The 57154-nt window shown below is 71.2% G+C and carries 50 protein-coding genes (1 of these 50 cut by a window edge); 19 read left to right on the forward strand and 31 right to left on the reverse strand.

Annotated elements, in window-relative coordinates; all coding sequences use genetic code 11:
• Positions 1-330 precede the first annotated feature (330 nt).
• The 8 genes from ACFYNU_RS09775 to ACFYNU_RS09810 all read right to left on the reverse strand — a co-directional run bounded on the left by ACFYNU_RS09775 (position 331) and on the right by ACFYNU_RS09810 (position 6789).
• The gene (locus tag ACFYNU_RS09775) at positions 331-1242 is read right to left on the reverse strand and encodes an aminoglycoside phosphotransferase family protein (RefSeq protein ID WP_388765730.1); all 912 of its coding nucleotides are present in this window, start codon (positions 1240-1242) and stop codon (positions 331-333) included.
• A gap of 133 nt (positions 1243-1375) precedes the next feature.
• Entirely contained in the window at positions 1376-1954 is a 579-nt protein-coding gene (locus ACFYNU_RS09780) for a Uma2 family endonuclease (RefSeq protein WP_356595438.1), read from the reverse strand.
• A gap of 50 nt (positions 1955-2004) precedes the next feature.
• Positions 2005-2511, reverse strand: a complete 507-nt coding sequence (locus ACFYNU_RS09785) for a hypothetical protein (protein ID WP_356595430.1) — start codon at positions 2509-2511, stop codon at positions 2005-2007.
• Between the two features lie 1000 nt (positions 2512-3511).
• A complete protein-coding gene (locus ACFYNU_RS09790) occupies positions 3512-4276 on the reverse strand; it encodes a 3-keto-5-aminohexanoate cleavage protein (protein WP_356595428.1) in 765 nt (254 codons plus the stop codon).
• Positions 4273-4842: a hypothetical protein gene (locus tag ACFYNU_RS09795; RefSeq protein ID WP_356595426.1), complete on the reverse strand. Its 570-nt coding sequence runs from the start codon at positions 4840-4842 to the stop codon at positions 4273-4275. The genes ACFYNU_RS09790 and ACFYNU_RS09795 overlap by 4 nt, the downstream gene beginning before the upstream one ends.
• 256 nt (positions 4843-5098) lie before the next feature.
• Positions 5099-5764, reverse strand: a complete 666-nt coding sequence (locus tag ACFYNU_RS09800) for a DUF5063 domain-containing protein (protein ID WP_356595424.1) — start codon at positions 5762-5764, stop codon at positions 5099-5101.
• The gene (recR, locus tag ACFYNU_RS09805) at positions 5757-6356 is read right to left on the reverse strand and encodes a recombination mediator RecR (RefSeq protein ID WP_023539771.1); all 600 of its coding nucleotides are present in this window, start codon (positions 6354-6356) and stop codon (positions 5757-5759) included. The genes ACFYNU_RS09800 and recR overlap by 8 nt, the downstream gene beginning before the upstream one ends.
• 97 nt (positions 6357-6453) lie before the next feature.
• Entirely contained in the window at positions 6454-6789 is a 336-nt protein-coding gene (locus tag ACFYNU_RS09810) for a YbaB/EbfC family nucleoid-associated protein (RefSeq protein WP_079128466.1), read from the reverse strand.
• A 270-nt stretch (positions 6790-7059) separates the two neighbouring features.
• Between ACFYNU_RS09810 and ACFYNU_RS09815 the strand changes: the two genes are divergently transcribed.
• On the forward strand, positions 7060-7875 hold the full coding sequence (locus ACFYNU_RS09815) for an SLATT domain-containing protein (protein WP_356595421.1): 816 nt from the start codon (positions 7060-7062) through the stop codon (positions 7873-7875).
• Between the two features lie 174 nt (positions 7876-8049).
• Here ACFYNU_RS09815 and ACFYNU_RS09820 read toward each other — a convergent pair whose 3' ends face one another.
• The 6 genes from ACFYNU_RS09820 to ACFYNU_RS09845 all read right to left on the reverse strand — a co-directional run bounded on the left by ACFYNU_RS09820 (position 8050) and on the right by ACFYNU_RS09845 (position 14548).
• Positions 8050-8427 (reverse strand): hypothetical protein, encoded by a 378-nt coding sequence (locus ACFYNU_RS09820; protein ID WP_356595419.1) that lies wholly within the window; start codon positions 8425-8427, stop codon positions 8050-8052.
• A 97-nt stretch (positions 8428-8524) separates the two neighbouring features.
• Positions 8525-9175, reverse strand: a complete 651-nt coding sequence (locus ACFYNU_RS09825; RefSeq protein ID WP_356595417.1) for a hypothetical protein — start codon at positions 9173-9175, stop codon at positions 8525-8527.
• A 175-nt stretch (positions 9176-9350) separates the two neighbouring features.
• Complete coding sequence (locus ACFYNU_RS09830) at positions 9351-11954, reverse strand: dolichyl-phosphate beta-glucosyltransferase (RefSeq protein WP_356595415.1); 2604 nt, start codon at positions 11952-11954, stop codon at positions 9351-9353.
• 11 nt (positions 11955-11965) lie between these two features.
• On the reverse strand, positions 11966-12658 hold the full coding sequence (locus ACFYNU_RS09835; protein WP_356595413.1) for a GntR family transcriptional regulator: 693 nt from the start codon (positions 12656-12658) through the stop codon (positions 11966-11968).
• A gap of 77 nt (positions 12659-12735) precedes the next feature.
• Positions 12736-13110: a hypothetical protein gene (locus ACFYNU_RS09840; RefSeq protein ID WP_356595412.1), complete on the reverse strand. Its 375-nt coding sequence runs from the start codon at positions 13108-13110 to the stop codon at positions 12736-12738.
• Positions 13111-13183: 73 nt separating this feature from the next.
• On the reverse strand, positions 13184-14548 hold the full coding sequence (locus ACFYNU_RS09845) for an aspartate aminotransferase family protein (protein ID WP_356595410.1): 1365 nt from the start codon (positions 14546-14548) through the stop codon (positions 13184-13186).
• A gap of 219 nt (positions 14549-14767) precedes the next feature.
• Between ACFYNU_RS09845 and ACFYNU_RS09850 the strand changes: the two genes are divergently transcribed.
• The 6 genes from ACFYNU_RS09850 to ACFYNU_RS09875 all read left to right on the forward strand — a co-directional run bounded on the left by ACFYNU_RS09850 (position 14768) and on the right by ACFYNU_RS09875 (position 21300).
• On the forward strand, positions 14768-15364 hold the full coding sequence (locus ACFYNU_RS09850) for a DJ-1/PfpI family protein (protein WP_356595408.1): 597 nt from the start codon (positions 14768-14770) through the stop codon (positions 15362-15364).
• The gene (locus ACFYNU_RS09855; protein WP_356595406.1) at positions 15361-15852 is read left to right on the forward strand and encodes a MarR family transcriptional regulator; all 492 of its coding nucleotides are present in this window, start codon (positions 15361-15363) and stop codon (positions 15850-15852) included. The genes ACFYNU_RS09850 and ACFYNU_RS09855 overlap by 4 nt, the downstream gene beginning before the upstream one ends.
• A gap of 129 nt (positions 15853-15981) precedes the next feature.
• Positions 15982-17937, forward strand: a complete 1956-nt coding sequence (locus tag ACFYNU_RS09860; RefSeq protein ID WP_356595404.1) for a protein kinase — start codon at positions 15982-15984, stop codon at positions 17935-17937.
• Between the two features lie 130 nt (positions 17938-18067).
• Complete coding sequence (locus tag ACFYNU_RS09865) at positions 18068-18673, forward strand: TetR/AcrR family transcriptional regulator (RefSeq protein ID WP_356595402.1); 606 nt, start codon at positions 18068-18070, stop codon at positions 18671-18673.
• Positions 18670-19866 (forward strand): GDSL-type esterase/lipase family protein, encoded by a 1197-nt coding sequence (locus ACFYNU_RS09870; protein ID WP_356595399.1) that lies wholly within the window; start codon positions 18670-18672, stop codon positions 19864-19866. Before ACFYNU_RS09865 ends, ACFYNU_RS09870 begins: the two co-directional genes overlap by 4 nt.
• A 240-nt stretch (positions 19867-20106) precedes the next feature.
• Positions 20107-21300: a sialidase gene (locus ACFYNU_RS09875; protein ID WP_356595397.1), complete on the forward strand. Its 1194-nt coding sequence runs from the start codon at positions 20107-20109 to the stop codon at positions 21298-21300.
• A 126-nt stretch (positions 21301-21426) separates the two neighbouring features.
• On the opposite strand, the gene ACFYNU_RS09880 is transcribed toward ACFYNU_RS09875, so the two are convergent.
• Positions 21427-24234, reverse strand: coding sequence for an ADP-ribosyltransferase (locus ACFYNU_RS09880; protein WP_356595395.1), 2808 nt, complete (start codon positions 24232-24234; stop codon positions 21427-21429).
• 242 nt (positions 24235-24476) lie between these two features.
• Here ACFYNU_RS09880 and ACFYNU_RS09885 point away from each other — a divergent pair, with 242 nt between their 5' ends.
• Together ACFYNU_RS09885 and ACFYNU_RS09890 are read left to right on the forward strand one after the other, a co-directional pair.
• Complete coding sequence (locus ACFYNU_RS09885; protein ID WP_356595393.1) at positions 24477-25367, forward strand: LppX_LprAFG lipoprotein; 891 nt, start codon at positions 24477-24479, stop codon at positions 25365-25367.
• Positions 25368-25498: 131 nt separating this feature from the next.
• A complete protein-coding gene (locus tag ACFYNU_RS09890) occupies positions 25499-25954 on the forward strand; it encodes a hypothetical protein (RefSeq protein ID WP_356595391.1) in 456 nt (151 codons plus the stop codon).
• Between the two features lie 93 nt (positions 25955-26047).
• Here the strand turns inward: ACFYNU_RS09890 and ACFYNU_RS09895 are convergent, their stop codons facing one another.
• Positions 26048-26461: a hypothetical protein gene (locus ACFYNU_RS09895; protein WP_031230327.1), complete on the reverse strand. Its 414-nt coding sequence runs from the start codon at positions 26459-26461 to the stop codon at positions 26048-26050.
• A 155-nt stretch (positions 26462-26616) separates the two neighbouring features.
• Between ACFYNU_RS09895 and ACFYNU_RS09900 the strand changes: the two genes are divergently transcribed.
• The 4 genes from ACFYNU_RS09900 (at position 26617) to ACFYNU_RS09915 (ending at position 29326) form a co-directional block, all read left to right on the forward strand.
• Complete coding sequence (locus ACFYNU_RS09900) at positions 26617-27453, forward strand: helix-turn-helix transcriptional regulator (protein WP_356595389.1); 837 nt, start codon at positions 26617-26619, stop codon at positions 27451-27453.
• Positions 27450-27689: a DUF397 domain-containing protein gene (locus ACFYNU_RS09905; protein ID WP_356595387.1), complete on the forward strand. Its 240-nt coding sequence runs from the start codon at positions 27450-27452 to the stop codon at positions 27687-27689. The genes ACFYNU_RS09900 and ACFYNU_RS09905 overlap by 4 nt, the downstream gene beginning before the upstream one ends.
• A gap of 82 nt (positions 27690-27771) precedes the next feature.
• Entirely contained in the window at positions 27772-28179 is a 408-nt protein-coding gene (locus ACFYNU_RS09910) for a YciI family protein (RefSeq protein ID WP_023539793.1), read from the forward strand.
• A 7-nt stretch (positions 28180-28186) separates the two neighbouring features.
• Positions 28187-29326, forward strand: a complete 1140-nt coding sequence (locus tag ACFYNU_RS09915) for a DUF6596 domain-containing protein (protein ID WP_356595385.1) — start codon at positions 28187-28189, stop codon at positions 29324-29326.
• Positions 29327-29335: 9 nt separating this feature from the next.
• On the opposite strand, the gene ACFYNU_RS09920 is transcribed toward ACFYNU_RS09915, so the two are convergent.
• Entirely contained in the window at positions 29336-29989 is a 654-nt protein-coding gene (locus ACFYNU_RS09920; protein WP_356595383.1) for a class I SAM-dependent methyltransferase, read from the reverse strand.
• A gap of 25 nt (positions 29990-30014) precedes the next feature.
• A complete protein-coding gene (locus ACFYNU_RS09925) occupies positions 30015-30722 on the reverse strand; it encodes a hypothetical protein (protein WP_356595381.1) in 708 nt (235 codons plus the stop codon).
• 394 nt (positions 30723-31116) lie between these two features.
• Between ACFYNU_RS09925 and ACFYNU_RS09930 the strand changes: the two genes are divergently transcribed.
• Positions 31117-31833, forward strand: coding sequence for a DUF6333 family protein (locus tag ACFYNU_RS09930; RefSeq protein ID WP_356595379.1), 717 nt, complete (start codon positions 31117-31119; stop codon positions 31831-31833).
• A gap of 167 nt (positions 31834-32000) precedes the next feature.
• A complete protein-coding gene (locus ACFYNU_RS09935; protein WP_356595377.1) occupies positions 32001-34433 on the forward strand; it encodes a hypothetical protein in 2433 nt (810 codons plus the stop codon).
• A gap of 89 nt (positions 34434-34522) precedes the next feature.
• On the opposite strand, the gene ACFYNU_RS09940 is transcribed toward ACFYNU_RS09935, so the two are convergent.
• Together ACFYNU_RS09940 and ACFYNU_RS09945 are read right to left on the reverse strand one after the other, a co-directional pair.
• Entirely contained in the window at positions 34523-34696 is a 174-nt protein-coding gene (locus ACFYNU_RS09940) for a hypothetical protein (RefSeq protein ID WP_356595375.1), read from the reverse strand.
• Position 34697: 1 nt separating this feature from the next.
• Complete coding sequence (locus tag ACFYNU_RS09945) at positions 34698-34832, reverse strand: hypothetical protein (RefSeq protein WP_356595373.1); 135 nt, start codon at positions 34830-34832, stop codon at positions 34698-34700.
• Positions 34833-35115: 283 nt separating this feature from the next.
• Here ACFYNU_RS09945 and ACFYNU_RS09950 point away from each other — a divergent pair, with 283 nt between their 5' ends.
• The gene (locus tag ACFYNU_RS09950; RefSeq protein ID WP_356595371.1) at positions 35116-36654 is read left to right on the forward strand and encodes a substrate-binding domain-containing protein; all 1539 of its coding nucleotides are present in this window, start codon (positions 35116-35118) and stop codon (positions 36652-36654) included.
• A 19-nt stretch (positions 36655-36673) separates the two neighbouring features.
• On the opposite strand, the gene ACFYNU_RS09955 is transcribed toward ACFYNU_RS09950, so the two are convergent.
• From ACFYNU_RS09955 to ACFYNU_RS09965, 3 genes are all read right to left on the reverse strand, one after another.
• On the reverse strand, positions 36674-38962 hold the full coding sequence (locus ACFYNU_RS09955; RefSeq protein ID WP_356595369.1) for a protein kinase: 2289 nt from the start codon (positions 38960-38962) through the stop codon (positions 36674-36676).
• Between the two features lie 36 nt (positions 38963-38998).
• A complete protein-coding gene (locus ACFYNU_RS09960; protein WP_356595367.1) occupies positions 38999-41446 on the reverse strand; it encodes a protein kinase in 2448 nt (815 codons plus the stop codon).
• Positions 41447-41547: 101 nt separating this feature from the next.
• Positions 41548-42831: an adenylosuccinate synthase gene (locus ACFYNU_RS09965; RefSeq protein ID WP_356595365.1), complete on the reverse strand. Its 1284-nt coding sequence runs from the start codon at positions 42829-42831 to the stop codon at positions 41548-41550.
• Positions 42832-43028: 197 nt separating this feature from the next.
• Between ACFYNU_RS09965 and ACFYNU_RS09970 the strand changes: the two genes are divergently transcribed.
• Complete coding sequence (locus ACFYNU_RS09970) at positions 43029-43868, forward strand: diacylglycerol kinase (RefSeq protein ID WP_356595363.1); 840 nt, start codon at positions 43029-43031, stop codon at positions 43866-43868.
• Between the two features lie 84 nt (positions 43869-43952).
• On the opposite strand, the gene ACFYNU_RS09975 is transcribed toward ACFYNU_RS09970, so the two are convergent.
• The gene (locus ACFYNU_RS09975; RefSeq protein ID WP_356595361.1) at positions 43953-44501 is read right to left on the reverse strand and encodes a MarR family transcriptional regulator; all 549 of its coding nucleotides are present in this window, start codon (positions 44499-44501) and stop codon (positions 43953-43955) included.
• A 112-nt stretch (positions 44502-44613) separates the two neighbouring features.
• Here ACFYNU_RS09975 and ACFYNU_RS09980 point away from each other — a divergent pair, with 112 nt between their 5' ends.
• Together ACFYNU_RS09980 and ACFYNU_RS09985 are read left to right on the forward strand one after the other, a co-directional pair.
• Positions 44614-45597, forward strand: coding sequence for an ABC transporter ATP-binding protein (locus ACFYNU_RS09980; protein ID WP_356595359.1), 984 nt, complete (start codon positions 44614-44616; stop codon positions 45595-45597).
• Entirely contained in the window at positions 45594-47252 is a 1659-nt protein-coding gene (locus tag ACFYNU_RS09985) for an ABC transporter permease (RefSeq protein ID WP_356595357.1), read from the forward strand. Before ACFYNU_RS09980 ends, ACFYNU_RS09985 begins: the two co-directional genes overlap by 4 nt.
• Positions 47253-47305: 53 nt before the next feature.
• On the opposite strand, the gene ACFYNU_RS09990 is transcribed toward ACFYNU_RS09985, so the two are convergent.
• The 7 genes from ACFYNU_RS09990 to ACFYNU_RS10020 form a co-directional block, all read right to left on the reverse strand.
• On the reverse strand, positions 47306-48550 hold the full coding sequence (locus ACFYNU_RS09990) for a cytochrome P450 (RefSeq protein WP_356595355.1): 1245 nt from the start codon (positions 48548-48550) through the stop codon (positions 47306-47308).
• Between the two features lie 102 nt (positions 48551-48652).
• The gene (locus tag ACFYNU_RS09995) at positions 48653-49312 is read right to left on the reverse strand and encodes a response regulator transcription factor (RefSeq protein ID WP_356595353.1); all 660 of its coding nucleotides are present in this window, start codon (positions 49310-49312) and stop codon (positions 48653-48655) included.
• Positions 49309-50658 carry a histidine kinase gene (locus ACFYNU_RS10000; protein ID WP_356595351.1) on the reverse strand — a complete coding sequence of 450 codons (1350 nt, stop codon included), beginning with the start codon at positions 50656-50658 and terminating at the stop codon, positions 49309-49311. Before ACFYNU_RS10000 ends, ACFYNU_RS09995 begins: the two co-directional genes overlap by 4 nt.
• A gap of 96 nt (positions 50659-50754) precedes the next feature.
• A complete protein-coding gene (locus tag ACFYNU_RS10005) occupies positions 50755-51648 on the reverse strand; it encodes an NmrA family NAD(P)-binding protein (protein ID WP_356595349.1) in 894 nt (297 codons plus the stop codon).
• Positions 51649-51700: 52 nt separating this feature from the next.
• On the reverse strand, positions 51701-52537 hold the full coding sequence (locus ACFYNU_RS10010) for an alpha/beta hydrolase (RefSeq protein ID WP_356595436.1): 837 nt from the start codon (positions 52535-52537) through the stop codon (positions 51701-51703).
• A 250-nt stretch (positions 52538-52787) separates the two neighbouring features.
• Positions 52788-54065 carry a serine hydrolase domain-containing protein gene (locus tag ACFYNU_RS10015; protein ID WP_356595347.1) on the reverse strand — a complete coding sequence of 426 codons (1278 nt, stop codon included), beginning with the start codon at positions 54063-54065 and terminating at the stop codon, positions 52788-52790.
• A gap of 96 nt (positions 54066-54161) precedes the next feature.
• On the reverse strand, positions 54162-57154 hold the 3' portion of the coding sequence (locus tag ACFYNU_RS10020) for a CHAT domain-containing tetratricopeptide repeat protein (protein ID WP_356595345.1). It continues 1483 nt past the right edge of the window; 2993 of the gene's 4476 nt are visible here — the last part of the coding sequence; its start codon lies off the right edge, out of view; the stop codon is at positions 54162-54164.

The following is a 57154-nucleotide window of genomic DNA, read 5'->3' on the forward strand; positions in this document are numbered from 1 at the left end:
CCCGTCGACAGCAACCGCTGGACATGCCCGTGCGCCGTGTGCGCGTCGTCGTCCGCGTCGTCCGCGAACTCCCGCAGCGCGTCCGCCATATCGCGGTACGCGTCCTCGTCGACATTCGGCCAGCCCACCCCGACGACGTCCAGCATCGTGTCGACGCCCTCGGGAATCGTGTATCCCATGCCCCCTCAACCCCCGTTGAAGTCACGAAAACAAGAACCAGGAACGGTCAGCCTGTCACGCGATGCCCGATCGCCCCACGCCATTGTCGGTCGGAGCAGGGCGGCATCTCCCCTGTAGGGAGACCCAGTTGAGGTCGCGCCGGTTCCGGCGTCAGCCCCAGATCCCGTCGGCGACGGCCAGCCCGTCGGCGATCTCCCCGGCGATGGCCTCGTCGATCTGACGGCGGGTCTGCGCGGCCACGCGCGGGTCGGTGGCTGCGTGACTCGCGTACGCGTTCAGCCCCGTGGCCAGCGCCCATCCCCGCCCCCGCGCCCAAGTGGCGTCGTCCACACCCAGAGCCGCGCGGAAGACGGGCCGGGTCTCGGCCGAGAGGGTGGTCCAGGCGACCATCAGATCGCAGGCCGGGTCGCCCACGCCGAGCCCGCCGAAGTCGATGACGGCGCTGAGGTGCCCGTCGACGGTCAGCAGATTGCCGGTGTGGAAGTCGCCGTGGAACCAGACGGGCGCGCCGTCCCAGCCCGGTGCCGCCAGGGCGGCGTCCCACACGCGCGTCATGGCGTCGGCGAAGACGCTGCCGGTGCGGGCCTTGATGGCGGTACGGGTGTCCTCGTCGCGCCCGACGAGCGACCACCGGCTCAGCCCGTACCCGCTGCCCGTCACCGGGATTCGCTGAAGTCCCTTGAGGAAATCGGCCAGTTGGACGGCGGCCCGCGCGGGATCGGCGAACCCGTCCGCCGTGGCGACATCCCCGTCCAGCCACCGCGTGACGGACCAGTGATACGGATACCCGAAGCCCGGCACCCCGAGCCCGAGCGGCTCGGGCGTGGCCAGGCTCAGCTCGGGCGCGAGCCGAGGCAGCCAGGTGTGCTCCTTCTGGGCCTGCCCGGCGGCCCAGTCGCCTCTCGGCAGCCGTACGGACATGTCGTCGCCGAGCAGAAAGATCACATGGTCCGACCCTCCGTCGGCCAGCCGCACCAGCCCCAGCCCTCCCCACCGCGGAAACTGCGCCTCCAGCAGCCGCCGCGCAAGTGCGACATCGATCGCGGGTACACCGTCAGACACCTCAGTCATCACCCCCATCACGTCAATCCTCCACCGTGCTCGGATTCGATGGGGCAGCGGGCCGCCGAGCGGGGAACGGAGCAAAGGGCGCATGGATCCCATTCGTCCAGGTTCGGCCCACGTCCGGCGACCGTCAGTCCGCGTAGTCCTTGAGCTTCTCGGTTGCAAGCGTGATGCCGACCGGGGCGGGGAACTCGACGACAGCGCCGAAGGGCCTGATGGTGACGGAGCGGTACTCGCCCTTCTCGGGCTCGGCGTGCACAGTCAGGGAGGAGGCATCGCGGTCGACGAGGAGATAGACGGGGATACCTGCTGCCGCGTAGCCGTCGGGCTTTTCGATGCGGTCCCGCCTGTTGGTGTCGGTGTCCCGTGAGGTGACTTCGACGGCCATCAGGACACCGCCCGGCTCAGCCCACTCGCCCTGTCCGACGAAGTTCTCCCTCGGCGCGAGGGAGCCGTCAGGCCGTGCGCGGCCCTTCCGGTAAGCCTCGACCTTCAGCCCCTGCTCCGGGTAGAGACGCAGATCAGGCCGTTGTTGCATGCACTGTTCGAGCAGCCACATCACAATCTCACCGTGGTTACCGTCCGGCACGGGCTTGACCTGGACCTTTCCGTTGATGAATTCCAGCCGCACCATCTCTGGCGCACGTCGGGCAAGTTCCTCGAACTCGTCGACGGACATCTGTGGCCGGGCGGGGGTCCTGGGGGTCATGGCGTCACCTCCTCCCCTCCATGGTGCCCTCACCGGCATCTCGTGCACGCTCATTCGGCCGCCCGCAGCAGGTCCGCGCCGTCGAGCGAGGAGGCCTGGACGAGTTCGCCGTGCGCCGGGCGCGGGATCGGGCGGGTCTTGAAGCCGGCCGCCGCGCGCAGGGCGTCGGCGCGGCGGGCCACCTCCTGCTTGGCGGGGACGGCGCGGAAGGTGTCCGGGATCGCGTCGATGACCAGGCCCTTCTCCTCGGCCACGTCGTACGCCGCCATCTCCTCGTTGCAGTCGAGGCACATGCCCTTGATCAGCGTCACGACGTTGTCGGGCTCCTCGCAGCCCATGCAGACCATCACGGCTCGGGTGATGTACTCGGGGGCCTGGTACGGCTCGGGCGGCATCTTGCTCTCCAGTCGGGTTCGGGCGATCGCGCCGGGGCTGTGCAGGGGGTGCGGCAGCCCGGTGGTCAGTGATCGGGTCAGGTGGGCCGCCGTCGCGCCGCGCGCCAGCCACTGCGCGGCGAGCGATTCGAGCGCGGCGCACTCGGTGGCGGACAGGGTCATACGGGGGTCGGTGCGCCCGAGCCGGGCAAGTGTGCGGTAGGCGGCGGACGGTGCGGCGGGAGCGACCAGCGTGGGCTGCCGTACGGGCTCCTCCGCCGTCTCCCGTCTCCGCCGAGGTCGTGTCGCGCTGCCGTCGCTCCAGCTCCGTGAGGTCGATGCCGCGCAGACTGTCCACGTACGCCTTCCACCAGTCGTCGTCCCTCGACGTCCGGGAGAAGTAGGTCCGCGTCACCCAGCGGAAGCTGTTGTCCCCCGTGCACAGGTGTTCCTTCACCAGCCGCAGATGTCCCTCGTGCGACAGGAACTTGAGCGCCTTGGCGCACGCCTGCTGCCCGTAGTCGGCGACGTTCGCCGCCAGGGGCTTGTAGCCGATCGCGGCGCCGTCGGGGAGCCGGTCGATGTACGCGGCGAGCGCCGCTTCCCTCGGGCGCAGATGTGCGAAATCGCTTGCGGTACGGGGCCGTTGACCGGGCGCGGAGCGCTTGCCGTAGCCGAGCTTGGCCGAGGGATGTGCGGGCGCGCGCAGGGCAGCACTAAACTCTGTGGAATCCACGATCGACTGCTTTCGATTCGTTGGTCAGGCCCCGGAGTTGGTGTTGTCGCACCTGCCGGGGCCGCTTAATGCCCTGAACGCTAAACCGTCAATACGCTCTGATGCAAGCCGACCACGGAAAGTCATCTCGACTGGTCAGCGGGGGACTTGGGAGGGGGGATGGGTTCCCTCCCCCTCCTCCCACTCAACTGAAAGAGGGCTCGGAGCCCGAGGCTCAAGCTCCGGGCCCACCTGCGGTGACGTCACGCGTCGGCCATTTTCCGCAATCGGGTTGCCCCGCCCTCGGCGCCCCGGAATCCTTGATCGCCACCGCAAGGGACGGGCAGACCATGACCATCGCGCGGAGCAACGCCGATACAGAGCGCCGCGTATCCCCTCGGTCACTCCCGGGCGGCACTGCCTTCCCGCAGCTCGTGACGGTAGTCACCACATCCAGGCGGCTAGACATCAAGAGGGGCGGTGCGCATCACGAGGACCCTGGATCGGCCGCTCGATGAACTCCCGTGCGCGCCTGACCAGTTCGGCGTTGTCCGCAGCCGGGGTGCCGTCCGGGAGGTGGAGTGCGTCCTCCAGGCCGATACGCACGGACAGCCCCTCGGCCGCCGCCAGTCGCAGGACCGGCCAGGCCGAGCCGTCCTCGCCGTGCAGCAGGATCGGGACGGCCGTGCCCAGGGCCCGTAGTTCGGCGAGGAGCGCGGCGGCCGTCGCCGGGGCGGTGTCCGTCACCTCGGCGAGCACGCGCAGTACGCCGTCGGCCGAGGGCCGGGCGAGGAAGCGGCGGGCCGCGTCCGTACCGGAGTAGAGGCCCGCCTCGATCCCCACGCCCCGGTCGAGCAGGGCCTCGGCGACGAGGTCGGCGCCGTCCTCGTGCCAGTTGACGGAGGCGTGATCGGGCAGCACCGTCCAGCCGCGGACCAGCGCGGCCCGGTGCTCGGGGTCGGGAGTCGCCCAGGCGCCGGTGGTGACACCGACCGGGATCCCGGGGACGGCGGCCCGTACGGCGGTCAGCGCCGCCGCGACGTACGGCGCCGCGAGGGTGTCCCTGCCGTCGCGGTCCTTCGGGTGCAGATGGATGTCCCCGGCCCCGGCGGCGACGGAGTCCCGTGCGGCGGCGGCGAGTTCGGCCGGGGAGACCGGCAGGCGGGGGTGTTCGGCGCGGGTTCTGGCGCCGTTCAGGCAGACCTGCGGGGCGCGGCGCCGCTCGGGCGTCACGGCGAATCGGCCGACGCGACGGGCGTGCCTCCCGCACCGCCCCGGGTCTCCGGGGCGCCGTACCCGAGCCAGACGATGGAGGCGCTGGACACGTCGTCCCCCCGCGCGCCGATCGCGGTACGCAGGGCCCGCCGCACGGCGCCGGCGGTGAAACCACCGTCCGGCTCCGGCACATGGACGTTCTGCGACGTGTCCGGGTTTCCGTACGCCACGATGGCGCGGCCGTTGCCCTCGTCCCCGATGCCCAGCAGATACATCCGGTGGCCGGTCGGCCTGTTCATCTCGTCCTCGATCGCGCGCAGCCCGTCGAGTTTGGTCCGGGCGTCGTCGCCGCTCTGCTGTTCCAGCGAGTCGATCAGCACCGGCAGATAGGTCCGGTTCGCCTCGTCGCGGACCTGCGAGGGGATCCCGTTCAGATTCCCGATCAGGTCCGGAGCGATGTCCAGGAACTCCCGGCGCCGCTCCTCGCTGAGACCGTCCCACCATGCCTTGCGCTCCGCCGGGGACTTGTCGTCCGGGATCTCGTCGTCCCCGGCCGGCGTCGGCGTCTCCGAGCGGGTGAACACCCCCTGCCACCCCTGCGCATACGACACTGCTCCCCCGTTCGGTCACCCCGTGCACATCCACTGTGCCCTCTGAGTGACGCTAGCGGGAGACCCCGTGCCGGAGGCAAGCGAAAAGTGGATCAGTGACCGAAGAAATCCCCGGGCCCATAGCAGCCGTACCCCGGCCCGCACAAGAGCACTCGCTCTCAGATCGGCCGCGCGCCGACCGGGCCGGATGCGCCGCGACTCCCCTGCGGTGCGGGCCGGTTCGGCGGTGTCAGGCCGGGTCCGCCACCGGGCGCATACCCAGGGCGCCCAGTTCTTCCGCCATCACCTTGCCCGCCTCCTCCGCCAGCGCGTCCTCGCCCAGGTCCTGGTCCGTGTCCAGGCCGTCGAGTGCCGGGAGGGGCTGGTCGAGGCGGACGTGGGCCACCAGGGACTGGAGGGCGCGGAGCGTGGCCGAGGCGGTGGAGCCCCAGTTGGAGAAGTACGAGAACTGCCACCACCACAGCGCCTCGGTCGTCCGGCCCGCGCGGTAGTGCGCCATGCCGTGGCGGAGGTCGGCGACGATGTCGGCCAGGTCGTCGGAGATACGGCACGGGACGGGCGCCTTGCGGGGCTCGTACGGGTCGAAGACCTCCGAGTACACGTCGATCGGTTCGAGGATCGCCGCGAAGCGCTCGCGCAGGTCGTCGACGTCCGGCTCCGGGCCCAGGTCGGGCTCGTACCGCTCGTCGGGGAGGATGTCCTCGTGCGCGCCCAGCCGGCCGCCGGCCAGGAGCAGTTGGGAGACCTCAAGGAGCAGGAACGGCACGGCGCTGTCGGGCTCGTCGCCCTTCGCGACCTCCGTGACCGCGACGATGAAGCTCTCGACCTGATCGGCGATCTGGACCGCGAAGTCGTCGGGGTCCTGCGTGGTGGAGTGCAGCGTGGCGTCAGACATCGAGAAGTCGTCTCCCCTCGAAGGCACGCCCCAGCGTGACCTCGTCGGCGTATTCCAGGTCGCCCCCCACGGGGAGACCGCTGGCAAGGCGCGTGACGCGCAGACCCATCGGTTTGATCATGCGGGCGAGGTACGTGGCCGTGGCCTCGCCCTCCAGGTTGGGATCGGTCGCCAGGATCAGCTCGGTGACCGTACCGTCGGCGAGACGGGCCAGCAGCTCACGGATCCGCAGGTCGTCGGGGCCCACGCCCTCGATGGGGCTGATCGCGCCGCCGAGCACGTGGTACTTGCCGCGGAACTCGCGGGTCCGCTCGATGGCGACGACGTCCTTGGGCTCCTCGACGACACAGATGACCGTCAGATCGCGGCGCGCGTCGCGGCAGATGCCGCACCGCTCCTCCTGCGCCACGTTCCCGCACACCGCGCAGAAGCGGACCTTGTCCTTCACTTCGAGCAGGGAGTGCGCGAGGCGGCGGACGTCGGTCGGTTCGGCCTGGAGGATGTGGAAGGCGATCCGCTGCGCGCTCTTGGGACCGACGCCGGGCAGTCTGCCCAGTTCGTCGATGAGGTCCTGGACCACGCCTTCGTACAACGGATTGCCTTTCCTGACGCTCGCTCGGTGCTGGTCATTCGTGGTGCTTGGTGCTCGGTATTCGTGTTGCTCGTACGGTAGTTGCTGCGGCGCCCGGCTAGAAGGGGAGCCCCGGCATTCCGCCGAGACCCTGGGCCAGCGGGCCGAGCTTCTCCTGCTGGAGCTGCTGCGCGTTCTCGTTCGCCGCCTGGACGGCGGCGATCACCAGATCGGCGAGCGTCTCCGTGTCGTCGGGGTCGACCGCCTTGGGGTCGATGACGAGGCCGCGCAGCTCCCCGGAGCCGTTGACCGTGGCCTTCACGAGACCGCCGCCGGACTGGCCGTCGACCTCGGTCGCGGCCAGCTCCTCCTGGGCCGCCGCGAGGTCCTGTTGCATCTTCTGGGCCTGCTGGAGGATCTCCTGCATGTTGGGCTGGCCACCACCGGGAATCACGGTCACTCCTGGCAAATCGACATCGGATGTTCGGCAGGTCGAGCCTACGTGGTCACCAGGCAGGCCGTCCTACCCCACAGGAACGAACTCTTTCGAGTGAGAGTGCCCGGCTCCTCTACCTGATCACGGCCCCCACGCGGGGGAAGCGCCCGGATTTCGGGCGCGGGGCCCACCATTCGGCGGTAGGAAGTGCGGTACGCGTTCCTATCCGCGATTCCGTTCCACGTTTCCATCTTCCACTCAGCCATGCCGTTACGCAGAGGAGCCCCGGTGAGCCAGCCGGACATGCAGCCCGGGGGGCCGGCCCGGGACGAGGGTGCGCGGGGTGCGCCGGGGAGTGTGAATGGGAGCGGGGGCGGAAGCGGGGGTACGCCGGGACCGGGGGCCGTGCCGTGGGGGGCGATCTCCGGGGTCTTCCCCGCCGGGGACTGGAGCGAGCCCGCGCAGCGGCTCGACGAGCTGTACCGGTGGGCGGAGGCGAACGCGCTGCGTACGGTCGCCCGCTACCGCGCGCAACGGGCGCGCAAGCGCCGCTGCGCGCGTGCCCTGCGGGCCGCGACGGCGCTGGGCGTGGTCGCGGGCGCGACGCTGCCGCTGCTGGACCTGACGGGCGCGCTGGGCCCGGGGGCGACCGGCTGGGGGTATCTGGCGCTGCTGCTGGCGGCGGCCTGTCTGGGCTGCGACCGGTATTTCGGGGTGACGTCGGGCTGGATGCGGAACGTCGCGACGGCGCAGGCGGTGGAGCGGCGGTTGCAGGCGCTCCAGTACGACTGGGCGTCGGAGTGCGTACGGGAGGTGCTCGGCCCGACGGACGGCACGGCGAGCGAGGCGGCGGAGCGGTGCCTGGGGGTGCTGCGGCGGTTCTCGGAGGACGTCACGGAGCTGGTGCGGGCCGAGACGGCGGACTGGATGGTGGAGTACCGGGCGGGGCCCGCGCCGCTGGTGGCGCAGTCACTGGCGATGGGGGGTCTGGGCGGCCTGGGCGGTACGGGGCGGGGCGACGGCGGATTCCCCCCGGGCCGCTTCCCACTGCCCCCGGGCACCCGCCCGAACATGCCGCGCCAGCGGCCACCGGATGTGCGGTAGGGGCTCTCCCTCAACCCCGCCCCTCCCCGGAACCGGGCCCCTCCCCGAAACCGGGCCACGCCCCGGACCTGGGCCCTGAGCCCCGCCCTGGGCCACGCCCCGGACCTGGGCCCTGAGCCCCGCCCTGGGCCACGCCCCGGACCCGGGCCCTGAGCCCCGCTCTGCCTCCTGGCCCTATGACGCGTCGTCGTCCGCCGTCTCCGGGCGGCGGGCGACCGCCGCCGACGCCGCCGCCTGCTCGCCGAGCAGGATGCCGAATCTGCCGCTGGTGTGCAGGACGGCTCCCACGACGGACGTGGGCACGGACAGGCCGAGGACGCCCAGCAACTCGGGCCAGTCCCGCTCGGCCGCACACGCGTTGCGGAAGGACGTGCTGGAGTACGCCGTGGGGGCGTCCGTGAACAGCCTGGACTCGCAGCTGCCGTACGGCGTGAGCAGCAGAAAGGCGAACCAGAGCCACAGCGCGCCGCTGATTCCCAGCAGCACAAAACCCCATGCCTCCTGGTTCTTGGCGCGCCGCAGAGAACGCGTCGCATCGGTGATCGGGCTCATGGCGGGTGAACCTACCAACCGCCGAACCTACCAACCGCCAACGAGCAGAGCCCACTTGGCCGCGGGGCGGGCCCGTCGTGGGGCCCGCCCCGGCGGCTCAGCTGAAGATGATCATCGAGCCCTGGCCCAGGCTCCGCGTCGACGCCGCGTGCAGGCCCAGCCAGACGTGCCGTTCGCGGGCGAACGGGCTGTCGTCGTACGGGATCGGCCCCGCCGGTTCCTCCAGGGACGTGGGGCCCTGGGGCGGGGCCGGGGCGGTCGGGGGGTTGGCCGGGTCGATGCCGATCGAGGGAGCGACCAGCTCCAGCTCGCGCAGCAGTCCCTGCGTCGAGCCCAGCGGGCCGCCGCCCGCGAGGAGTTCCTCGTTGGAGAGCGGAGACGCGTAGTCCACGGGCACGTACGCGCCCGCGTGGTCGTAGTGCCAGACCAGGTGCGACTGCTGGGCCGTCGCCTCGAACATCTCCAGCAACTGTTCGTAGTCACCGCCCAGTTCGCCCACCGGCGTCACCGCCAGGCCGCACATCTGGAGCAGATACGCCCGGCGCAGGAAGTGCAGCGCGTCGTAGTCGAAGCCGGCGACGGGTGCGACGTCGCCGGAGAGGCCGGGCATGTAGGCGAAGACGGGAACGGGCGGCAGCCCGGCGTCGCCGAGTGCCTTGTCGTAGACCGCGATCTCTTCGGCGAAGGGGTTGTCGGGGCTGTGGCACAGCACGTCGACGAGGGGGACCAACCACAGGTCACAGGCCAAGGGAGGCTCGCTCTCCAACGAGTTCGAACGGGTTCCGTCAGGTTCCGTCGGGTTACAGCTACTTCGTTCAGGTTCGTACATGTACGTACGAACCCGACCGTCGGGTCAGCGTAATGCGGCGAACGCGATCAGCGAAGACGACCGGCATGACCGTCGATGTCCACGACCGTCGATGTCAACGCGCCCTCGGCATGTCCCATACCCACGCGCCGCCCAATCGCTCCCCCGGCCGCCCCAGCAGTTTCGCCACGACCTCGTACAGCGCCTCGTCGTTGTCCTGCGGAGCGAGCACCAGCACGCCCGCCTTCCAGAACGCCAGATCGAGCTTGGCCTGCGCGCGCCAGCTCGGACCGATGTCCGGGATCTGGCCGCCGTAACGGACGTCGCGCAGCAGGTTGGAGGTGTGGCGGGGCGCCGCGCCGTAGATGCCCATCCGGTCCGGGCCCCAGGGCCCGTTGAAGTACCCGCCGGGCACGGAGAAGCCGAAGCCCGTCGCCGACTGCCAGTGCAGCGCGTCCGCCTCGGCCGGGCTCGGCAGGGGTACGGGGACGACGCTCTCGCCCTCGGCGACGTAGTCCCGGTACATGCCGTCCGTGATGAAGCGCGGCACCTCCGGCCGCTCCCGCACCGGCTGGGGCGTCGGCAGGATCGGCAGCAGCGCGGCGGCGATCGCGACCAGCCCCACCGCCCGGTGCGACCGTGGTTCGAGGTCCTTGAGCCGGGCCGCCGCGAGTGCGATCAGCACGCCGAGCGCCGGGGCGCAGATCATCGCGACCCGCGATTCGATCACCGACTCGAAGAGCGGCTGGTGCGCCAGCGCGCGCCACGGCCCGGGCAGCACCACGTCCGTGAACGGGATCCGGATCTTCTGCCCCAGCGACAGCAGCGCGGCCACGAGCACCGTGCCGGTCAGCGCCTTGACCAGGGCCGAACGCCCCAGCCACACCACGATCCCGAAGGTCAGCGCGGTCAACGGCCAGCCGTAGAAGGCGTTCTGCTCGGTGCGGTTCATCGCGAGCGTGTCGGCGCGCTCCTCGTCGCCGAGCAGCGCGCGCCCCGAGAACTCCAGGAAGGAGAGCGGGCTGTTGCCGGCGTTGTCGCCGTGCAGGACGCTGTGGTAGCTCTGCGGGCCGAAGAACTGCCAGTACAGCGGGAACGCCACCAGCGGCAGACAGACCGCCAGCGCGACGCCGAGCCCCCGCAGCAGCGGGCGCCAGGCGGCGCGGGCGACATCGGGCCGCGCCAGCGCGTACGCCAGCGCGAAGATCAGCATCCCCATCGCGGCGAGCAGCAACGGTTCTTCGCCGAGGAAGATCTGGTACGTCGCGAAGAGGCCCAGCAGGACCCCGTCCCGCACCACGCGACGGCCCCCGGCCCCCGGGTCGCAGAGCCGCAGCGCCCGGTCGATGATCACCGGGATCATGAAGAGCACAAGGAAGTTGGGGTGCGCCGTGCCGTGCGACATCATCGGCGGCGCGAAGGCGGCCAGCGCCGCGCCGGTGGCCGCCGCGGGCCGGACGCGCGTCACCCGGCGTACGAACAGCCAGTACCAGGCGACGGCCGTGGCCGTCAGCCCGAGCGTGAGGACCAGCGCCCAGGTCACCGTCGGGCCGAGGAGGAGCGTGAGGGGCGTCAGGGGGACGGACAGGCCGAGCATGACCGTGTTCGCCATCAGGTTCACGCCCTCGGGGTGGCCCTGATAGGTGGTGAAGAGCGGATTGCGCAGATGCGCGACGTTGTCGGCGGTGACGGCGAAGAACCACTCCCACTGGTTCTGGTCCTGCATCGAGTCGGCGAGGTAGGCGCGGTCCAGGTCCGCCCACAGGCCCTTGTAGAGAAGGAGGGACGAGAGGAGGAAGAGCGCGCCGACGGCGAGGTCCACCGGGCGGAGGCGGGTGCGCAGCCGGACGAGTTCCAGCAGTACGCGGCCGTAGTCGGCCGGCCGTACCTTCGAACCGCTCTGGTGCGCCCAGCGCACCGGCATCTCGGCGACGGGCCAGCCCGCGCGGCGGAAATGGCGCAGTATCTCGACGTCTATGCCCCAGCCGTCGAGACGGGAGGCGGCGAAGGCGGCGCGTGCCTTGTCGCCGTCGAAGAGCTTGAAGCCGCACTGGGTGTCGTATATGCCGCGTACGGCGACGAGCCGGATGAGGCGGTTGCCGAGCCGGCCGAGCGATTCGCGTACGGGGCGCTGGTGCACCTCGACGCGGGAGCCGGGGAGGGCGCGGGAGCCGATGACGGCGGCGGTGGGCGGGTACTCGGTGCGGTCGTCCTCGTACGGGCCGTCGTCCTCGTACGAGCCGTACGAGCCGTACGTGCCGTCCTCGGCCGACAGCAGCTCGTCCAGCGCGTCCAGTTCCTCTATCGGCGTCGCCAGATCCGCGTCCGTGACCAGCACGCGTCTGCCGTACGACGCCAGCACACCCAGCCGGAGCGCGTGCCCCTTGCCCCGGTTCTCGTCGCTCGTCAGCACATGGACCCGGGGCTCGTCCCGCGCGGCCTCCGCCGCGACGGCCGCCGTGCCGTCCGTCGAGCCGTCGTCCACGACGATCAGCTCCCAGTCGCCCCAGCGCTCCGGGTCCGCGCGCAGATGCGCGCAGATCGCGTCGAGGGTGGGGCGCAGCCGGTGTTCCTCGTTGTAGGCGGGGACGACCACGGTCAGGTCGGCCGCCGTGCCTATGCCGGGGCCGGTGCCCGTGCCCGTGCCTGTGCCCGTACCTATGTCAGTGCCTGTGCCCGGTGTCCCCGCGTCGGGCGTCGCATCCGTGCTTCCACTCATCGCGTACCCGCTCACCGCCGCGGACGTCCCAGTTCCGGATCCACCCGGTCCGCCCACGCCAGCGAGTGCGCGTGGCAGTCGTCCACGACCACCCGTGCCGCGTCCGCGTCGCCGAGCGTGATCGCGTCGACCAGCTGCTCGTGCCCGCTCCACAGCCACTCGCGGCAGGCCTTGTCCCCGCGCAGGAACGGCACGGAGAACACCCACGCCTGGACCCGCAGCCGGTGCAGGAAGTCGCAGATGTACTGATTCGCGACGAGCGCGGCCAACTCCCGCCAGAACCGCAGGTCGTACCCGATCAGAATGTCCAGATCCCCGCCCTTCGCCGCCCGCGCGGCCTCCTCGGCCCGGCGCCGTACCGACACCAGCGCCTCGGAACGCACCCGTCCGATGCCGCTCGCCGCGATACGGCGGAAGATCCCGTCCGCGATCAGCGCCCGCGCGTCGACCATGGCGCGGAAGTCGGCCACGGTGAACTCGTGGACGTGGAAGCCCCGGTGCTGGTCGGAGTCGAGCAGCCCCTGCGCGCTCAGGTCGACCAGCGCCTCCCGGACGGGGGTCGCCGAGACGCCGTACTGCTCGGCGATGTGCTTGACGGTGAACTCCTCGCCGGGGAGCAAACGCCCCGCCAACACCTCGTCACGCAGTGCGTCCGCGATCTGTTGCCGCAGGGTGTTGCGGGTCACGGCTCCGCTGGCGGGCATTGATGTTCGTCCCCTCGTCCGGCTTCGCTCACCTTAAGCCAGGGAGGGGAAGGGGCCCCGGCTGGACGGTCGCCGGGTCAGCAGGCGCCCGGCCGGGCGTAGACGGTGATCTGCGCGCCGCCGACCCGCCGCGTACCGCACACCTCGTACGCCGCCCGCAGCGCCGCGCGCTTCGCCGCCTCCCGCTCCGTGTCGTCCAGCGGCCGGCCCGCGACGTCGTGGACCGCGACGGCCGAGGGCGCGACGCGGTTCTGGGAGACCGCCGCACCGGCCGGCGCGGGGGCGCCGCTGCCTGCCGTGGACGGTCCCGTACTCGCGCTGGCCTTCGCCGACGGCGGCACCGGGCTGCGCGTCACGACCGCGCGCACGACGACACGCACCTTCACGCTCGCGCCGCCGAGCGTCGCCGACGCGGTGTGCCAGCGGGCGGGTGGCGGGCTGTCCAGGGACACCTGGCAGGCCCACCTCCCTTCGCTGGACCACCGCGAGACGTGCGGCTGAGCGGCCGGTTCAGGGCATCGGCCGTTACACCGTGTGCTCGTCGGCCACCGTCAGCGCCGCGTCGAGGATCGCCAGCCCTTCCTTCGTCTCCGCCTCCGTGATGTTGCAGGGCGGCACGGCGTGCGTACGGTTCATGTTCACGAACGGCCACAGCCCGCCCTTCTTGCACGCGGCGGCGAAGGCGGCCATCGGCGCGTTCGCCTCGCCCGTCGCGTTGTACGGCACCAGCGGCTCGCGCGTGCTCCTGTCCCGTACGAGGTCGAGCGCCCAGAACACGCCCTGCCCGCGCACCTCTCCGACCGACGGGTGCCGGTCGGCCAGCGCGCGCAGCCCGGGGCCGAGCACCGTCTCGCCGATGTGGGCGGCGTGCTCGACGATCTTCTCCTCGGCCATCACCCGCAGCGTCGCGACAGCCGCCGCGCAGGCGAGCGGGTGGCCGGAGTAGGTGAGGCCGCCGGGGTAGGGGCGGGTGGCGAACGTGTCCGCTATGGCGGCGGAGATCGCGACGCCGCCGAGCGGTACGTAGCCGGAGTTGACGCCCTTCGCGAAGGTCAGCAGGTCGGGCACGACGTCGAAGTGGTCGGCGGCGAACCACGCGCCGGTACGGCCGAAGCCCGCCATCACCTCGTCCAGGATGAAGACGATGCCGTGCCGGTCGCACAACTCCCGTACGCCCGCGAGGTATCCTGGCGGCGGCGTCATGATGCCCGCCGTGCCGGGGATCGTCTCCAGGATGATCGCGGCGATCGTCGCCGGTCCCTCGAAGGCGATGGTCGCCTCCAGGTGCTCCAGCGCGCGGGCGCACTCCTCGGCCTCGGTGGTGGCGTGGAAGGGCGAGCGGTAGAGGAACGGTGCCCAGAAGCGCACCACTCCGGCGTTGCCGGTGTCGGACGCCCAGCGGCGCGGGTCGCCGGTGAGATTGATCGCGGTGGAGGTACCGCCGTGGTACGAGCGGTACGCGGAGAGCAGCTTGGGGCGGCCGGTGTGCAGCCGGGCCATCCGTACGGCGTTCTCGACGGCCTCCGCGCCACCGTTGGTGAAGAAGATCTTGTCGAGGTCGCCGGGGGTGCGCTCGGCGATGAGGCGGGCGGCCTCGGAGCGTACGTCGACGGCGAAGGCGGGCGCGAAGGTGGTGAGCTTCGCGGCCTGCTCCTGGATCGCGGCGACGACGGCGGGGTGCTGGTAGCCGATGTTGGCGAAGACGAGGCCGCTGGTGAAGTCGAGGTAGCGGTTGCCGTCGTGGTCCCAGAAGTACGAGCCGTCGGCGCCGGCGACGGCGAGCGGGTCGATCAGGTCCTGGGCGGACCAGGAGTGGAACACGTGCGCGCGGTCGGCGGCCTTGACGGCCGCGCCGGCCTCCGGGTCGTGAGGCGCGAGGTGAGGGGTCATGCGGCCAGCGTAGAGAAGGGCTGGTGGGGGCCGATATGACCATCCTGTCTGGTGTGGGCGGTCGGACTCGGCAGGGTGTCGCCCTCTGCGCCTCCTTCGCCGCCTCCGCCTCTTCCCCTCTTCCGCCCTCGTCCCGCCGCATCCCCGCGCCGGCACGGACATCATTGACAGCAGACTGTCGATATGACAGTCTGCTGTCATATAGCCGAGGAGGCCACCATGACCGGCAAGACCGTTTATCTCGCCGTGTACGACACCCTCGCCGACTGGGAGACCGGCTACGCCACCGCGCACCTCGCCAGGAACGGCTACACCGTGCGCACCGTCGGCCCGACCACCGACCCGGTCACCACCATGGGCGGCCTGCGCGTCCAGCCCGACATCGCGCTCGACCTGCTGGGCGAGCCCGACGACACGGCGGTGCTCATCCTCCCGGGCGCCGACCTCTGGGACACCGGGGACGATCTGGCGCCGTTCGCCCGCGCCGCCCGGCGGTTCGCCGACCGGGGCCTGCCCGTCGCCGCGATCTGCGGCGCCACGGCGGGGCTGGCCCGCGAGGGTCTGCTGGACGACCGGGCCCACACCAGCGCCGTCAGCTACTACCTGGACGCCACCGGCTACCGGGGCGGCGAGCACTACCGCGAGGCCGACGCGGTCACCGACGGCACCCTGATCACGGCCGGCCCGACCGAACCGGTCGCGTTCGCCCGCGAGATCCTCGAGCTGCTCGGTGTGTACGAGGGCGAGAAGCTGGACGCCTGGTACCGGCTCTTCAAGGACTCCGACGCCGCCGCGTTCGAGGTCCTCAACTCATGAACGAGAGCGAGAGCGCCCGCACCCCGGAGAACGCCCGCACCCCGGAGACCTCCGAGCTGCTCAGCAGAACCGCGCTCGGCGCCTTCCGTCTCAATGGCCAATTCCTCTCCGTGGCCGAGGAGTTGGCTGCCCCGGCGGGCCTGACGGCGGCCTGGTGGCAGGTCCTCGGAGCCGTACTGCCAGGGCCCCTGCCCGTCTCCGGGATCGCCCGCGCGATGGGCATCACCCGGCAGAGCGTGCAGCGGATCGCGGATCTGCTGGTCGGGCGCGGACTCGCGGCGTACGAGCCGAACCCCGCCCACCGCCGGGCGAAACTGCTCACCCCGACCGAGAAGGGCCGTGCGGCGATCCGCGAGATCGGGCCGGGCCACGCGGCTCTCGCGAAGCGCCTGGCCGAGGAGTTGGGCGAGGCGGACTTCGCCGAGACCGTACGGGTGCTGGAGCGGCTGTCGCGGGCGATGGACGCGATCGGCCCCCGGCCTGGCTGAGCGGTGGTGCGGACCGGGCCGTCGGGCCCGGTCGGCCGACGGCCGGTTTCCCCGTGACCGCGCAGTGCGACGGCGGCGGCACTATCCTCGGCGCGTCGGGCTTGGCGTCTGGGGAGGGGCCGTACGGCCATGGAGAAACTGACCGCGGGAGATCCGCAAAACATCGGCGCGTACCGGCTGCTGTCCCGCCTCGGCGCCGGGGTCATGGGTCAGGTCTATCTGGCGCGCTCGGAGCGGGGCCGTACGGTCGCGGTGAAGCTCGTACGCAAGGAACTCGCCGAACACGACGAGTTCCGCGGCCGGTTGCGGCTGGAGGTCGCCGCCGCCCGGCGCGTCGGAGGCGCCTGGACGGCGCCGGTCGTCGACGCGAACACGGAGGCCGCGGTGCCGTGGATCGCGACGGAGTACGTGGTGGGGCCCACGCTCCAGGAGGTCGTCTCGGGCCCGCACGGTCCGCTGCCCGCGCGCTCGGTACGGATACTCGGCTCGGGCCTCGCCCACGCGCTTGAGGACATCCACGGCGCCGGTCTGATCCACCGCGACCTCAAACCGTCCAACGTCCTCGTCAGCGCCGAGGGTCCGCGGGCCGTCGACTTCTGCATAGCCCGCGCGCTGGAGACGGTCACCGTCGCCGGGGCGACCGCGGGCGGCGGGCCGGCGGGATCGCCCGGGTTCATGGCGCCGGAGCAGGTGCGCGGCACCCAAGTCACGGCCGCGTGCGACGTGTTCAGCCTGGGCTCGGTGCTCGCCTACGCGGCGACGGGGCGGCTCCCGTTCGGCGCTGCCGACACTCCCGTGCACGTGCTGATGTTCCGCATCGCGCAGGAGGAGCCGGATCTGTCCGAACTCCCGGAGGGTCTGCGGGAGTTGGTCGCTGACTGCCTCAAGAAGGACCCGGCGGGGCGCCCGACCCCCGCGCAGATCCTGGCGCGGGTGGGCGAACCGGACGACGACGGAGGCGGGGACGGGGGCGGGGGCGAACCCTGGCTGCCGGGCGCGCTGTTCGCCCAACTGGGCGCCGCCACAACGGATGTGGGCGCACCGGCGCGTACGGCGCCGGCGTTCTCACCGCAGCCACCGTCGCCGCCACCGCCACTGTCGCCGTCCTCGGCACCCCAGGCACCACCGCCGCCGTCACCGTCACCGTCACCGCAAGCACCACCGTCGCAGGAGGCGGCCGAACCGTCCTCCGTACCCCCGCCGCCCGGCGTCCCCGGCACCCCCGGCGAAGGCCTGAGCGGCGGCCAGGCCATGCACGGGATGGCGACGATGATCCCCACGCCGCCGCCCCCGGGGGCACCGTCACCCCGGCAGCAGCCCCAACTCCCGCCGCTCCCCCAGCAGTACGGCTACCCGCAGCCCGGCCAGCCCCCGCTCCCCCCGTGGGGCGCGACACCGCCGTACGGCCCGCCGCCCGCCAACTACGGCCATCCCTCGCCGTACGGTCCCACTCCCCCGCCCGCGCCCGCACCCGAGCCGGCCGGCCGCAGCAGGCGCGGCACGATCGCGCTGATCGCCGTCGCGCTGGTCGTCGCGCTGGGCGCGGGCGGTTCGGTGTACGCGTTCATGGGCAGCGGCGACGAGAAGAACGACTCGTCCCGCAGTCAGGCGGACGGCTCGACCGACGACACATCCTCGGCGGACGACAACGCCCCGTCCGACGAGGCGCCTTCGGACCCGGAGTCGCCGTCGCCCTCCTCGTCGGAGACGGAGGACGAGGCCGGGGCGGGAGAGGTACCGAAGCAGTACCTCGGCGCCTGGTCCGGCACCATCGACGGTGACGCGGGGCGCAGCACCCGCGAACTCGCCATCCGGCAGGGCGAGGTGGGCGACACCGTCCTCGTACTGACGGCGCAGGGCCCGACGGACACGGGCGGGACGTACGAGTGCGTCTTCGAGGCGGCGCTCGACGCGGCACCGGGCTCCGGCCCGCTGAAGATCGGCCCGTCGACGGTCACGTCCGGCCGCCCGATGTCGTCCTGCACGCCCGGCGCGGCGACGGAACTGACGATCCTCCCGGACGGCCGGCTGCGCCGCGCGACGACGGCGGGCGGCGAGTCGGTGACGTACACGAAGGGCGGCTGACCGGCCCTCGCCCCGTAACCACACACGCGGGTGCACCGCGCACCCGCACCGTGCGCCTGAAGCGATCCCGCATTTGCCTACACCCTTTAGGTATGCGCATAATCGATTAAGGATCACGGAAGGGCACCCCATGTCACCCCGCGCAGGACTCACCACCGACCGCCTCGTCCGGGCAGGAGCCGAGCTGGCCGACGAGGTCGGTTTCGACCAGGTGACCGTCTCCGCGCTCGCCAGACAGTTCGACGTCAAGGTCGCGAGCCTCTACTCGCACCTCAAGAGCTCCCAGGACCTCAAGACCAGGATCGCCCTCCTCTCACTGGAGGAGATGGCCGACCGGGTCGCCACGGCACTCGCCGGCCGCGCGGGCAAGGACGCCCTCGCGGCCTTCGCAAACGTCTACCGCGACTACGCCCGCGAGCACCCCGGCCGCTACACCGCCGCCCGGCTCACGCTCGACCCCGAGACGGCCGCGGCGAGCGCCGGCCCCCGGCACTCGCAGATGGCCCGCGCGATCCTGCGCGGGTACGACCTGACGGAGCCGGACCAGACACACGCCGTACGTCTCCTGGGCAGCGTCTTCCACGGCTACATCAGCCTGGACACGGCCGGCGGCTTCAGCCACAGCAGCCCCGCCTCGGAAGAGACCTGGGTGTGGATCGTGGACCGTCTCGACGCGCTGCTGCGCACCGGCCCCCTCACCTCTCACACCTCCGACACCACCGGGCAGACACCATGAGCACCGAGCACCACGACCGCCACGACCGCCACTGGACCACCACCCCCCTCACCGCCGACATCGTGCACGGCGCCCTCGACCTGGAGCACACCGCGCACGGCGTCCTCCCGCACCGGCTGCCCGCCTGGGCCCGCGCCCAGAACACGGACCCGCAGCTGGCGATGGTGGAGGCGCAGCCTTCCGGCGTACGGCTCGTGTTCCGCACCCGGGCGACCGCGATCGAGCTGGACACCCTGCCCACCAAGCGGGTCTACGTCGGCGCGCCGCCCCGCCCCGACGGTCTGTACGACCTGCTGGTCGACGGCCGGCTCACGGCCCAGGCCTCCGTGCCGGGCGGCAACGTCCTGACCATCGACATGACGGCGGGGACCGCCGAGCAGCGGCCCGGCCCGCCCGGCACCCTCCACTTCGACGACCTGCCGGAGGGCGAGAAGGACGTCGAGATCTGGCTGCCGCACAACGAGACCACCGAACTCGTCGCGCTGCGCACCGACGCCCCCGTCGAGCCCGTGCCGGACCGGGGCCGCGCGGTGTGGCTGCACCACGGCAGCTCGATCAGCCACGGTTCCGACGCCGCGAGCCCCACCACGACCTGGCCCGCGCTCGCCGCCTCCCTCGGCGGCGTGGACCTGGTCAATCTGGGCTTCGGCGGCAGCGCGCTGCTCGATCCGTTCACGGCTCGTACGATGCGCGACACCCCGGCCGACCTGATCAGCGTCAAGATCGGCATCAATCTGGTGAACGCCGACGTGATGCGCCTGCGCGCCTTCGCCCCGGCCGTCCACGGCTTCCTCGACACCATCCGCGAGGGCCATCCCACGGCACCGCTGCTGGTCGTGTCGGCGACCTACTGCCCCATCCACGAGGACACCCCCGGGCCGAGCGCCCCGGACTTCTCCGGTATCTCCGAGGGCCAGCTGCGCTTCCTGGCGACGGGTGACCCGGCGGAGCGCGCGAGCGGAAAGCTGACGCTGAACGTCATCCGCGACGAGCTGGCCCGGATCGTGAAGCAGCGGGCGGCCGAGGACCCGAACCTGCATTACCTCGACGGCCGGGAGCTGTACGGGGAGGCGGACTACGCCGAACTCCCCCTCCCGGACGAACTCCACCCGGACGCCCCCGCCCACCGGCGGATGGGAGAACGCTTCGCGGCCCTGGCGTTCACCCCGACCCGTCTGAACCCGGACGTCTGAGCCCGGCCGTCCGAGCCCGGCCGTCTGAGCCCGGCCGGGCGCCGGCAGCGCCGATTCCGACAGTGCCGACGACTCCGAACGGGCACCCCCGCGCGCCCGACTGCGCGCCGTTCGGGTCGCTGTCGGGGACCATCCGGGTGTGCGGCCGGTCGCGCCTCTGAAGGTGGCCAACGAGCGTATCGATGATCAGGTGCGGTCCCGCGAGGACGGGTCCGCACCATCACGAGAGGACACACCCCCATGCGCCGTAGTCGCGCACTCCTGACCGCCGCCCTCACCGCCGGTCTCGCCATCACGCCGCTGGCCTCGGTCTCCGCCGCGCCCGCCAAGGACCCGTCGGTCCTGAGCTGGGGCGCCGGCCGCACCGGCCAGCTCGGCAACGGTGCCACCAAGGACAGCACCACGCCGGTGCCCGTCACCTCCCTCGTCCGTGGCGACGTCGAGCGGATCTCCGCCGGCGGCACCTCCTCGGACGACTCCTTCGCGCTCGCCCTCACCGACGGGGCCGTCAAGGCCTGGGGCCAGAACGCGGAGGGCCAGCTCGGCAACGGCGACCGCACCAACCGCAACGTCCCCACCGACGTGGCGCGTCTGGGTGCCGACATCAAGGATGTCGCCGCCGGTGGTCAGCACGGGCTCGCCCTCGACGGCCAGGGCCGCGTCTACTCGTGGGGCGAGAACACCTACGGGCAGCTCGGCAACAACCGTACGGGCGACGTCCGCGCCATCCCGAACCGCGTCCAGGGCATGCCCAAGGTCAAGCAGGTCTCGGCCGGCTGTGACTTCAGCATGGCGCTCGCCGAGAACGGCAAGGTGTACGCCTGGGGCCGCGGCGTCTTCGGCCAGCTCGGCAGCGGCACCCGCGCCACCAGCTCCGCGCCCCGCGAGATCGAGGGCCTGGAGAACATCACGGAGATCGACGCCGGCTGTCACCACGCGCTCGCGCTGACCGCCGACAAGACCGTGAAGGCCTGGGGCAAGAACTCCTCCGGTCAGCTGGGCGACTCCTCCACGAAGAGCAGCACGCGCCCGGTCGACGTCGACTGGATCGAGAACGTCACGGACATCGAGGCCGGCGCCAACCACAACTACGTCATCACCGACGACGACATGGTCTGGGGCTGGGGCGACAACCAGAACAACCAGCTCCTGGAGGCCGACCCGGCCGCCGCGAAGGACAAGAAGACGCTCGTCAACCGTACGACTCCGATCGAGATCCCCCGTCTGGAAGGCGCCGAGCAGATCGCGGCCGGCGCCCACCACGGCATCGCCGTCTTCGGCGAGGACGTCTTCGCCTGGGGCCACAACGCGGAGGGCCAGCTCGGCAACAACGCGTCCGCCTCGGGCGTCCAGTCGGTGCACACGCTGAACGTCAAGCCGGCGGTCGAGCACGTCGCCGCCTCGCTCGGCGGGAACACCAGCTACGCGTACTGATCCAGCGGGGCTGATCCACTGATCCACCGAGTCCCGGCAGCACGACGGCCCTGTGCGGCGACCTCCCGGTCACCGCACAGGGCCGTACCCGTGGCGGCAGGTCTGGCCGTACGCCTGGCTGTCGGCTCAGCCCACCTGCTTCACCTTGATGACCTTGTACTCCTTGCCACCGATCATCTTCGTCGTCTCGCCGACCTTCTCGAACGCTCCGCCGCGCGGGATGAGGACCTCCGACTCCTGTCCCCGATAGCGGGACAGCGGGTCGATGTTGCGGCCGTTGCCCGTCTCGATTTCGAGCAGGACGTTCTCGCCGCCGGGGATGTTCTTCGCCTCGGTCTTCTTCAAAGCGCGGTCGGCCTTCGCCGGGTCACTGGACGTACTGAGGTACTCGGGGAACTCGACCGCCTCACCCGACGCGAACTTCTTCAGCATCTCGTCCGACATGAACGTCCCGCGATAGAACGTCCCCTCGACCTTGGGCAGATGATCCAGCGCCCGGTCCATGTCGTCCCTGAACTTGTTCGGATCACCGTCACCGTTCGCCGGGTTGCGCAGCCACTTGTTGATCGTCTCTGCCTTGTAGCCCGTGTAGTCGGCGATGGTGAGCGCGTCCTCGGCCGTGAAGTCCTCCGTCATCGGGTTTTCCTTGGCGATCTTCTCGACCGCCTCGGACCATTCCTTACGCCCGTCCTTACCGGCCTTGTAGTCCGGGATGTCGTCCAGGACATTCATCGGCGTCTTGACGGGGCAGCCCTTGAGGTGCGGCGGCTTCGGCTTGGGTTTCGGCTTGGGCTTCGGCTCAGGCTCCGGCTCGGGATCGTCCGGGATCGGCGGGGGCGGCGGGTCGGTGAGCCCGAGCGCGTTGCTGAGCCTGTCCTCCACGTCCTGGTACGTGTCCATACCGGCGAGCGCCGATCCTGACACGGCGCCCGCGAGGTCGAGTTGGGAGACTCCGGACGTCGCCGCGAGCGAGATCCCACTGACGACAACCGGGTTACGGGCGCCGCCCGAGGCGAGCGTGTACCGCCCGCTGCCGGACGCGCCGGGGGTCACGCTGCCGTAGAACGCGACGTTGGTGTTGTCGCGGCAGTCGTCCTTCTTGTCGTCGTCCTCGTCCTCGTCCTTGTCGTCTTCCTTGTCGTCGTCGTCCTTGCCGTCGTCCTTCGTGCAGCCCGTCAGGCCCCACTGCGAGCCGGCACCGGTCGGGTTGCACTCGACCTTGCCGTCGTCCTTGTCCTCGTCGTCGTCTTTGTCGTCGTCCTTGTCCTCGTCCTTGTCGTCCTTGTCGTCCTTGCCGCCGCTGCTGCTCCCGCCGCCGCTGTCAGAACCGCCGCTGCTCTTCTCGGTGCAGCTCTGCATCATTCCCCAGGGGGCCATGACCGGGTTGCACTCGTATTCGGGCTCGTCGTCCTTGTCGTTGTCGTCGTTCTCACCACCGGACGAACCGCCACCGGAGTTTCCGCCACCCGACGAGTCACCACCGGAGTCACCACCGCCGCTGGACGAACCGCCACCGGAGGACCCACCCCCGGAACTGCCGCCGCCGGACGAACCGCCACCGGAGCTACCGCCGCCGGACGATCCACCACCGGAAGACCCACCCCCGGAGCTACCGCCACCCGACGAACCGCCACCGGAAGACCCACCGCCCGAGTCGCCACCACCGGAGTCGCCGCCGCCCGAGTCACCACCGCCCGAGTTCCCACCACCACTGTCGCCGCCGCCGTCAGACCCGCCACCGGAGTCACCACCACCGGAGTCGCCGCCGCCCGAGGATCCGCCGCCGCTGTCGCCCCCGCCAGAGTCACTACCACCGTTGTTGCCGCCACCGTTGTTGCCACCACCGCTGTTACCACCACCTGAGGATCCGCCGCCGGAGTCGTCTCCGTCGGAGTCCCCACCGCTGTCACCTCCACCGGAATCCCCACCGCCGCTGTTGCCACCACCGGAGTCCCCGCCGCCGTTGTTGCCACCACCGGAGTTCCCACCACCGGAGTTCCCACCACCGTTGTTGCCACCACCGGAGTTCCCACCACCGCTGTCGCCTCCGCCGCTGTCACCCCCGCCAGAGTCGCCCCCACCGGAGTCGCCCCCGCCGCTGTCGCCTCCGCCGCTGTCACCCCCGCCAGAGTCACCGCCACCGGAGTCACCGCCACCGTTGTCCCCGCCGCCGTTGTCCCCGCCACCACTTCCACCGCTGTTGCCACCGCCACCGGAGTTCTCACCACCGCCGGAGAGGCCACTGGAGTCGCCCCCGTCCCCGACCATGGTCGACTCGCAGTCGCCGCCGACGATGTTGCAGACCGCCGTCTGGAGACCGACCGCGACCTGTGTTCCGACGCCGGTCATCATCAGCGCGGCGATGATCAGGGCCACCAGGCCGACCATGCCCACGTACTCGACCGTCGACTGACCGCGATTCCGGCGCCACTTGATCAGGTGCGGGACCGACACGACGCCGTCCCGCCGCAGCCGTTCAAGCGTCCAGCGCGGCCTCGGCGCCCGCTGCTCCGCCGGGAGTTCGAACCAGGCCCGGCTCGCACCCACGCTCGCCAACGCCAACAGGGCTCCCGGCAGCAGCAGTTGACTGAGTCCGCGCGCCGACCCGGCGTACAGATTGACGACGCTGCCGATCAAGAGCCAAGCCTGGAGTGCGATCAGGGTGAACCAGACCGCTCTGCCCCCGGTCCACAGCCGCCGCGCCAGCACAACAGCCACGAACCCCGGCACCATCGCATACGCCGCCGCCAGACTGAGCGCGGGCGTGATCCGAGTCCCCAGCTCCAGCAGCGAGTTGAGTACGCCGATGCCGCCCAGCAGTGTGAGGGCGAACATCAGGTACAGCAGGATCCGCGTCACGGCGAGCGAGCGCGGCAACTCCCAGCGGCGCTGAGGCGTACCGACCTGGAACGTCAGTACCTGTGAGTCCGACACGCGAAACCCTTCCCACCCAACGCTGAAGATCCCCCGGGCCCCAGGCATCCAGCCGTGGAGCGTCAGTCGGCACGTTACGGACGTACAAGACCCAATCCGAAGGGCCCACGGACCCACCACAGGGCCCACTCGCAGGGCGAGCTGATACCGATCGGCCACGCGTGTACGCGCCGTCCACGGGCAGACGGTTCATCAGATGAAGGTCGACGGTTGACCGAGGCTACGCAACGGAGGAGATCCTGATGGAACGGCCGAGCAATCGTAGGCGCGTCGTAGCGACAGCAGTGGTCGGTGGCCTGGTGGCGGTGACCCTGGCGGGCTGCGGCGGCGGTGGCGGCTCCGACAGCGGCAAGAAGACCAAGAGCGCCGGCGGTGCGGACAGCGAGAAGCAGTCGACGCAGGCCGTACAGGCCACGCACCACAAGACCACCGGCGCCAAGACCGCCAAGCTGACGCTCGCCACCGAGGTCAAGGGCGCCGGCGAGCAGGCATCCGCCACCGGTGCCGGAGTAGTCGATCTGGCCGCCGGCAGCAGCGAGGTCACGCTCACCTCCCAGGGGCAGGAGCTGAAGCAGCGCACCTTGGACGGGATGGTCTACCAGCAGCCGCCGGCCGGGTCCGGGAGCGGCCTGCCCGACGGCAAGTCCTGGATGAAGATCGACCTGAAGAAGCTGGCCGAACAGCAGGGCGCGGGTGGTGCGGGTGCCGGGGGTGTCAGCGATCCGGCCGCCTCGTTCTCGTACACCAAGGGCATCTCGGACAAGAATGTGAAGAAGGTCGGCCCTTCGACCGTCGACGGTGAGAAGACCACGCACTACCGGGTGACGGTGGATGTCGACGCCCTCGCGAAGGACAACACCGAGCAGACCCGGAAGCTGAAGGAACAACTCGGCGCCACACTCCCGCTGGACATCTGGCTGGACGACGACGGGCGGCTGCGGCAGCAGAAGATGGAGCTGACGATCAAGCGGCCCGCGGGCGAGACCGAGGGCCCCGCCCAGGTCGCCGTCCTCACCACGCTCAAGCTCAGTGACTTCGGTACGGACGTGAACGTCACCGCACCTGCCGCCAAGGACACGGTCGACGTGACCGCCAAACTCGCGAAGCAGGGCAGCGAGACCCAGGCCGGCTAGGCACGGCGTCACGCCGCCGCGCCGCGCAACGCCCGACGGCGCGGCGGCGGACTCGACGGTGGAGTTGAGTCGTTGAACCGTTCACGGCGCGGACCCGTTGCCTCCAGAACAACTTGGAGAGGGGAACACCGATGCCCAGCAACCAGCCAAAGACTCCACTGCAAAAGGTGCAGGACGCCTACGCCGGGGCCTACTACGAGTGGCAGGCGGTGGCTGAAAGCAAGCAGCAGCTTCAGACCCAGATGGCCTCGCCGTCGGCGATCAACGAGGCGGGCCAACGTGAGCAGCAGGCCCAGCAGGTCGCGGGCGGGTACTACGAAGCGGTCCAAGCGTTCCAGAGCGCGAATGTGCGGACGGCGAGCGATCTACGGAACCAGCCCCAGGCCCAGCTGGCCTACAACACTGCACGCGATACGCACGCGGCATATATCGAGCGCTATCCCACGCCGCCTGGACAGTCGAGCATTGCCCAGGGTGCTGCGATGACGAATCAGATGGCCGCCGGTCAGGGTCAGAGTTACGCACAGCAGCCATCAGGACAGACACAGGGCCCGTCCCAGACGTCCCGCCGTGGTCGGGGGCAGTAGGCCGCGCCTGGGGGTCGGTTCGCGAATCCAGCAGAGAAGGGCCTCGGGGCAACCGGAGGCCCTTCTTGTCGTCACGAGCCGTCCCCGTCGGGCCTAGAAAGACATGGGACGGCCGAAAAGTGCGGCAGCCGCGTTGCGCAGGATCGCCGGGTGGACGAAGCGTCCGGAGTCGGCCGGGGGGCAGTACCAGAACAGCGGCCACGTCTCACCGCTCAGCGCCGGGACCGGTACGTAACTCACCCTCCCGCTGCCGGAGTTGAATCGCGTGACGCCCGGCGCCCACACCCTGTTCGCCGTACTCCCGGGCGGGAGATAGAAGTACACCGCCCGCGCGCCGTTGGATTCGGTGACGATCGGGCCGGGGTCGCCCGCGGTGATGGAGTCCATCATGTCGGCGAGCCGTCGCCCTTCATCTCCGTCGACGCGCACCGCGTCGAACCAGACCCCGGCTTTTCGGAGTTGGAAGCCTGAGTTGGGGAGCCAGGAACCCTCATTTTCTGTAATCACGCAGACATTCTGCGTAGTCACGGCTAGCGTTTCTATGGGCCGATGCAAGCCGTCGGACACCGGTTGACCTGCAAGGACTCACTTCACGTGGGGTTGAATTCGGGCGAGATCAGTTGTGACCGGTTGAGTCCGGTTGAGTCGAAATGGGGATCGCAATGGCGCGAGCAGAGAACAAGGAAACGGCGGGTCCGGCGACCCGATTGGTGGCACACATCGCCCGTCTCATGCGGCTGCGAAAGGGGCTGACGCAGACGGAAATGGGCGTCCAGATCGGCTTCTCGGCGGCGGCGGTGAGCGCGATGGAGACCAACGCCCAACCCGCGAGCGACGAGATGCTGGTGGCGATGGAACACGCGATCGGGGACGACATCGGCATCTTCTTGGCGGCGCGGGACTATGTCCGACTGGACAAGTATCCGGAGCAGTTCAAGAACTACGCGTTGCTGGAGCAGGAGGCGATGAGCCTGCGGCTGTACGCGACGCTGGTCGTGCACGGGCTGTTCCAGACGAAGGCGTACGCGCGGGCGCTGATCGGCGGCGGCTATCCGCCGTTGTCCGACGAGCGGGTGGACGAGTTGGTCGAGGCGAGGATGACGCGCAGTGCGCTGCTGGAACGGGACCCGGTGGCGCTGATCGAGGTCATCCTGGAGGAGTCGGTATTACGCCGCGCCATCGGCAGTCAGGAGGTCATGCGTGACCAACTTCTGCACTTGGCGGAGTGCGCGAAGCGTCGTAACGTGACGCTCCAGGTGCTGCCGCTCGACTGCGGTCTGCTGGGCGAATACGCAGGCGGTCACGGCGAGATGACCTTGGTGGAAACCCCGGGCCATGACCACTTGGTCTACTTCGAGGTGCAGGAGGAGAGCCTGCTCATCTCCGACCCGGCAAAGGTGAGCACCTACGCCCAGCGCCATGCGAAAATCCGATCACAGGCCCTGGGTCCTCGGGAATCGCTGGGCCTCATCGAACGGTTGGCAGGAGATCTGGAATGACCAGCACCTTGCGTTGGTTCAAGTCGAACTACAGCAACGCCAGCGGCGGTAACTGCGTGGAGGTCGCCCTCGACTGGCGTAAGTCAAGCCGCAGCAACGCCAGCGGCGGCGAATGCGTCGAGGTCGCCACCTGCCCCCACTCCGTCCACGTCCGCGACTCCAAGATCGCCGACGGGCCCACGTTCTCGGTCGATCCGGCCGCCTGGACAAGATTTCTCAAAAATCTCGGCGGGTGATGTCGAGAAGCCGTGGCCCGCTCCGTCCCCGGTGTGAACGCGACCAGAATGGGTGGTCGCACCAGCATCGAGGAGAACGACCATGGCCAAGTACCTGCTGCTCAAGCACTACCGCGGCGCCCCGGCTGCCGTGAACGACGTCCCCATGGACCGGTGGACGCCCGAGGAGATCACGGCCCACGTCTCGTACATGGAGGACTTCGCCCGCCGCCTCGAAGAGACCGGCGAGTACGTGGACGACCAGGCGCTCTCGCCCGAGGGGACGTTCGTCCGGTACGACGGTGAGGGGCGGGCGCCGGTCACCGACGGGCCGTTCGCCGAGACCAAGGACGTCATCGCCGGGTGGATGATGATCGACGTCGACAGCTACGAGCGCGCCGTCGAGCTGGCCGGGGAGCTGTCCGCCGCCCCCGGCGCGGGCGGGAAGCCGATCCACGAGTGGCTTGAGCTGCGTCCGGTCATGGGCTCCCACCACACCGTCACCGAGTAGTTCACTCGTGGACGACGTACTGCTGCGCAGCCTCACACCGGGCGTGCTCGCCGTCCTCGTCCGCCGCGGAGCCGACTTCGCGGCGGCCGAGGACGCCGTACAGGAAGCCCTGGTCGAGGCGGTACGGGTGTGGCCGGCCGATCCGCCCAGGGACGCGAAGGGCTGGCTGGTCACCGTCGCCTGGCGGAAGTTCCTCGACGCGGCGCGGGCGGACACCGCGCGGCGTCGGCGTGAGGACCTGGTCGACGAGGAGCCGGTGCCGGGGCCCGCGCCGACCACGGACGACACGCTTCAGCTCTACTTCCTGTGCGCGCACCCGTCGTTGACGCCGTCGTCCGCCGTCGCGCTCACGCTGCGCGCGGTCGGCGGGCTGACCACCCGGCAGATCGCGCAGGCGTATCTCGTGCCCGAGGCGACGATGGCGCAGCGCATCAGCCGGGCCAAGCGCACCGTGTCGGGCATACGGTTCGACCGGCCCGGTGATGTCTCCACCGTGCTGCGCGTGCTCTACCTCGTCTTCAACGAGGGCTACTCCGGGGACGTCGACCTCGCCGCCGAGGCGATCCGGCTCACCCGGCAGCTCGCCGCCACGATCGACCATCCGGAGGTGTCGGGGCTGCTCGCGCTCATGCTGCTGCACCATGCGCGGCGTGCCGCCCGTACCGCGCCCGACGGGAGCCTCGTGACGCTCGCCGAGCAGGACCGCGGGCTGTGGGACACCGCGATGATCGCCGAGGGGGTCGGGATCCTCCAGGCGGCGCTCGTACGCGACCGGCTGGGGCAGTTCCAGGCGCAGGCCGCCATCGCGGCGCTGCACGCGGACGCGCCCGTCGCCGAGGAGACGGACTGGGTGCAGATCGTGGAGTGGTACGACGAACTCGTACGTCTGACGGACAGCCCGGTCGTACGGCTCAACCGCGCGGTCGCGGTCGGCGAGGCCGACGGGCCGCGTGCCGGGCTCGCGGCGCTCGCCGTGCTTGACGACGCGCTGCCTCGTCACACGGCGGTGGCGGCGTACCTCCACGAACGGGACGGGGACATCGCGCTCGCCGCGCGGCTGTACGCCGAGGCGGCCCACCAGGCGCCCAACCTCGCCGAACGCGCCCATCTGACCCGCCAGGCGGCCCGCCTCAACGCCCGCCTCTAGCAAGCCCCTTCAGGGCTTCTCCGGCTTGCGGGCCACCAGGCAGGCCTGCGGTCTGTTCGCCAGGCCGCCCGGCTCCTGCACCAGCTTCGCTGTGACGACGAGTCCGGCCTGTTCCAGCAGGCCGGACACGCGGTCCAGGGGCAGGAGATGCGACTCGTAGGACACCGGAAGTCCATAGCCCTTCGTCGGCCGCAGCCGTTCGTCACCGACGTAGTCCCCCCAGAGCAGATGGCCGCCGGGCGCGAGTGTGCGGTGGAACTCGGCGAACACCGCGGGCAGCCACTCCGGGGGTGTGTGGTGGGTGGAGTACCAGGCCAGGACGCCGCCCAGCTCGTCGTCCGCCGTATCCAGGGCCGTCATCGAGCCCTCGGTGAAACGCAGTTGGGGGTAGGCCTCGCGGGCCAGCCCGATCATCTTCGGTGACAGATCGACCCCGAAGGCGGACACGCCCAGCCCGGCCAGATGCGCCGTCACACGGCCGGGGCCGCACCCGACGTCCGCGACCGGCCCCTGACCGGCCGTCCGTACGAGTTCGGCGAATCCCGCCAGCATCGCGCGGGACAGCGGGTCCATCTCGGCCGGGAGCGGGACGCGTTCGACGTAGGCGGTGGCGACGGTGTCGTACGACTCGCGGACGGCGGTCAGGAAGGAGGGCTCGGCCATGCGGGCAACCCTAGGCCGGAGCCCGTCACTTGTCGGAGTCGAGATCCAGGCACAGCACGAGCACGCAGAGTCCCGGGTCCTGCTCCTGCGGCGGCTCGGCGCTCGGGGGCGGCGGCGCGGGCGCGGGGGCGGTGGGCTCGTTCGGCTGCTGGGTGGGGTCCTCGGCGACCGGCGGTGTGTCGGGGGTCGTGGGGGTCCCCGGCTCCGTCTCCGGCTGCGGGTCCGCCGTGGGGCGCGACGCGTCCGGTGTGCTCGGCGGCGGGGTCTTGCGCTTCGCGGGGGCGTCCACGGGGGTGATCGCGGTCGCGCTGCCCGGGGAGTTGTCGCCCCTGGGTGCCTTCGCGGGACCGTTGCCGCTCTCGGAGTGGCGCGGGTCGTGCGTACGGGGCCGTTCCGTGTCCGACTCCGAGCCGGCGTCGACCGAGCCCGCCGACGAGGTGGACGGAGCGGTCGACGGGTCGGGCACCGTGGACGCCTGGGCCTGGCTCGCGGAGGGCCGGGACGACGGCATGAAGGCGAGGGTCAGCCCGCCGCCGACGAGCGCGACGGTCGACGCCACGACGGCTCGGCGCCGCTGCTTCTTCCAGTCCGCCAGCCGCCGACGACGCGCGGCACGGCCGGTCGCGGAACGGGTGGCGGGGCCGACCGGTACGTCCGCGTCCGGCTCGGTGAAGTTCGCGTCGGGGAAGCCCGGGAACGCGTCGAACTCCCGCGTGTGGGATATCTCGGCCATCACCGCGACCGTCGACGGGGTGTGGTGACGGTGCGAGCCGGCGGGTGCGATGTCAGGGGCGTACGCACCACAACCGGGGCACACGAAAACCCCGTTGAGCGTCCGACGGCACGTCGAGCAGTAGTCCATCCCGCGATCTTTCTGTGCTGACTGTGCCGTCTGGAAACCGACGACCGGTCTGGTTTCGCACTCAGGATCGAGCGCGCAACAACCTAACGGCAACTCCGGGAGGCTGTGCGAACCCTGTGTGTCGCTCCTGCGAAGATCGCGAACCGGTACTGAGACCCCGCGCGGGGTCCGCCGGGGTCCCGGGGCGAATGACCCGGGATCTGCCGGGTCCCGGGTCGAACGTGCCCAGGCGTCGGGGCCGTTGACGGCCGCTACGGTGGCGCGCATGACCAACACCGATTACTGGACCTCCGCACCGGACCGGATGGTGCGCGGCTCGATGGGCCTGTGTCATCTGACCGTGGCCCAGGGGCCGTTCAACGTGGACGCCCGCAGCCTTCCTGCCCAGGACCCGGCGCGGGCACGCGCGTTCGCCGAGTCCTTCGAGGGAATCGAGGAGGTTCTGGAGGACCTCGGGCCGTGCTCGGCACTGACGCCGCTGCCGTCGCGCGTGCGCGCCGATCTCGACGTCGTCCACGCCGCCGCGTGGGGCGGAATGCTGAGCATCGTGAATCCGGCGTTCGCGACCGACGGCAACGACGAGCCGTTGCGGGCGGCGGCCGAGGGGCTGCGCGAGCGGTTCCCCGACGCGCGGATCGTGGGCCGGGTCGCCTACCACGGCGGCATGGAGCACACCGAGGACATCGTGTGGCTGCCGGACGGGGCGATGTTCCACGCCTCCGGCTGGCCCGGGGACGAGCCGTTCGTCGTCTCCGGCGACCCGCGGGCCGTCATCGCCTCCCTGGAGCTGAAGGGGTGGCAGCTCGACACCGCGGGCGTCGACCTGCGCGAGGCCGCGAACGAGGTCGAGTGGGCGCGGCTGGCGGGGCTGGCGCTGGGTCCGTCGGATCCGTGGGGGTGGGAGGAGATGGAGGGGACGGCGTTCCGTGTGAGGCATGCGGAGGACGCGGTGCGGACGATGGAGAACCTGTACTTCGTGTGAACTTGCGTGCTGTGGACTGGAGTTGATACGTAGCCGACACGCGGGCGACACGCCTTAACCCTTCTTTATTTGGGACTTGTCGCGTCTATGGTGGCCGGGCGGCGCGCTTACGACACGGGGGCCCCTCGCGCCGCCCACGCCCCCTCGTCAGAGGGAAAGACAAGCTCTTGAATCACACACTCCGCATACCGTCCAGGTGGCGGTTGGCGGCCCGCTTCACGGCTGCTGTCGGCCTTGCCGCCGCCGTCACCGTGACCGGACTGCCCGCCGTCGAGACCGCCCAGGCTGCCGGTCCACCCGTCTCGGCGAAGATGAAGCCCGGCTCGGGCAAGCGCTGCGACACCCGCAACGGCTTCCCCGCCGCCGACAAGACACCGGCGAACTCGGGATTCCCCGACGACCCCACCGGCATGATCCACAAAGACAGGGCGCTGCCGAAGAACTTCGAGTTCGACCTTCCCGGGCAGGCGTACGACGGGCTGACCACCCCGACGCCCGCCGAGAAGAAGAAGGCCCTGTCCCAGGTTCCGGACGACCCGGCCAAGAACGTCGCCGCCTGGAAGAAGATCGCCGACGCGTCGGGGAAGCCCGCCGACCGTGCGATGGAGATCTACGCCCGGTACTTCGCGAACAAGGAGAACCTGACCTTCAAGCACTGGTTCGACAAGCGGTACATCCGCAACCAGGTCAACAACCACAAGGGCTCCGGCTACGAGCGCCAACTGGTGCGCGACTACAAGCTGATCGGCCCGGACTGGCTGTGCGAGGTCACCGTCGAGCTGTTCGACAAGGACGGCAACAAGGTCGGCGAACGCCGCTACGACGCGTACAACAAGGTGAAGAAGGAGTTCAACGAGTTCAAGTCGAACTCGAAGCTGACCACGAAGCAGCTCGCGAACGACCGGATCGTCGCGCGGTCGATGCCGGACAGCACCTTCCGCTACACCGGCGCGAAGAAGTTCACCTCCGGCCAGGCGAAGCACATCGCCGACCTGGAGAAGGACGTGCGCGAGATGCGCAACGGGAAGACCGGCCAGGTCCGGGGCAACCAGCGGATGTACAACCCGGTCCCCAAGACCACCCCGATCCGCGGGTACTCCGACCATCAGCGCTGGTTCGCCCCCGCCTGCCAGACCGGCCCCCAGCAGATGGCGGCCGGCGCCAACAACTGCGGCACCCGGGGCCCGGCCAACGAGCGCGCCCTGTCCTCCGGCAAGACCCTGGAGGAGGCGAAGCGCTTTCAGCGGGACGCCAACCGTCTCGACACGAGGGGCACACTCCCCAGGGGCGGTCCGGGCGGCGTCGACTTCACCACCCTAGAACTCCGTTACGTCGGCGGGCTCGGCAAGGGCAAGGGCATGTCGTACTCGATGAAGGCCGACCAGATGCCCGACCCGGACAACAACCCCGGCTTCGGCGGTGAGGTCCGGATGCAGCTCTCCTCCGACGCGCTGTTCACCTGGCTGGCGCTGACCCCCGAGAAGTTCTGGGTGAACCTGAACCCGGACGAGCCGGACCGGGTCATGGACGCGAAGTTCGGCAAGACCGACGCCGGCCGCGTACTCCTGGAGGCCGACCTGGAGATGAAGCACGACTTCAGCGAGGCCGTGAACCCGGACAAGCACCCCGGGGCCAAGCGGTACTGGGACACGGCGCCGCGCAGGGACGGCATTCCGTGCTTCCCGGGTGTGCGGATGTGGATCGAGCCGAAGCCCGCCCAGGTCCGTGAGGAGGACGGCGGGATCTACATCCTCGACGCGCCCCTCAAGGTCAGCACGCAGTGGCTCGATGTGGAGCACACCGAGCCCGGCTCCACCGAGTGCAAGGACCTGTCCGACGCCGAGAAGAAGGCGATCGAGCAGTCCATCGCGACGAATGTGATGCCGGTCGTGGAGGAGCGCATCAACACCGACCGCGACTACGCCGACCTGCGGGCCGTGTACACCGCCCGCGTCGCCGCCGAGTACATCAGGCAGCAGGACGCGAAGTCGCCCACGGACTTCCACGAGATCATCAACAGTGACGACGCGACCCCGTGGTCGCTGCGCGCCCCGCACGAGGACTGGACCCGCGAGCAGGTCTGGAACCGCTACATGGACTCGATCAAGAAGGGGATCGAGTGGTTCGAGCTGGAGTACGGCGGCAAGGTCTACAACCAGGGAGTCGGCGGCGTCGACTTCTCCAAGCAGCCGAAGCGGAACATCTCCAAGGCCCAGTTCGACACGGAGAACCGGGACCTCGACAACACCACCACCAACTCACGCAAGTCCGACGACGCTTCCTACCGGGACCTGGACACGCTCTACCTCGGAGCGGGCCCGGCGGTCCCCGGCAGCGGTGAGGACCCGGGCGGCGACCCCACGCCGACGCCGTCGGACACCGGCAAGCCGACCGACCCGCCGTCGTCGCCCGCCCCGGATCCCGGTGACAGCGGCACACCGACTCCGCCCGGGAACAAGCCGGACCCTGACGGCGACCTCGCCGACACCGGCAGCGACACCCCGGTCGGCCTCATCGCGGGCATCGCCGCCGCTCTCGCGGTGGCCGGCGGCACCCTGGTGTGGTGGATGCGCCGACGCCGGGCGGCCGTCCAGGAGTAGCCCGGAGGGACAGCAGGCAGAGTGAAGGGCTCCACCCGAAGTACGGGTGGAGCCCTTTCCGCTTCCTGCGACGGAGTGCGGCGGCGCCGTCAGACGAGGGCGAAGCCCGCCGACGCCACCGCCACCGCGACGGCGAAGCAGAGCAACCAGATCCCGCCCTGACGGCCGGTCGAGCCCTTTCCGTAGGTGCGGGCGGTCAGCCGGCTCACCAGCGCGATACCCACACCGATGACGATCAGGATCACTCCCAGAACTGTGGCCATCTCAGTTCCCCCTGCCGTACTTGTTCCAGATCCCGTATCCGAACATGGCGATCACGAAGCCGAAGATGAGCAGGACGACCACCACCCCGGCCGTCCCCTCCGGGATCCACGCACCACGACCGTCTGCCAGCTCCACCGGGCTCTCCCCTCTGCCGCGCCGTACCCGCCAAATCTGGAAGGGCCGGCCCCGCTCGCGGGGTGCTCCCCTTCCACGGGGGCGCATACCCGGTTCCCACGCCCGAACGCAGCGGTCGACCCCCTTCCTGCCCCCGGCGGGCCCGGCCGCCCGCGCCCCCAAATCGCCCTGGGGGAACGGCTCATGAACATCCGTCATCGAAACAACGACCCGTACTGACGTTCCCTCCACAGCCACCTACCGTCACCTCACGGGGTCGGAGAGTGCCGGGGGGCAGCAGGTCATGGAGTGGTTCAGCGGAGAGAACGTATTCGCCGTGTTCTCCACCCTGCTGGGTGTGCTGACCTCGGTCGGAGTGGTCTGGTACGAGCGCCGGGTGCCGCGTCGCAAGCGGATCGGCTACCGCGTGCAGATGGACACCGCCATCGGCAGCGCCGTCCGCTCGGGCCACACGAACGTACGCCTCGGGCTGTTCGACGACGACCCGGACATGGCCGACGCCACCCTCGTACTGCTCCGGCTGGAGAACGACGGCTCGCAGACGATCGCAGTGGAGGACTACACCTCGCCCGACGTCCACGGGCTGAGCGTCACCTTCACCGGCCGCACCATCAAGGGGGTCGCCGTCACGCTGCCGACGGCGGACCGCCATCTGATGTCGCACTTCAACCATGTGCGGGGCCTGCGCAGCGACGGCAGCGTGCTCACCGTCCCGAAAGTCCCCCTCAACAAGGGGCAGCACTACAAGCTGCTGGTGCTGCTGACCGGCGGCGAGGTCGGCGAGGAAGTCGCCGTCACCGGCGGGATCTCCGAGGGTGAGCTGGTCGTCAACCGCGCCATCGCGCCCGACCAGGCACCGCCCCTGTTCAGCCGCCAGGCCCGGCTCATCACCATCCTGCTGACGGTCTGCGTCGTGACGCTCGCCTCGATCATCGTCCTGCGCGGCAACGGGCGAGGCAGCCCGATGGGCTGCGAGAAGGGCACGCTGACCGTCACCGGGTCGACCGCGTTCGAGCACACGGCTCGGCAACTGGCCACGAAGTACGAGGAGGACTGCCCCGGTTCGGAGATCAGGGTGGACGCCGACGGCAGCGCGGCCGGTGTACGGGAACTGGCCACCAGCGCCTCGAAGTCCGTCGTCACCCTCTCCGACGGTCCGAAGCCCGCCGGCTTCCCCGACCTGGTCGAACACCGCGTCGCCGTCTCGGTGTTCACGATGGTGGTCAACGACGACGTGCCGTTCGACGGGCTCAGCACCGACACGGTCAAACGCATCTACGAGGGCAAGGCACGCAACTGGAACGAGGTCCGGGGCCCCGACGGTGCTCCCGGCCCCGACCTGCCCATCAAGCTCATCAGCCGCACCGAGGGCTCGGGCACCCGCGACATCTTCGAGCGCAAGATCCTCGCCGGCAAGGAGAACGAACAGGACGTCCACACCGTCGAGGACTGCCGAGGGGAGGCCGACCCGGCGCGGCCGACGTTCCGCTGCGAACTCGACAAGACCGACCAGGTGGTGGACACGGTCAGGGGCGTGCCGGGCGCGATCGGCTACAGCGAACTCCGCTCCAGCACCGGCAAGGACGGCCTGCACCGGCTGGCCCTGGACGAACAGCCGCCCTCCGTCGACGACATCGCGGACAGCGACTACCCGTACCGGGAGATCGAGTACGGCTACACGTACGGCCGCCCGGGACCCGACACACTCGCCTCCAGCTTCCTCAACTTCCTGATCAGGACGGGCGGTCAGGACGTGGTCCGGGAGGAAGGGCATCTGCCGTGCGGGACGCCCGAGGCGCTGAAGATCTGCGCCGAGGAGTAGGGGCCGTCCCCCCGCCCGGTCACGGCACATGTGCCGACAGCACCGTGCCGTCGGCGAACGCCAGGAACAGCGCGCCGCCCGACACCAGCACCCGCGTGGGCGCCTCGTTGTCGGGCCAGCCCTCGAACGCCCGTGACACCGTGGTCTCTTCACCGGAGGACAGCGCCAGGCTCCGCAGGCCGTCCGGGCCCGTGATCAGGAGCCGGTCGCCCGCCACCACCGCGATGTCGCCCTTCGCGTAGTCCGTCGTCCACAGGCGCTCGCCGGTCTTCGTGTCGTGGGCGGCCAGCCCCCGGGGGACGATCCCGTTGCCGTTGGCCGGGACGAAGACCGTGCCCCGGTGGCCGTACGCCTGAGGGAGGGGCGCGAAGTACACGCCCGCCTCCTTCAGCGTGCCGCTGTCCCTCATCACCCGGTCGTCACAGGACACGTACTCGCCGCCCTCGGCCTGTGCGGTACACCCGTGCGGGACCGTGGCCAGCGTCTTACCGGTGGCGGGGTCGAGCGAGTAGCTGTCGGTGGGGCTGCTGAGGAAGAGACGGTCGCCGTCGGCGACGACGTCCAGGGTCTGCGGGTACGCCCTGTTGATCTGCCGCTCCCACACCGGCTCGTGGCTGTCCGCCTCGAACGCGCGGAAGAGCATGTTGCCCGCCGCGCCCTCCCCCGACGCACCCTCGAACGAGGTGAAGACCCGGCCCCCGCTCAGCCGGACCGTCGCCGGCCGGTAGCCGGGGTCACCGGACAGCCGGGCGACGAGCTTGCCGTCCGCGCTGTCCAGCACCGTGAAGCCGTCGCCGTCCGGCGACAGCGTGTAGACGCGCTCCCCGTCCATCTCGACCCGGCCGAAGGTGGAGACGCCCGGCACCGTGCCCTTCGCCGGATAGCGCCACTTGGGGGTGCCGTCCGAGGCGTCACGGGCCTCCAGCCACACCTCCGCCCGCTCCTGGTAGCGCCACTCGCCCCGGGAGTACGAGCAGACGAGTGTGGTGCCGTTGAGCGCGCAGCCTCTCGGTTCGCCGGGCGCGCCGGACTCCTGGGGCGACTGGGGCTCCCCCGGCTCCTGGGGCGGCTTGGACCAGGGCGACCAGCCGTCGGGGGCCTTCGCGCGGTCCGTCGCGTCCGGGCCGAAGTCGCTCATCCCGCTGGTGACGGTGGCGGCGGTGGGTGGCGGCTCCGACGAACCGCCACCGGCGCCCGATCCGTCGGCGGAGTTGTCGCCGGAGCCGTCGCCCCACGTCGTGATCAGGACCGCCGCCACCGAGCCCAGCACGGCCGCGGCGCCGAGGCCGACCGCCCACCTCAGCCGGGTGCGGCGCGGGGCGACCGGCGGCGGTGACGCCGGCTCCGGTTCCACCACGGGCGCCGGTGGCGGCGCCAGCAGTGCCCGGCCCACCGCGACCTCGTACTCGCCGATCTGCCGCCGTACGCCCTCCGGCCACGGAAAGGCCCCCTCGCGCGGGGCCGGTGCCACCCCCGGACGCGCGGCGGCGGCCCCTGCCGGGTCCAGCACCCGCAGCAACTCGTCCGTCGTCGGGCGCTGTCCGGGATCCGTCCGCAGACAGGAGGCGATCACCTCCCGCAACTCCTCCGGCACGCGCGACAGATCGGCCCCGCCCCGCGCGATCCGGCTGACGACCGCCGCCAACTCGGTGTCGTGGAAGGGCCCTTGGCCCGTCGCGGCGAAGCACAGCACCGCGCCCAGACAGAACACGTCCGACGCCGCCGTCACACTGCGGTCCGCCGCGACGTGCTCCGGCGACATGAAGCCCGGCGAGCCGACCATGACGCCGGTCGCCGTGAGCGCGGTCGCGTCGTACGCCTGGGCGATACCGAAGTCGATCAGACGTGGCCCGGCGCCGCCGAGGATGACATTGCCCGGTTTCAGATCGCGGTGCACGAGCCGCGCGCCGTGCACGGCGGACAGGCCGCGTGTCAGATCCGCGCCCAACTCCCGTACGGCCGCGACCGGCAGCGGACCTGACCGGTCCACGGCCTCGTCCAGCGAGGGGCCGACGACATACTCGGTCGCCAGCCAGGGCCGCTCGGCGGCCGGGTCGGCGTCGACGAGCGCGGCGACGTACGGGCTGCGTACCGCCCGCGCGGCCTGCGCCTCACGGCGGAAGCGGAGCCTGAACTCCTCCTGGAACGCCAGATCCTGACGGGTCGTCTTCACCGCGACCAGCTCGTACGGCCCACCGCCGGGCGGCAGCCCGAGATGGACCGTGCCCATACCGCCGGAGCCGAGCCCGGCGATCAGCCGGAAGGGACCGATGTCGGGCGGGGTGATGGCGTCCAGCGGGCGCAGCACGGCGTCAACTCCTCGTGGTGGCGGGGTTGTTCACTGTCACTGCGTGGACGGCCCCGGCAGTTCCGTCGAACGCACCGTCCCGTCGTGGAACATCAGGAACACCACCCCGCCCACCGAGATCAGCTCCGGCTCCCAGACGGCCCCGTCGATGCCCTCACCGAGACCGCTGGTGGCCCGGTTGCCGGGAGCGCCCTCGATCCGCGAGCGCGTCCCCTCGGGCGCGTCGCCCGACACCGGGAGTGTGTAGAGGAACTCGTTGTCCAGGAAGACGGCCGTGGAGCCGACCACGGACGCCTCGGACCGCAGATACTGCCCGTCCCGCGGCGCGGGCGGGAAGGTGCCCACCGTGCGCGGGTCCGCGTCGACGCCGCCGCCGAGTTCGGTGAGTTCCATCCTGGTGTTCTTGGCGTCGGGTGCCAGGCGGTACTCGGTCATCCCGACCGCCACCAGTTCCTCGGGCCGCTCGGACCGTGGCTCCCGTGTCGCGAGTTCCACCGGGCGCAGCGTCTCGGCGTCCAGCGCCACACTGCCGCCGCCCTCGATCCCGCACAGCACCTCACCGCTGCGCACGCGCACGCTCACACAGTCACCGCCGCCGCTGTTGCCGTCGCTGTTGCCGTCGCCGTCGCCGTCGCCGTCGCCCGCCACGGTGTACGGCGTCGGCTTGCCCGTACGCGCGTCGAACCCCGTCAGTCCGCCGTCCGTCGACGCGATGAGACGCCCGCCCGCGAAGGCCGTCGAGCCGAAGCCGCCGTACGCCGCCTCCGCCCCGACATACGTCGACAGGGCGCGTTTCCACAGCGGTTCGCCGGTGGCGGCGTCGAAGGCGTGCACCTGCGTGCCCTCGCCCCGGGTGGTGAAGAAGGCGACGCCTTCGGCGGCCAGCACGTCGCCCTCGTTCGACAGCCGCACCGTGCCCTCGCCCTTCAACTCCCGCTCCCAGCGCACCTTGCCGTCCTTGAGCGACCGGCCGCGCACCATGCCGCCCTCGGCCGACACGACCAGGTCACCGTGGATCGCGGGGTTGCTCGCGTCACCGGGCAGATACATCCCGCTCGACGCGCCGAGCCCCGGCGCCTCGCCGGGCACCGCCGAAGGGGCCTTCCAGCGGGGCTCGCCGTCCGCCGCGCCGACCGCCTCCAGGCCGCCGTAGAACATCCGGCACACCAGGATGTCGCTGGTCAGCGCGCAGTCCCAGGGCCGGCCGCCCAGCTTCGCCGTCCACGGCCGCCAGCCGTCCGGGCGGGCGGCAGGATCCGCCGGGAAGTGGCGGCCACGGTTGACGCCGTGCTCGTCGAGTCCCACGAGCGTCGCCGGTGTTCCGGCCCCGGGCCCGGAGGTCTTGGGGGCCGGATCGTCCTGGAGCGCGCGGACACCGAAGGCGCCCAGCACGCCGACGGCCAGCGCGCCGGCGACGACCGCGAGGACGGTGGCGGTGGGCCGACGCGGCGCGGCCGGTGGCCGGGGCGCCTCACGCGGCGGGCCGCTGACCGTCCGGGCGCTGTGCACGGGGGACGCGCCCGGCATGGTCGGCAGCCGCCCGGCGAGCGGCCCGGCGGCCCGTACGGTGTCGGCCAAGGCGTCCTCGTACCGGGCGACTTGGGCCCGTACCCCGTCCGGCCAGTCGATCCGGTCCGACGCGCCCGCGTCCCGCAGCCGGGTCTCCAGCTCGATCGCGTCGGGGCGCGCCGACGGGTCGGGCCGCAGACAGTCCTCGATCAGCTCCCGTAACTCGGCCGGCACGTCGTCGAGTTGGGCCTCGGCCTGCGAGATCCGGTACAGCACGGCCGCCACCGGGCCCGTACCGAAGGGGCCTTCGCCCGTCGCCGCGTAACAGAGCACGGACGCCAGCGAGAAGACGTCCGACGCGGACACCACATGCCGTCCGCCCAGCACATGCTCGGGCGACATGTAGCCCGGCGAGCCGACCATCGCGCCGGTCGCCGTCAGGGTGCTCGCGCCGAAGTCGCGGGCGATGCCGAAGTCGATGACGCGCGGGCCTTCGGCGCCGAGCAGGACGTTCGCGGGCTTCAGATCACGGTGCAGGACCCGCGCGTGGTGGATGCCGCGCAGCGCCCGTACGAGGGCGAGGCCCAGGCTCCGTACGGTCCGGGCCGGCAACGGGCCCGACTCCCGTACGGCGTGGTCGAGCGTCGGGCCCGCGACGTACTCGGTGGCGAGCCAGGGCGCGGGCGCGTCCGCGTCACCGGCCAGCAGACGCGCGGTGAACCGGCCTTCGACCGCGCGGGCGGTGGCCATCTCACGGCGGAAGCGGTCCCGGAAGGCGTCGCCCGCGGTGCTGAGCAGATCGGCGCGCACGACCTTCACGGCGGCGAGCGACGGGACGCCGTCGGCGGCGCCCCCGGGAGAGGGGCGGGTGTCGGCGCCCAGGAACACCTCACCCATGCCGCCGGAGCCGAGCCGGGCGAGCAGGCGGTAGGGCCCGACCTGCCGTGGCGACCGTTCATGAAGCTCACCGAGCATCGGACGTCCGTCCCCCCGTGGTGTCCGCGATGCCGGAGCGCACAGCTCCGCCCCGGAGGCTGTCCTCACCCCCGGGGCGGCACCCTAGTTCAACGGACCGACTACAGGAACGAGTTGATCTGAATCGTCTCCGTACGGCCCGGTCCCACGCCGATCGCGGAGATCGGCGCGCCCGACATCTCCTCCAGCGCCTTCACATAGTCCCGCGCGTTCTTCGGCAGATCCTCGAACGTCTTCGCCTTGCTGATGTCTTCCGTCCAGCCCGGCAGATACTCGTAGATCGGCGTCGCGTGGTGGAAGTCGCTCTGGCTGTACGGCAGTTCCTCGACGCGCTTGCCGTCGATCTCGTACGCCACACAGACCGGGATCCGCTCCCAGCCGGTCAGCACGTCCAGCTTGGTGAGGAAGAAGTCCGTCAGACCGTTGACCCGCGTCGCGTAGCGGGCGATCACCGCGTCGAACCAGCCGCAGCGGCGGTCGCGGCCCGTCGTGACACCCCGCTCGCCACCGATGCGGCGCAGCGCCTCGCCGTCCGCGTCCAGCAGCTCCGTCGGGAACGGGCCCGCGCCGACACGGGTCGTGTACGCCTTGAGGATGCCGATGACCCGGCTGATCTTCGTCGGGCCGACACCGGAGCCCGTACAGGCGCCGCCCGCCGTCGGGTTGGACGAGGTCACGAAGGGATAGGTGCCGTGGTCGACGTCCAGGAGCGTGCCCTGGCCGCCCTCGAAGAGGACGACCTTTCCGGCGTCGATCGCGTCGTTGAGGACGAGCGTGGTGTCGCTGACGTACGGACGCAGCTTGTCCGCGAAGACCAGCAGCTCCTCGACGATCTTCCCGGCCTCTATGGCGCGCCGGTTGTAGAGCTTGGCGAGGATCTGGTTCTTGAAGTCCAGCGCCGCGTCGACCTTCTGGGTCAGGATCGACTCGTCGTAGAGGTCCTGGACGCGGATACCGACCCGGTTGATCTTGTCGGCGTAGGTCGGGCCGATGCCACGGCCCGTCGTGCCGATCTTCCGGGAGCCGAGGAACCGTTCCGTCACCTTGTCCATCGTGGTGTGGTACGAGGTGATCAGATGGGCGTTCCCGCTGATCAGAAGCTTCGACGTGTCGACGCCGCGGTCGTTGAGCCCACTCAGCTCGGAGAGCAGGACGGCCGGGTCGATGACGACGCCGTTACCGATCACCGGCGTGCATTCAGGCGAGAGGATTCCGGAAGGGAGGAGATGCAGCGCGTATTTCTGGTCGCCGACGACGACCGTGTGGCCGGCGTTGTTGCCACCTTGGTAGCGCACCACATAGTCCACGGATCCACCGAGCAGGTCGGTGGCCTTTCCCTTGCCTTCGTCACCCCACTGAGCACCGAGCAGCACAAGTGCGGGCACAGGCGTACACCCCTTCCGGGCGGGGCATGTCCAAGGCCAGGGGACGCGCATACGTAGGACGCACGCGTGACAGACATCGCACGACGCTGTACGACGAAGCCTGAGCCGTCGAACCGGTTGCCCCGGAATAGACCAAGCCCCTGGCGCAATAGCGCAAGGGGCTCTTGCACAAAGATGCTACCCGAGGAAGGACCGAGGTGTCGGCTCCCGAGCCCGCCGAGAACGGTGCGCAGCAGCTTCTGGTGGTCATCGACCCGGTCGCCCGCCGGACCGACGGCGAATCCGTGCGTATCGCGAAAGATGTGCTGAGCGCGGGCGCGACCGCGAAAATCTGTCTCCCCGAGGGGCCCGCCGAGTTCGCTCGGGTGCTGGCCCGCAGAGGCGCGCGGCGGCCGGTGGTGATCGGCGACGACCGCGCCCTGCTGCGGACGGTGGCCCTGCTCCACCGGGAACGCGACCTGGCGGCAGGGGTGCTGTCGCTGGTGCCGGTCGGGGTCTCCGTCGAACTGGCGCGCTCGCTCGGTGTGCCCACGGGCGCGGTCGCGGCGGCGCGGGCGGTCCTCGACGGTGTCGTACGGCGGCTGGATCTGCTCGTCGACGACAGCGACGGGGTGGTGCTGGGCGATCTGCGGATCCCGGCGCTGCCCTCGGCGGCGGGCCGCGCCGGCGGGCCGGGCGGGCCGTCCGTGTGGGACGCCTGCCGCTCGCTGGTGCGGACGCTGGTCAAGCCCGTGCCGCAGTTGCTCGCCGGGCATCCGCACCGGCTGCGGGTGGAGGCGGACGGTGTCGTACTGAGCGATCTGGACGAGCCGGTCGAGCATGTGACGGTGCGCTCGCGGGGCGGCCGGGCCGAGGTCGTGGTCCGCAGGCACGCCTCGTCCGAACCGATCACCGCCAGCGCGCTGTCGGTGACGGTCTCGGGGGCGGACTTCCGCTACCGGGCGGACGCGGCGGTGACGGGGCCGGTGCGGACGCGGACCTGGACGCTGCGGGCGGGGGCCTGGGGGCTGACGCTGCCGGCGGAGGCCGTGTCTTAGGGCCGCGAGGGGGCGCGGTGCGGTGCTGAGCCGGCTCGGCCGGCCCGGCCGGCCCGCGAGCGCACCGTCACATGCTCGACCGGCTCAGTCGGCTCGGTCGGCTCGGTCGGTGAGGTGCTCCGCCTTGTACTTCGCCCAGCGCTCCATCATCGTCCCCAGCTCGTTCTCGACGAAGCTGAAGAACTCCATCGTCTCGTTGATCCGGCGCCCCTGCGGTGTGTCGAGACCGAAGTGGTCGACCCCCTCGCGCAGCGTGGCCTGCCAGCGCCGCAGCACGGAGTCGCGGCTGGTCAGCGTCTCGTACCACTGGTCGCCCTGCACGCGGTAGCGCTCGCGCCGTGAGCCCGGTTCGCGTTCGCGGCTGACCATGTCGACCTGTGCGAGATAGCGGATCGCGCCCGACACCGCCGCCGGGCTGACCTTCAGCTGCTCGCCGAGTTCGGCGCTGCTCATGACGCCGTGCTCGGAGGAGAGCAGCGCGGCGAAGACCCTGGCCGGCATGCGCGTCATGCCGGCCTCGACGAGCTGGGCCGCGAAGCGTTCGACGAACTGCGAGACGGCTTCCGCCTCTTCGTCGTGGACGCTCTCGCGGTTGTCGCCTCCGGCACGGCCGTCTTCCCGCCGCTGATTCATCCGCTGACCTCAGTCTCTGGTTCCGTGCTCGCTCTCCGGCGCAAGTCTATCGAGCCCATTTATACGCTTCCTTAACTTCACAAGTTTCTGAAAGAAGCGTACGTTCAGAAACATGAAGAAGGCAATCACCGTCGCCGGACTGCACAAGTCGTTCGGCCGAACGCACGCACTGGACGGCCTCGACCTCACCGTCGACTCCGGCGAGGTCCACGGCTTCCTCGGCCCCAACGGCGCCGGCAAGTCCACGACCATCCGCGTCCTGCTCGGGCTCCTGCGCGCCGACTCCGGCGCCGCCCAGCTGCTCGGCAAGGACCCGTGGAAGGACGCCGTCGCCCTGCACCGGCGGCTCGCCTACGTACCCGGCGACGTCGAGCTGTGGCCCAACCTCACCGGCGGAGAAGCCATCGACCTGCTCTCCAGACTGCGCGGCGGACTCGACCGGGGGCGCAGGGACGAGCTGATCGAACGGTTCGACCTGGACCCGACCAAGAAGGGCCGCGCCTACTCCAAGGGCAACCGGCAGAAGGTCGCCATCGTCGCCGCGCTCGCCTCCGACGCCGAACTGCTGCTCCTGGACGAACCCACGGCCGGTCTCGACCCGCTCATGGAGGTCGTCTTCCAGGACGTCATCCTCCAGGCCAAGGCCGCGGGCAAGACCGTGCTGCTCTCCAGCCACATCCTGGCGCAGGTCGAGAAGCTCTGTGACCGTGTGAGCATCATCCGGCAGGGGCGGAACGTGCAGTCCGGCACGCTCACCGAGATGCGGCACCTCACCCGTACGACCGTCGAGGCCGAGACCGAGCGCCCGGCCACCGGACTCGACGCCCAGCCCGGCATCCACGGGGTGCGGCTGACCGACCGCAGGGTGCACTTCGCCGTCGACGGCGCGCACCTCGACGCCGCGATCCGCAGGCTCGGCGAATTCGGCATCCGCAGCCTGATCAGCCACCCGCCGACGCTCGAAGAGCTGATGCTGCGTCACTACGGGGACGAGCTGGCGGCCAACGGACACCCCGGCGGCGCGACCGGCGACGACGACCTCGCCGACCTGCCCGCGCAGGCCGAGACCGGCAGCGGCAGTGGGGTCGTCCGATGACCACCGTCACCGCGCCCGCCGCCGGGCGCACGTCCGCGCCCGCCCGGAGCGGGTCCGGCGCCTTCGCCGGCACCGGGACCCTGATCCGCTTCGGGCTGCGCCGGGACCGGGTCCGAATCCCCGTGTGGATCCTCGCGCTCACGCTCGGCACCCTGACCACGGCGGGCGAGTTCACGACGCTGTACTCGACCGCCAAGGAACGCGCCACCGCAGTCAGCAGCATGGACAGCCCCGCCGCGCTCGCGATGACCGGCCCCCGCCACTACCTCGACGACTACAACATCGGCTCGATGATGGGCCACCAACTGCTCGGATTCATGGCCGTCCTGGTCGGCCTCATGAGTGTCCTGATCATCACCAGGCACACCCGCAACGAGGAGGAGACCGGCCGCGCCGAACTGGTGCGCTCCACCGTCGTCGGCCACCACGCGCAACTCGCCTCCGCGCTGGCCGTCGCCACCGTCGCCAACCTCGCGCTCGCCGCCCTGCTGGCCCTGAGCGTCCTGTCGACGGGCGTCGAGGGGATCGGCATCGGCGAGGCGCTGCTGTACGGGCTCGCGCACGCCGCCGTCGGCCTCGTCTTCGCGGGCTTCGCCGCCGTCACCGTACAGATCACCGCCCACACGCGCGGCGCCTCCGGCATGGCACTCGCCGTGATCGGCGTCGCCTACGTGCTGCGCGCCTCCGGCGACGTCGGCAACGACGCGCTGTCCTGGCTCTCCCCGATCGGCTGGGTCCAGCGCACGTACGTCTTCGTCGACAACCGCTGGTGGCCGCTGCTGCTCTGCCTGGCGCTCGCCGCGCTGACCGCCGCCGCCGGGTTCGTCCTGAGCACGCGGCGCGACGTCGGCGCGGGCCTGCGCTCCGCCCGGCTCGGGCGGCGCACTGCCTCCGGCGCGCTCACCCGGCCCATCGGCTTCGCGCTGCAACTGCACCGGGCGACGCTGCTGGGCTTCGCCGCCGGGCTGTTCGTGATGGGCGTGATGTACGGCTCCATCCTCGGCGAGGCCGCCGACATGATGAAGGACATCGAGCAGGTCCAGGAGGCGCTGGCGGAGATCGGCGGCGCGTCCGTCGCCGAGTCGTTCGCGTCGATGGTGATGGTCGTCATCGCCGTCGTCGCCGCCGTGTACGTGGTGATGGCCACGCTCCGGCCGCGCGCCGAGGAGAGCGCGGGCCGCGCCGAACCCCTGCTGGCCACCGGGCTCTCCCGGAACCGCTGGGTGGGCAGCCATGTGGCCGTCGCGCTCGGCGGCGGTACGGCGGTGCTGCTCGTGGCCGGCCTCGGCTTCGGCGTCTCGGGCGCGGCCTCGGTCGGTGACGGCGACCTCGTCCTGCGGCTGACCGGCGCCGCGCTCGCGTACGCGCCCGCGCTGTGGGTGACGGTCGGTGTGGCCGTGGCGCTCTTCGGCTGGTACCCGAAGGCGGGAGCGGCGGCCTGGCTCGTGCCCGTGTACGCGTTCCTCGTCGGGTATCTCGGGCCGATCCTCCAGCTCCCCGACTGGACGAACGACCTGTCACCCTTCGGGCACGTGCCCCAGCTCCCCGCCGCCGACATGAGCTGGACACCCATGCTCGTCCTCACCGCCGTCGCGGCCGGACTGATCTGGCTGGGCCTCGCGGGCTTCCGCCGCCGGGACCTCGAAACGAAGTGACGGCGCGCGAGGTCGGGTGAGGGCCGGGGTGTGGCGCCCCACGGGGGTGGGCGTCACATCTCGACCAGCAGCTCCTTCACACCCCGGATCACATATCCCGGCTTCCACTCCGGCTCGGCGACGAGCCGGAGTGTCGGCGCGCGGCGCAGCAGCTCACCGAACGACGCGGCCAGTTCGAGCCGCCCCAGCGCAGCCCCCAGGCAGTAGTGGATCCCCGCGCCGAACGTCACATGCGGATTGTCCGGGCGGGCCAGATCGACGGTGTCCGGGCGGTCGAAGCGGGCCGGGTCGCGGTTGGCGGAGCCGAAGAGCAGGGCCAGCTCGGCGCCGCGCGGCACGACCGTGCCGTCGATCTCGATGTCGTCGAGCACCCACCGCTCGAACATCTGGAGCGGGGTGTCGTACCGCAGCAGTTCCTCCACAGCTGTGGACAACGACACCTCACCGGAGCGCAGCGCCGCCAGCTGCTCGGGGTGCCGGAACAGCGTCCACCAGCCGTTGACGGTGGTGTTGACCGTCGCCTCGTGCCCCGCGTTGAGCAGCAGCGCACAGGTGGAGATCATCTCCTGCTCGCTCAGCCGGTCCCCCGCGTCCTGCGCCGCGATCAGCGCCGAGAGCAGGTCACCACCGGGCTCGGCCCGCCGGGCGGCGATCAACTCCCGCAGATAGGCGGTGAATTCGAGCGACGAACGGACCGCCCGCCGCGCCGCGTCCTCCGTCGGATTCAGCTCGTACATCGCGCACATGTCGGCCGACCAGGGCCGCAGCAGCGCCCGGTCCGCCGCCGGGACGCCCAGCATCTCGGCGATGACGGCGACCGGCAACGGCTCCGCCACCTCGGCGAGCAGATCACCACCGCCCGCCGCGCACAGCCCCTCCACCAGATCGGCGGCGAGCCGCCGCACGGTCGGCGCCAGCACCTCGACGGTGCGCGGCGTGAAGGCCTTCGAGATCAGCCGCCGGATCCTGGTGTGGTCCGGCGCCTCCAGATCGAGCAGACCGTTGCCGTTGAGGATGTGGAACGGCTCGTGCGCCTCGGGCGGCGGCGTACGGCCGAACTCCTCGTGCGTGAAGCGGTGCAGATACGTCCGCCCCAGCCGCCGGTCCCGCAGCAGCGCCGACACATCGGCGTGATGCGGCACGAGCCACTGCCGCGACGGCTCGAAGTAGTGCAGCCGCCCCCGCTCGCGCAGCTCCGCGTAGACGGGATACGGGTCGGCGACGAAGCCGGCCGACCACGGGTCGAAGGCCACGGCCGAAGCGGAGGAGCCATGAAAGGACTCGGAGGACACTGCCATACCCGCACGCTACTGACCCCCACCCCCGACTCCCACCCCCGGGCCGGCTCTGCCCCCGACCAACCACACCCGGCGCCTTGTCCGGCCGCTACGAACCGGTGATCACCCGGGGGTGACCAGTCTCGCCTCGTACGCGAACACCGCCGCCTGGGTGCGGTCGCGCAGGCCCAGTTTCACCAGGATGCGGCTCACGTGCGTCTTGATCGTGGACTCGGCGACGACGAGGTGGGCGGCGATCTCCGCGTTCGACAGGCCCTGGGCGATCAGCACCAGGACCTCCGTCTCGCGTTCCGTCAGCTCGCCCATCTGTGCCAGCGCGGGCGGGCGCGGGGACTCCGAGAGTTTGGAGAACTCCGTGATCAGGCGGCGTGTCACCGTCGGCGCGAGCAGGGCCTCGCCGGAGGCCACCACCCGGACGCCGTCGGCCAGTTGGCGCGCGGAGGCGTCCTTGAGCAGAAAGCCGGAGGCCCCCGCCCGCAGTGCCTGGTACACGTACTCGTCCAGGTCGAACGTGGTCAGGACGAGGACCTTCGCGTCCGCGTCCGCCGCCACGATCTCGCGTGTCGCCTCGATGCCGTTCAGCTCCGGCATCCGGATGTCCATCAGGACCACGTCGGGCGCGAGGGCCGCGACCTGGGTGACGGCCTCGCGGCCGTTCACCGCCTCGCCCACGACCTCGATGTCCGGCATCGCGTTCAGCAGGACCGAGAAGCCCTCGCGGACCATCACCTGGTCGTCGACGATCAGCACCCGAATCGTCATGACCGCTCCTCGCCGGCCGCCGGGGCGGCGTCCTCGGTCGTGTCCTCGTCCGAGGCGGCGACCGGTATGAACGCGGCCACCTCGTAGCCACCGTCCGCCAGCAGCTTCGCCGTCATCTCACCGTTCAGCATCGACACCCGCTCCCGCATCCCCGTTATGCCGTGCCCGGCACCCGGTGACGGCTTCACCAGTCCTCGCGGCGGTGTGTTGACGATCCGCAGGCCGAGCCCGCCGAGCACGTACGAGACCTCGACCGTGGCCGTCGCCCCCGGCGCGTGCCGCAGCGCGTTGCTGAGCGCTTCCTGGATGATGCGGTACGCCGACAGCTCGACGCCCTGCGGCAGCGCCCGGACCGCGCCGGTGACCGTCTTCTCCACGGTCAGACCCGCCTCACGGACGTTGGAGAGCAGCCCTTCGAGGTCGGTGAGGGTCGGCTGCGGGGCGTCGGGGGCGTCGTAGTCCTCGGCCCGTACGACTCCGAGGACACGGCGCAGCTCGGTCAGGGCCGCCACCGCGTTCTCCCGGATGGTGGCGAACGCCTTCTCCAGCTCGGGCGGCGGATTCTCCACCCGGTACGGCGCGGCCTCCGCCTGGATCGCGACCACCGACATGTGGTGCGCGACGACGTCGTGCAGCTCACGGGCGATGGTCGTGCGCTCTTCGAGCAGCGTGCGCCGGCTGCGCTCGACCGCGGTGACACTGACCTGCACCGCCACCTCGTTCTTCGCCTCACGGCGGATGTGGATCGCGGAGACGGTCAGCAACGAGAGCGCGGAGAGGAAGAGCATGGGCGCGCTGGTCGAGCCGTATCCGACGCCGCCGCCGAAGAGTGCCCCGACGACCAGCGAATACCCCAGCGTGATCACCCACATCCAGGCCGCGGTGCGCGGCGTCGTCCGTATCGCGACGATCGTCATCACCGCCAGATACGAGGCGAAGGCGGAGGGCGTCCACGGCCAGTCCGAGTAGTAGGAACCCACCGCGATCGAGCCGGTGAACGCCGTGACCGCGAGGGCCAGCCACCAGGCCGCGACCGGCCTGACCAGGACCAGCAGGACGGGGGCCACCGCGAGCAGGTCGAGACCCGTCCCGTTGCCGATCCCGACGAGCAGCGCGAACAGCGCGCAGCCGACGATCGCGACATGCGGGAACCAGCCCGCGTGCTCCCGTACCGCCCCCGGCAGCCGGCGGGTGATCGGACCGTCCGTCGACACGCGGGGCAGCGGCCGGTACGCGAAGGCGTCGTGGAACAGGTCCTGGCGAAGGCTGGAGAGCAGCCCCGCGGCCACTCGGACTTCGGGGCTCCGGGCTTTCCCGGTCGCGGTCTTCGTGTCTGTCTTGGTCACGTTTTCAAAGGTAGAGGGAGGGACGGGTACCGGTCGTCACCAGTGATAGGGATACTTTCCCCTCCCTCCCAGGTACTACAAGGACACCCACGAGAGCTACACGGCCCGGAACGCGTCCGCGTGCTCGGCCGCCCACTGCGCGAACGTACGCGCGGGCCGACCCGTGACCTCCGCCACCGTCCCGATCGGCGTCCGGCCCTCGGGCGGCGTGTTCCCGTACACCTCCAGCAGGAATCCGATCACTTCCTCCGGCTGCCCGGCCGCCCGCCACTGCTCCAGCGCCTGCGCCTCGGTCAGCTCGACCACCTCGATCGCCCGCCCGCGCGCGGCGGCGAGCGCGTCCGCCTTGTCCTGGATCGTCAGCGCCTCGGGCCCGGTGATCAGATACGACTTACCTCCGTGCCCGTCCTCGCTGAGCGCGACGGCGGCGACGGCCCCGATGTCCCCCTCGTGGACCATGGCGCTCAGCCGGCCGACGAACGGCTCCCGCACGGTGTCCTCGGCGCGGACGCCCTCCGCCCACTCCAGCGCGTTGGCCATGAATTCGACGGGCATGAGCACGGTCCACGCGATGTCGCCCGCCATGACGGCGTCCTGGAGCGGGGTGTCACCGCCGCCGTTGAGCACGGTGATCCGGCGCACACCCGCCTTGGCCGCCAGCTCGACGATCTCGGGACCCGTCTCCAGCGCCGCGAAACCCCCGCCGTCGAAGGTGATCAGATGCAGCCCGGTGACGCCCTCCAGGGCCGGGACGAGCGACGCCGGATCGGCGAGGTCGCCGCGTACCACCTCGACGCCGCCCGGAAGACCCGAGAAGTCGGAGAAGTCCGCCTTCGCGGGGTCGCGGGTCAGGGCGCGTACACGGTGGCCCCGGCTGAGCAGTTCGCGGACTATCTGGCGGCCCACGGTGCCGGTGGCACCCGCCACGAGATTCACGGTCGGGGTCGCGTTCGGGCTTACGGTCGGGGTTGCGTTCGCGTCGTTCGTCATGCCCCGAAGGTAGGAGGGCTTGCGGTCAGCTTCTGTCCGCGAGACGCCGCGCTCAGTACGCGAGCTGCGCCAGTTCCTCGGCCACCACCGCGCACGCGTCCGCCCCGGGGTCGACCGGCGCGTAGTGCCCCACGTCCTCCAGGAGCGTGAGGCCGACCATCTCCCCGGCCCTCGCGGCGGCGTCGACATACGCCTCCGCCACCGCCTGCGGCACGATCGTGTCGTCCCGGCCCTGCACCACGGCGGTGGCGATCCCGGTGGGCAGCAGGGCCGACGGGTCCGCGCTCTCCTTGCGTTCCTTCAACTGCGTCTCCCCACCGAGGAGTTGTACGACGGCTCCGCCGCACACACCCAGCTCGACGGCCGTGCCGAAGTCCGCGATGGGCGCGATGGCGACGACGCCGCGCAGCCTCGGCGGCGCGTCCAGCCGCCACGGCGATCCCACGGGCAGCACATGGCGCGCCGCGGCCCAGAGCGCGAGATGGCCGCCGGCGGAGTGCCCGGTGACCACGATCCGGCGCGAGTCGGCCTGCGGGAGGGCGTCGGCGACGAGCGCGGGCAGCGCGTCCATCACGGTGGCGATGTCGTCGAAGGTCCCGGGCCAGCGCCCGGCGACGGGCTCGCCGCCGGACACGGCACCGTCCTCGCTCCCCCGCCGGTACTCCACGTTGGCGACGGCGAACCCGCGCCGAGCCAGAAAACCGGCGAACGGCGTGAGATGCGACCGGTCGTACGGCGACCGCCACTCCCCGCCGTGCAGCACGACCACCAGCGGCACACCCTCGCGCCCGCCGCGCGGCGCGTAGAAGTCGACCACCTGATCAGGGTGTTCCCCGTACGCCACGCTGACGTCCGGCTCCACCCCCGCCCGCGACAGCAGCGCCTTCATCTCGGTGCGGTCACGGGGGACCGCACCGGCGTCGGCGGAGTCGGCGGCGGAATCTTGGGCGGCGGAATCCGACACGCTGCTCCAACCTTTCGATGAGAGACCCGAATTGACCTGATCAGCGGGGACGCTACCAGCATCCACGCCCCAGGTTTACGGCCCCGGTCCCACCGCCGACCGCCCCGCCACCGCGCCCCGCCACCGCCTCCGTCGGTCCCCGCGCGTCAGCGCCCCCGGATCAGGTCGGTCCGTCTCACCGCTCACCGCCGCAGATCGCCCGGTCGAGCAGCGCCTGAACGGCCCTCTCGGCGGCGAACAGCGACTCGTCGTCCGACTTCTTGCCGGTCGCGTTGACGACGACCGACCGCTGCCCGTCCTCACTGACGGCGGTCCGGACGGTGGCCCCTTCCAGGTCACCACCGTGGCCCCAGCGGAATCCGCCGCAGCTCAGCGGCTGCCGCATCACCCCGAGCCCGTAGTTCAGCCCGGGAAAGATCACCTGGAAGTCCGCGCCGGCGGGGACCACCTCGCGCAGCTCCGCCATCTGGGCCGGCGGCAGCAGCCGACCACGCTGGAGGGCCGTCAGGAACCGGTCCAAGTCGCGCTCGGTGGAGACCAGTTGACCGGCGGACGACGCCCACGACACATTGCGGACCGAGGTGTCCGTCCACCCGGTCGAGCCGGGGAACTGCTGATACGAGTGCGTGTACGGCCCCTTGAGACGCGGGTTGTCACCGGGGGCGTACGTCTGGGTGAGCCCCAGCGGACGGACGATACGGTCGCGGACCTCCGTGTCCCACGACCTGCCCGTGGCCTTCTCGATGATCATCCCGGCGAGCAGATAGCCGGTGTTGGAGTAACTCCACTGCGGCGCCGGGTCGTTCGGGTCGGCGGGCTCGAAGTCCGGCTCGTGCTTCATCGCCCGCGCCACGGCCTCCCGCGGCTCGTAGCGTTCGAACCTCGTCCGCTCGAAGTCGGCGGCCGTGTTGCCGGTGTCCTCCGTGAAGTCGTAGTTGTAGAGGCCGCTGGTGTGCTGGAGCAGATGCCGCAGCGTGACCCGGCTGCCGTCGTTGCCGTTCCCCGCCACGACGCCGGGCAGCCACTTCTCCACGGTGTCGTCCAGCGACAGCCGTCCCTCGGCGACGAGTTGGAGGGCGACCGTCGACACGAACGTCTTGGTGACACTGGCCGCCCGGAACTCCGCCTCGTGCACCACCGGACGCCCGGTGCCCAGCACCGACTCCCCGGCGACCGCGTACGTACGGCGCTGCCCGTCCCGTACCTGTACGGACATCCCGATGTACCCGGCCTGCTTCAGCGTTCTGTTCACTTCACGCTGCAACTGCTTCTGCGACAGCGCGGCCGTCGCGGCGTCCCGGCCGTCGCCGGCCTTCCCGTGCGCGGGCGCGGGCCCGGCGGACACCCCGAGGGACACGGCGCAGACGGCGGCGGTCACGAGCGCGGTGACTGCCGGCAGACGCGGCAGGCGCGACGTGCGCGGACGGCGTGAGGTTTTCGCGTAAGTGGTCATGCCTGAAAGCCTGTTGGAACACACGCGCCGATCCCATGACGGAGGCACCCGTTCGCGCGGTGGGGTTACCCCCAGCACCGTACCGACGGCCCGCGTTCAGGCACCCGTGTGCGTATGCGCGGCCCAGACGGTGGGGGTGACCGGATAGCCGGCGCGCAGGCGACGGGTGGCGTGGTGCAGGGCCTCGGCGGAACGGGCCGGGCGGGGTGGCGTCGTCCCGTCGGCCGTGAGGCGGGTGTAGAAGTCGGTCGCGAGCTGATGGGCGGCGCGGTCGGCCACGGGCCACTGGGTGCCCACCACATGCGGATAGCCCGCGAGTTGGAACGCGCCCGTCATATGAAGCGCCTCATCCGCCAGGCGCGGGGCCGTCAGGGTGGTGTTGCAGGCGGACAGAAAGGCGAGCCCGCCCTCCAGGCGCAGGGCGCCGATGTCGGCGACGGTCAGCGGATCCGTACGGTGGTCCTGGAGGATCAGCCTGCCGCGCCAGGGGTCGGTCCGATGCGGCTCACTGTGGCAGGCGAAGTGCGCCACCCGGTGGTGGGGAAGCGCCGCGAGCACGGACGAACGGGTCGGGTCCGGCAGGACCTCGGCGCCCGGGACGAGCCCGGTGAGCAGGTCAGCCTCGGTGGCGGCGCCCGCCAGAAGACCCGCGCCGGGAGCGTCGGGGACCGCGACGATCGCGGTCCGGGTCACCGGACCGGTCGCGCGTTCCTGGGTCCGGCTCCCGGCGCGGGCACGGGCCAGCCCGCGCACGGTGGCGGTGTACGAGGAGACGACCCGGTCCAGGACGGTGCGCGGCGCGTGGCGCCGGGAGGAGTCGTCGGCCAGGTCCTCGTGATGACCGGCGGCGTGCAGCGGCAGATACGCGAGGATGCCGACGGGGCACCACCAGACACGTGGCCAGGACTCGCCCGGGGGCGGGGGACCCGTATGCCCGAGGGCGGACAGGACCGGTTCGGTGATGGTGTCCCAGAGCCAGGCCAGTACGCCCAGGATGTCGCGCTGGGCGGTGCGGCGGCCGACCGGGTCCACGGCGGGGTCGCCGGTGGCGTCGATGGCCGTCCCCAACGCCATGATGCGGCGCACGGCCTCCTCGTTGGTGAGGCGGTCCAGGGGCACGACACGGACCGGATCACCGGGGTCACCGGTGAGGACGAGCGCGTCGCAACGGGTGGGCGCGGCGGACACGTACACCACCGGCCCCTCGGCGGCCTGGGCGGTGAGGTCGGCGGCTCCGGGGGGTGTGAGAAAACCGGAGAAGCCGTCCAGGGCCCGGATACGGACGAGCAGTTGATCCCACTCACCCTGCGCCTCCCGCCGTGCGGCGGCACGGGCCTCGGCGGGGGCGGAGGATTCGACGGCTGTGGGGGTCTGGGCGGGCGTGGGCGCGGCAGGTGATGCGGGGGTCTCGGCGGCCGTGGACGCCTCAACTGCCGTAGGAGCCTCCCGAGGTGTCGGGACTGCGACGGCCGGAACCGGGACCTCGGGCGACGCGGGCGCCCCGACAGCCGTGGGGGTCTGGCGGTCGAGGGCCGCGCGGCGGGTTCGGACCTCCTCGACCGCCCGCGCCAGGTGGGGCGCCGCCGAGCGCAGGCGGTCGAGGTCGCCGTCCCCGTCCGCGACGGACTCGGCCGTCAGCACCCCCCGTGACTGTTCCAGCAGTTCGACGGCCCGGTGCGGTCGCCCGGCGTTCAGCGCGGCGGCTGCCGCGACCCCGGCGAGCGAACCCGCCTCGCCGATCAGATGCCCCCGGTCGGTGAGGTCCAGGGCGCCGAGACCGATCTGCGGGAGCAGAGCGACAGCCGACTCGGCCGCCGCGAGCGCTTCCTGCACGCCCGCGCCGTCCCTCGCGGCCAGGACGGCGATCGACCGGTAGGAGGCGATCCGGGTCCAGACCGCGGCGGACTCGTCCCGGGCCGCCGCCCGCGAGACGGACAGGATCTCGTCCAACAGGCCGGTGTTGGCGGTGTCGTCGGTGTGCGTGGACAGCATGTGCAGAGCACCGGCATGGCTGTTGAGCATGCTCGCGGAGAACGGCAGGCCCGCCGGCGTGATCGCGACGGCCTCGCGCGTGGCGTCGACCGCCTCGTACAGTCCGGCGATGTCGCCGTCGTGGCTGAACCGCAGCAACAGCGTGGCGCTCAGCGTGACCAGCACCCGGTTGCGGTTGACGTGGTCGCCGGGGGTGGCCCGGACGCCCAGGCGGGCCATGTCCACCGCCTCGGCCGCCGTCGCGGCGTCCGAGTCCCGCGCCGCCTGCACGTACAGGGCGCTGGCGAGCCCGAGCAACTGCTGGGCCCGATACAGATGGCCGTCGGGGAAGGCGGCGACAGCGGCGCGGCAGACGGCGACCGCCTCCGCGATGTCCTCGCTCTCGCCCGTGCGCTGGAAGTTCATCTGTAGGGCGGACCCGAGAGTCCCCAGGAAATGCCCGCGGTTGGGGTGATCGTCGGCGACGGCTGCGACAGCGGCGCGGGACGCCTCGACCGCTCCCCGCAGCGGTACGGAGTCGCCTGTGTGCCAGGTCAGCAGTTGCAGGATGAGGCCGAGGTTGTTCAAGGAGGGGGCGTGCTGCGCGTTCTGGGCGGGGGTGGCGTCGACGGCACGGCGGGCCGTCGTGGCGGCCTCCCGCAGCAGGGGGAGTTCACCGGTCCGGTCGAACAGGCTGCTCAGGGCGTTGCCGAGATTGCCCAGCGCCATGGCCAGATGCGGATGCCCCTCGGGCAGCGTGTCGACGGCCTCCCGCAGGACGGTGACGGCTTCGTCCAGAGGCTCGCGTGCCCTCGCCCAGTTCGACTGCGTCTGGAGCGCCATGCCGAGGTTGTTCAGCCACTTGGGACGGTCGGGATGGCCGACGGGGGTGGCGTCGACGGCGGCGCGGGAGTACGCGAGGGACTCCGGCTCCCGCTCAAGTGCGCCGTCGCGTCCGTTCTTCCTGGCCAGGGCGTTGCCGAGATTGCTCATGGCCATGGGCCGATGGGGATGGCCGTCGGGAAGCTCGGCGACGACCGTCCGGGCGATGTCGACCGCCTCCTCCAGCAGGTCGTCCCCGCCGACGGCCTCGTAGCGCAGCCGCAGCGCCATGCCGA

The sequence above is a fragment of the Streptomyces sp. NPDC006643 genome, from assembly GCF_042870175.1.
GTDB lineage: Bacteria > Actinomycetota > Actinomycetes > Streptomycetales > Streptomycetaceae > Streptomyces.

What these genes read in the sequence shown, in the direction of transcription:
- ACFYNU_RS09950 (WP_356595371.1), top strand. Translation starts at nt 35,116, where the DNA reads ATGGAGTGGTTCAGCGGAGAGAACGTATTCGCCGTGTTCTCCACCCTG.
- ACFYNU_RS09855 (WP_356595406.1), top strand. Translation starts at nt 15,361, where the DNA reads ATGAACGAGAGCGAGAGCGCCCGCACCCCGGAGAACGCCCGCACCCCG.
- ACFYNU_RS09800 (WP_356595424.1), bottom strand. Translation starts at nt 5,764, where the DNA reads ATGTCTGACGCCACGCTGCACTCCACCACGCAGGACCCCGACGACTTC.
- ACFYNU_RS09900 (WP_356595389.1), top strand. Translation starts at nt 26,617, where the DNA reads ATGGCGCGAGCAGAGAACAAGGAAACGGCGGGTCCGGCGACCCGATTG.
- ACFYNU_RS09885 (WP_356595393.1), top strand. Translation starts at nt 24,477, where the DNA reads ATGGAACGGCCGAGCAATCGTAGGCGCGTCGTAGCGACAGCAGTGGTC.
- ACFYNU_RS09905 (WP_356595387.1), top strand. Translation starts at nt 27,450, where the DNA reads ATGACCAGCACCTTGCGTTGGTTCAAGTCGAACTACAGCAACGCCAGC.
- ACFYNU_RS09990 (WP_356595355.1), bottom strand. Translation starts at nt 48,550, where the DNA reads ATGGCAGTGTCCTCCGAGTCCTTTCATGGCTCCTCCGCTTCGGCCGTG.
- ACFYNU_RS09785 (WP_356595430.1), bottom strand. Translation starts at nt 2,511, where the DNA reads ATGACCCTGTCCGCCACCGAGTGCGCCGCGCTCGAATCGCTCGCCGCG.
- ACFYNU_RS09835 (WP_356595413.1), bottom strand. Translation starts at nt 12,658, where the DNA reads ATGCCCGCCAGCGGAGCCGTGACCCGCAACACCCTGCGGCAACAGATC.
- ACFYNU_RS09830 (WP_356595415.1), bottom strand. Translation starts at nt 11,954, where the DNA reads ATGAGTGGAAGCACGGATGCGACGCCCGACGCGGGGACACCGGGCACA.
- ACFYNU_RS09820 (WP_356595419.1), bottom strand. Translation starts at nt 8,427, where the DNA reads ATGAGCCCGATCACCGATGCGACGCGTTCTCTGCGGCGCGCCAAGAAC.
- ACFYNU_RS09940 (WP_356595375.1), bottom strand. Translation starts at nt 34,696, where the DNA reads ATGGCCACAGTTCTGGGAGTGATCCTGATCGTCATCGGTGTGGGTATC.
- ACFYNU_RS09870 (WP_356595399.1), top strand. Translation starts at nt 18,670, where the DNA reads ATGAGCACCGAGCACCACGACCGCCACGACCGCCACTGGACCACCACC.
- ACFYNU_RS09925 (WP_356595381.1), bottom strand. Translation starts at nt 30,722, where the DNA reads ATGGCCGAGATATCCCACACGCGGGAGTTCGACGCGTTCCCGGGCTTC.
- ACFYNU_RS09780 (WP_356595438.1), bottom strand. Translation starts at nt 1,954, where the DNA reads ATGACCCCCAGGACCCCCGCCCGGCCACAGATGTCCGTCGACGAGTTC.
- ACFYNU_RS09860 (WP_356595404.1), top strand. Translation starts at nt 15,982, where the DNA reads ATGGAGAAACTGACCGCGGGAGATCCGCAAAACATCGGCGCGTACCGG.
- ACFYNU_RS09920 (WP_356595383.1), bottom strand. Translation starts at nt 29,989, where the DNA reads ATGGCCGAGCCCTCCTTCCTGACCGCCGTCCGCGAGTCGTACGACACC.
- ACFYNU_RS10015 (WP_356595347.1), bottom strand. Translation starts at nt 54,065, where the DNA reads ATGACCACTTACGCGAAAACCTCACGCCGTCCGCGCACGTCGCGCCTG.
- ACFYNU_RS09910 (WP_023539793.1), top strand. Translation starts at nt 27,772, where the DNA reads ATGGCCAAGTACCTGCTGCTCAAGCACTACCGCGGCGCCCCGGCTGCC.
- ACFYNU_RS09850 (WP_356595408.1), top strand. Translation starts at nt 14,768, where the DNA reads ATGACCGGCAAGACCGTTTATCTCGCCGTGTACGACACCCTCGCCGAC.
- ACFYNU_RS09890 (WP_356595391.1), top strand. Translation starts at nt 25,499, where the DNA reads ATGCCCAGCAACCAGCCAAAGACTCCACTGCAAAAGGTGCAGGACGCC.
- ACFYNU_RS09975 (WP_356595361.1), bottom strand. Translation starts at nt 44,501, where the DNA reads ATGAATCAGCGGCGGGAAGACGGCCGTGCCGGAGGCGACAACCGCGAG.
- ACFYNU_RS10005 (WP_356595349.1), bottom strand. Translation starts at nt 51,648, where the DNA reads ATGACGAACGACGCGAACGCAACCCCGACCGTAAGCCCGAACGCGACC.
- ACFYNU_RS09985 (WP_356595357.1), top strand. Translation starts at nt 45,594, where the DNA reads ATGACCACCGTCACCGCGCCCGCCGCCGGGCGCACGTCCGCGCCCGCC.
- ACFYNU_RS09865 (WP_356595402.1), top strand. Translation starts at nt 18,068, where the DNA reads ATGTCACCCCGCGCAGGACTCACCACCGACCGCCTCGTCCGGGCAGGA.
- ACFYNU_RS09930 (WP_356595379.1), top strand. Translation starts at nt 31,117, where the DNA reads ATGACCAACACCGATTACTGGACCTCCGCACCGGACCGGATGGTGCGC.
- ACFYNU_RS10010 (WP_356595436.1), bottom strand. Translation starts at nt 52,537, where the DNA reads ATGAAGGCGCTGCTGTCGCGGGCGGGGGTGGAGCCGGACGTCAGCGTG.
- ACFYNU_RS09875 (WP_356595397.1), top strand. Translation starts at nt 20,107, where the DNA reads ATGCGCCGTAGTCGCGCACTCCTGACCGCCGCCCTCACCGCCGGTCTC.
- ACFYNU_RS09980 (WP_356595359.1), top strand. Translation starts at nt 44,614, where the DNA reads ATGAAGAAGGCAATCACCGTCGCCGGACTGCACAAGTCGTTCGGCCGA.
- ACFYNU_RS09960 (WP_356595367.1), bottom strand. Translation starts at nt 41,446, where the DNA reads ATGCTCGGTGAGCTTCATGAACGGTCGCCACGGCAGGTCGGGCCCTAC.
- ACFYNU_RS09995 (WP_356595353.1), bottom strand. Translation starts at nt 49,312, where the DNA reads ATGACGATTCGGGTGCTGATCGTCGACGACCAGGTGATGGTCCGCGAG.
- ACFYNU_RS09845 (WP_356595410.1), bottom strand. Translation starts at nt 14,548, where the DNA reads ATGACCCCTCACCTCGCGCCTCACGACCCGGAGGCCGGCGCGGCCGTC.